Raw genomic sequence first — 52,251 nt, 5'->3', positions numbered from 1 at the left:
CCTTGACGATGTAGTCGGCGGCCTTGGGGGCCATATCTTCGGCAGGCATGTGATGTCTCCGTTCATGTCTCGTGTCTGGCCGGAGATCCCGAGCGGACCCCCGGAAATAGATGTCACTCCGCGGCGATCCTGTGGCCGAACGTTGCGGCGAGATCGCGGGCGAGATCCGTCCGCTCCCAGCCGAAGCCGCCGTCCTCGTCGACCGGGCGGCCGAAATGGCCGTAGGCCGCGGTGCGCGCATAGATCGGACGCAGCAGGCCCAGCTGCTCGCGGATGCCGCGGGGCGTGAGGCGCACCATCTCGCGCAGCGTCTCGCCTAGCTTGACCTCGTCGACCCGCGCCGTTCCGAATGTCTCCACGTACACGGCAACGGGGTCCGGCACGCCGATCGCGTAGGCAAGCTGGATCTGGCATCTGTCCGCCAGTTCCGCCGCCACGACGTTCTTGGCGAGATAGCGGGCGGCATAGGCGGCCGAGCGGTCCACCTTGGTCGGGTCCTTGCCGGAGAAGGCGCCGCCCCCGTGCGGCGCCGCGCCCCCGTAGGTGTCGACGATGATCTTGCGCCCGGTGAGGCCCGCATCGCCCTCGGGACCCCCGAGCACGAACCGCCCCGTCGGGTTCACGAACAGGCGGTCGTCGCTGACGGTCCAGCCCTCGAGCGAGGCCTTCGACAGATACGGCTTCACCAGCTCGCGTACCTCCTCGCGGCTGACGCCCTCGGCGTGCTGCGTCGAGACGACGATGGCGTCGATGCCGACCGGCCGTCCGTCCTGGTACTTCAACGTCACCTGGCTCTTGGCGTCGGGGCCGAATTCCGGTCGCGTGCCCGATTTGCGGTCCTCCGCCATGAGCCGCAGGATGCGATGGGCGAACTGGATCGGGGCCGGCATCAGCTCCTCGGTCTCGCGGCAGGCATAGCCGAACATGATGCCCTGATCGCCGGCGCCTTCCTCGCCTTTGTCGCCCTCGTCGACACCCATGGCGATGTCGCTCGACTGCGCGTGCAGGCGGTTGATGACCTCGACACTGGAGTGATCGAAGCCGGGCTGCTCGTAGCCGATGTCGCGGATCGCGGCGCGGACATGGTCCTCGACCGCATTGCGCACGGCTTCGGGCCCGCGCACCTCGCCGGCGATGGTCACGTGGTTCGTGGTGGCGAGCGTCTCGACGGCCACGCGAGCGTCGGGGGCCTCGCTCAGATAGGCGTCGAGGATCGTGTCCGAGATCCGGTCGCACACCTTGTCCGGATGGCCTTCGGAGACGGATTCGCTGGTGAAGAGCCAGGTCTTGGGCATATCGATACTCCCTGTTCCTGTTGGATCGGTCGGGGCGCCGACCCGCACTCAGCAGGTCTTCGGGCGCTGTTATGGTGATGTTTCGTCTGGATCACGGTCCGGCGCGCTGGTCCCCGCCGGACCCGGCGATCACTCCGGCTTCCGGAAGACGTGGATGCCCCAGGAAAGGTTGCCGGCATCCGCGGCACGGACCCAGTTCTCGAGGCCGACGGCCATCTTGTCGAGATAGGCGGTCGAGGCGCCGCTGTCCTTGAGGGTGTCGTAATTGCCGAGCAGCTCGTCCCGGACGCGGTCGTAATGCGTGCGCAGCTGAGTGGTCATCTCGTCCCAGGCGACAAGCTTGAAGCCGATCTCTTGCGCCGCCCTCTGGTAGAAGCCGGGCGAGCCAAGCGAATTGAGCTGGAGGCGGTCGTAGACCGGCTGCAACTGCCCGGGATCGGCGTCGTCTGACTGCATCGGATCGGTGAAGACGAAATGGCCGCCCGGTTTCAGCACGCGCCAGACCTCGCGCAGCACCGTCTCGCGCTGGTCGGAGTGCAGGATGGCGTCCTGGCTCCAGACGACATCGAAGCTCGACGCGGGTTCGGGGATGTCCTCGAAGACGCCGTGGATGACGTCGATCCGGTCAGAGAAGCCCTGCTGGCGGTTGCGCAGACGGTTGGTGTCGTTCTGGATCTCGGAGATGTTGAGGCAGGTGGCGGTCCCGCCGTTCTCCTTGACGACCTTGCGCATCGCCCCGCCATAGCCCGCGCCGATATCGAGTATGCGGGTGTCGGCTGTGATCGTCGGCAAGACCTCGACCATCCGGTCGATGGTGACGTCCGAGGCAGTGCGGATATCGCGGGTGGAATTGTAGCAACCGATATGCAGATCCTGACCGCCCCAGACGAGGGAGTAGAACGTGTCGGCATCGTCGCTGTCGTAGTAATCCTCCGCGACGTCGCGCACATCGGCCTCCCCCGCCTCGCGCTGACCGCCGCCCCAGCGAACCATGTGCATGGTCGATTTTTCGCAGACATGGATGAAGAAATCGGGCTCGTCCTCGGCGTAGGTTTCCTGGAAGTCGCCATAGGTGCGCACCCGCGCAAACCCCGCCTCGCTCAGCAGCCGCCGCATGTAGCTCTTGCGGATCGGGCACATGTTGAGGGTGTATTCCTCGCCGTCCGGGAAGGAATAGCGCATCCGGCAGAGGCCCTCGTCGACATGATCGGGCACCGCCGAGATGCGGTCGCCGCAATAGTAGTAGCGGTGCTTCGACGAGAAGCCGTGGTCGATCATTGCGTCGTAATTGCGCTGGTCGAGGATCAGGATGCCGTCGTGCTTGAGCGCGGCGTAGAACTCGGCCAGCGCGCGGCGGCGGTCCTGCTCTTCGTGCAGGTGCGTGAAGGAATTGCCGAGGCAGATGATCGCGTCGTACTTGCCTTGGATGTCCCGATTGAGCCAGCGCCAGTCGGCCTGCACGGTTTTGAGGATATGCCCGCGCTCCTGTCCGTTCTGGAACGCCTTGGCGAGCATAGCAGCGGAGCCGTCGGCGGTGGTGACGTTGAAGCCCGCCTCGATCAGCCGTACCGAGTGGAAGCCGGTGCCGGCGGCGACGTCGAGCACCGTCTCCTTGCCGCGGGCACGCAGGATATCGATGAAGAATTGGCCCTCGGCCTCGGCACGGCCGCGCCAGTCGATCAACTCGTCCCATTTCTCGACGAAGGCCATGACGTATTCGCCGCGGTAGAGATCCGTGTCGCGGTCCTCGAGAGGGTCCTGGCCGTAGGTCTGCGCGTCGAGATCGAGTTCGAAGTTGGTGTTGCGGGCAGCGTCGGTCACTCTGTGTCTCCCTGTGCTGCGGCAAGTGGCGGCCGCGTGAGTGCTGCTCCGGCCTCGCAAGCGAAACCGGCGGACATAATTCGGGCTCCCGGCGCCGCGGGTGGCACCGTGGTAGCGCAGATTGTTTCGTTTCAGCCGCCGCGTCAGCTTGCAGCGCCCATCAAGGGGGCGCCGTCGAAGCGACAGCGTGTCGGTCTTGATCGGATCGTCTTATCGCGATGATCCGGTGTCGGCGACTGGAGTACCGCTGTGGCGGGTCCGACTGCCGGAAGAATTACCAATCACTCGCAATTTTACAACTGAAAGATGCCAAACTCGAAAATATGTACGTCTAGTCATTGATATGACACAGAACTTTATTCCTCGGTGCGTTTGCGGCATTCAGCGCCGGACTGACCTGGAATGCGCCTTCGCCGTAGCGATTTAACGCTCGGCGAAGCCACGGTATTGATCTGGTAAGATCGCCCCAAAAGGTGGAAGCGCTGCAGGACGAGCCCTCCGGCCGTTCGGAATGGAGGGCATCTCGACGCCAGCGGCGGCTCAGAACTGCCCCGTCCCGCGGCGTTGGAATGCCCGCAGACATGTCCCGCGTAATTTGCGCGAGGCCCCTTGCGCCTGCTGCGACGCGAGTCTAAGAGCGCCGTCGTCGGGTGATTAGCTCAGTGGTAGAGCGCTTCGTTCACATCGAAGATGTCAGAGGTTCAAATCCTCTATCACCCACCATGTTCCCCCACGACGTTCATCTAAGTCTGCGGCGCTCCAAACGACCCGCAGCAATGATAATAGCCGGCGACTGGCAGCCGTTTCCGGCGCTTGGGCCGGGGTATTGATGGAGATGGACCGGTGATGACCCTGCTGCCTGGGCTGGCGATCTGAGTCAGCGGGGGTCAGCGCTTCAGGGGATGATGCAGGTTCTTCCGCCGGCGCGCAGTGACGGTCTTGGGCATTCGGTCGGAGGCGGGAATATGAAACCGCTCCGGGCCGGATGCGGAACGGCTTTCGCGCTCCTAGTCGGCGCCGGCCTGTCGTCTGTCATGGCGGTACTGGTGTCTTTGGAGCCGGTTGCGATCGTGATCCGCTTGGCGCAGCGTTGCATCGGCGGATACGCCGGTGATGGTCTCGGTGCCGCCTTCATCGTTTTCGAGACCGTCGAGCCTCACGCGCAGCCTTGCTCATCGAGGGGAGCCGTGCCGAGAGCGGCTTGCTCTCGACGGATCATGGCGAGAAACTCCGACCATTTCGACGCTGTGCGTGCCTCGTGGCCGGGCGCGCGTTCCTGATCGAAGGGGAGGCGCGCGAGGGTCCGGATTGCGGCGGCCCAGGCCTCGGGGGTCGGCGACGGTACAGGCAGGACGCCCTCGAAGGCCTGATCGGCGAGCCCGTCGACATGGGCGGCGATGACCGTGCGGCCAGCCGCTCGGGCCTCGAGCGCTCCGAGACCGAAGGGCTCCCAGCGTGACGGCATGGCGACCGCGTCGACGCCCGCCAGCGCGGCGGCGCGGTTCGCCCCGAACGGGCGAATTTCGATCCGGGGATCCCCTTTGGCAAATGTTTCAAGCGTCTCGCGCTCCGGACCGTCTCCGATCAGGCGCAGTCGGAGAGAGGGATCCTCGACCCGGCGAAAGGCACGTACAAGGAGGTCGAAGCCAGTCTGCGTCTGGAACGGCCCAATGGCCCCGAAGACCCTTGCCGGCCCCCCAGGCGCGGGCACGGCGCGGAAGGAGGCAAGATCGACGCTGGGCGGGATCACCGTCAATTCGCCCTTCGACACCACTCCCAGACGAAGGAACCAGGCGGCCTGCGAGGGGCTCACCGCAACGACACGGTCGAACATCGAATATGCCGAGGCGAGCAGGGTCTTGAAGCGCCGCTTGCCCGCCACATTCGCCTCGGCGAACCCTTCGCAATATTCATGCTCAACATGGACCATCGGGGTTCCGGTGTGTCGGGCTCGCAGCGACATCAACCCGGGCATTCCGCGCCAGCTGATCGGTAGGTGAGACACGATCACGTCCGCCTCGATGGAGAGACCACCCGCGCGGTTCTTCAGGACCGGAACGACCATGTGGCGGCCGAAGCCCATCTCGGAACTTCCGGTGAGAAAATCGAGGTAACGGCCGAGGCTTTCCGGAGGGGTGTCGTCGACGAGATGGACGATACGGGTCATGCAGCAACGCCTCCGACGGGTTCGGTGCCGAACGTGGCAATCGCATCGGCACCATCAAGGGCGAACAGCGATTTCCTCGGTTCTTTGGCGAAGGGGGGGCACGATGGAGCCAAGGACGTTCTTCGTCTCTCTGGTGCCGAAGCGTCGAGGCCATAGGTCATCTGCGGACCGGCGATGGAAGCGAGGTGATCAAGGAGCATCATGGGGCGGGGGCTCGAAAAGTCGGTGCGTTGTACCACCGGTAACTTGCGTGCTTCGCGTCGTATGGCCCGCCATTGGAGAGGGAGAGAGGACAGGGGGAGTGTGATCTATCCGCCCGGATAGGGTTGCTTTTCGGTCTAAGTCTCTGCCAGCGGTGCCGAATCCGGAAAAGCCTGGAGGATTGGAAGGCTCGCGACCTTCGCAGGCACGCGCAGCTCGGAACGGCTGACCCGCGGCATGGCGGACGAAGATGCTACCCGCGAGCCGGTCGCGAAGCGCCAGAGCAGGCTGCCGCGTGATCGATCCGCACAACCGAACCGAAGCGACGATCCGGATCCAGAAGGCGCAACATTCTGCGGGCGCCCGGAGCCGCTCCGTTAGACCGCCAGGAGGCGGTCGAAGTCGGTCAGCCGGGCGCCCTCACCGAGGTCAGGGGATGATCCGGGTGTACTTCGTGCCCTCGATCGTCGCGCCGGCCCGAAGTCCGGATTGCGCGAAGATCACCGCGATCACCGGCGAGGTCGAGGTCAGCGTCTCGGCCGCGAGGGTCTCGCCGCCTTCGGGGATCGCGTATTCGACATTGGCGCCGGCGGTCCATCCCGGAGAGCGGCGGAAGGTCATGAGCGCGTCCTCGGTCATGAAGAAGAGGACATGCGCGTATTGCTGCGCGCCGATCTGAAGCCCGGCCGAAGCGCGCGTCGTCGAATAATAGTCGACCGTCGCTCCGTTCACCTGCAGCGCGCCACGTCCGTAGGCGCCGCCGAGGCCGAGCCCCGCTTCGGTCACCAGAGGCATCACGAGAATGCCCGCAGACTTGTCGCGCAATTGCTGTGTGCCGGGATACTGGCTGTAGAGGGCGCGGAGCGTTGCGTCGACCCGCGCGTCGATGCGCGCCGGACCCTGGCTTCCCACGCTGTTGTTGCATGCGGCGAGGAATGCGGCCGACCCACCCGCGAGAAGGATCCCGCGCCGAGAGAAATCTGTCATTGAACTGCTCTTTTTCTGCCTGAACTGCGTGGTCCGGCTATTTCCCTGCCGGTTGCTCCGAAAGCTACCCCAAGACCGGCGGAAAGTCACCAATGATGGGCCGGAATGGGCGTATACCCGCTACCCGTTGAGGAGACGCGCAGCGGCCGGCGCAAAATACGTGAGCACGCCATCGCACCCTGCGCGCTTGAACGCCATCAGGCTTTCCATCATCACCCGGTCGCCGTCCAGCCAACCGTTCCGCGCGGCGCCCGCCAGCATCGCGTATTCGCCCGACACCTGGTAGGCGTAGGTCGGCGCCCCGAAGGCGTCCTTCACGCGCCGGCAGATGTCGAGATATGGCATACCAGGCTTGACCATGACCATGTCCGCACCTTCCTGAAGGTCGCGCGCCACGAGCCGCAGAGCCTCGTCGGAATTGGCCGGGTTCATCTGGTAGGTGGTCTTGTCGCCCTTGAGCGCGCCCGAGGCGCCGACCGCGTCGCGGAAGGGCCCGTAGAAGGCGGAGGCGTATTTCGCCGAATAGCTCAGGAGCGAGACGTTTCTGTGCCCCTCGGCCTCGAGCGCCGCGCGGATCGCGCCGATGCGACCATCCATCATGTCCGAAGGACCGATGATGTCGGCGCCGGCAGCGGCCTGGCTGAGGGCCTGCTTGACCAGCGCCTCGACGGTCTCGTCGTTGACCACGTAGCCGTCGCTCTCGCGCACGAAGCCGTCCTGGCCGTCGATATTGTAGGGATCGAGCGCGACGTCGGTCATCACCGCAAGCTCAGGGACAGCCTCCTTGATCGCGCGGGTGGCGCGGTTCGAGAGGTTCTCCGGGTTCCACGCCTCGGCGCAATCCTTCGTCTTGAGCGAGGGGGCGGTGTAGGGAAAGAGGCAGATCGCCGGAATACCGAGGCTCGCCGCCTCGCGCGCGGCCTCCACGACCTTGTCCACGGACCGCCGGTGGACACCCGGCATCGAGGGGATCTCCTCGAGCACATTCTCGCCGTCGCGCACGAAAACCGGCCAGATGAAATCCGCGGGGGAGAGCATGTTCTCCTGGGTCAGCGCGCGAAGCGCGGCGCTGGCGCGGGTGCGGCGATGCCGGGTGGCGGGGAAGGGGGCCTGGACGGGCTGCATCGGGATACCTCGGACCGTGTGTTCTGCGGCCCGAGATGCCCGAAGGGGGGGCAGCAAGTCCAGCCCCAGAACTCAGGCGCTCATCAGACGAGGGAGCCCGAGCGTAGCGAGAGCGCTTCCGGTGCGCCGCGATCGGCCAGAAAATCGGGCCGCGCGCCGCTGGCCGCGAAGGGCTCGACCATCGCGTTGGACACCGCGTTGAAGACAAAGAACGCGTTCGACCGCGGATCGGGCGTGATGTTCCCGTTCGATCCGTGAATCGTGTTGCAGTCGAAGAGCACCAGTGTGCCCGCCGGGCCCTCGGCATCGGTGATCCCGTGCATCGCGGCGAGATCGGCGAGGCTCTTCTGCGAGGGCGTGCCGACCTCCTGCTTCTGCAGCGAGCTTTCGTGGTTGGCGTCGGGCGTCTCGCCTTGGCAGGAAACAAAGACGTTCTGCGAGCCCGGCATCAGCATCAGCGCACCGTTATGAGCCCGGTTGTCGGTCAGCAGGAGCGAGGCGGAAATGGCCCGCATCCGGGGCATGCCGTCCTCCGCGTGCCAGGTCTCGAAGTCCGAATGCCAGTAGAATTCCTTGCCGGTGAAGCCCGGCTTGTAGTTGAGACGCGACTGGTGGAGGTAGACGTCGTCATCGAGAAGGTGAGACACGGTGCCCGCGACCCGCTGGTCCCGCGCCAGCGCATCCATCATCTCGTCCTGTTCGTCCAGCCGGAAGATCGTGCGCACCTCGTCCGATCCGGGTTCCATGACGACGTCCTCGCCGGCCAGATCCCTACCGCTCGCACGCAGCTGCGCGGCGCGCTCGACGAGACCAGACACTTCCTCGGGCGAAAAGAGATCCCTCAGCACCAGGAAGCCATCGCGCTCGAAGTCCTCGATCGCCTCGCGGCCGATCGGCGCGCCGGAATGGTCCTCGGACCAGACCACGGGGTCGACGCGGTCGAGCCAGGTCTCGCGGTCCGGATGGCGGGTGGGATACAGGTCCTCGACCGTGCCCTGAGTGTCCCGGCGGGCCGCAAACTCGAGAGGCATGTCGTCTCCTTCCTTGTCATTGAGCGTGTGGTCGGCCAATTCTCCGCCGACACGGGTCGTTCCTGCACTTGCGCTACCGCAACCGGGGGAACTCAAACGCTTTTCGGGTGAGAACGAGGGGGCGGCGCTTGGACGTTTACGCTAAGGTCTTCGAAGTGATCGACATGCGCTCTTTCTCGAACCTGTGGTTCTGGATCGCGCTCGCGGTCATGTGGTCGACAGCCAGTCACTGGATCCTCGGCGTTCCCTACGACATGGTCAGCCGCGCCGGGCGCCTCGGAGGCGCGGCGCAGAAAGATTTCGAGGATCTCGCCCGGATCAACGTGACGCGCATCCTGCAGATCGCCGAGGAGGCTGGGCTCCTCCTTGCCGCCGGAGGGTCGTTCCTGCTCACGATGCTCGGGGTGCTCGGTTTCGGGTTCGGCGTCGAGATCGCGCAGGCGGTTTTCCTGCTTGGCCTGCCCATGGCGCTGATCGGTCTTCTCTCGGTGCGAACCGCAAGGCGGATCCGTGCAAGAGGGATCGCCGGGCCGGAGCTGCGCGGGACGTTCACCCGCCACCGGATGGTCATCCAGGGCATCGGCATGGTGTCGGTGCTCGTCACGACGCTGTGGGGGATGTACATGAACTTCGTCCTCGGTCCGTTCGGCAGTTGACGATGACCCACCTCTGGCCCATTTGACGCGGGCCATGGCTGCCGATAAACTCCCCAAAACCCACGTGACCAAGGGCGGTGCGCCCGAAGGTTACGACGCGACGCTGGTCCTCGCAGAGGCGCAGAACGGCCCTGTCATCCACGTCGCGCGCGACGACAAGCGGCTCGCGCAGATGCGCGATGCGCTGCGGTTCTTCGCGCCCGGGATGCCGGTCTTCGTCTTCCCGGGCTGGGACTGCCTGCCCTACGATCGCGTCTCGCCGAATCCCGACATCGCGGCTGCGCGCATGGCGACGCTTGCCGCGCTGACCCACGGGATGCCCGATAAATTCATCCTGCTCACGACGCTCAACGCCGCAACCCAGCGCATCCCGCCGCGGGAGGTGCTGCGCGAGGCGGCGTTCGTCGCCGATGTCGGCCGCCGGATCGACGAGCACGCTCTGCGCAACTTCCTGGCGCGGATGGGCTTCAGCCAGGCCCCGACGGTCATGGAGCCGGGCGATTACGCAATCCGCGGCGGCATCATCGACGTCTATCCGCCGGGCGACGGCGGTCCGGTGCGGCTCGACCTCTTCGGTGACACGCTCGACGGCGCGCGGCGCTTCGATCCGGCCTCGCAGCGCACGACCGACAAGCTCGACCGCGTAGAGCTGGCGCCGGTGTCGGAGGTGATCCTCGACGAGGAGGCGATCCGTCGCTTCCGCCAGAACTACCGGATCGAGTTCGGCGCCGCGGGCTCGGACGATCCGCTCTACGAGGCGGTCAGCGCGGGCCGCAAACATCAGGGCATGGAGCACTGGCTGCCCTTCTTCCACGAGAAGCTGGAGACGCTCTTCGACTACGCGCCCTCGGCGACGGTGACCTGCGACGACCAGACGAAGCCGCAGCACATTGCCCGATGGGACACGATCGTCGACCAGTACGAAACCCGCCTTGCCGCGTCGAAGGACCGCAAGGTCGACACGGTCTACAAGCCGACGCCCCCGGGCCAGCTCTATCTCGACGAGGCGGCCTGGGACGAGACCATGAAAGGCCGCCGCGTCGTGCGGTTCCATCCGCTCGCGCAGGCGTCCGGACCGGGCGTGGTCGATGCCGAGGGCCGCATCGGGAAGGATTTCAGTCTCGAGCGCCAGCAGGAAAACGTGAACCTTTTCAGCGCTCTCGTTGATCACATTCGGGCAAAGCTTCAAGCGGGTCCCGTGGTCGTCGCTTCTTATTCCGAGGGCGCACGTGAGCGTCTTGAGGGCCTCATCGAGGATGAGGGGCTCTCCGAGGCGATCCCGATCTCCGACGGCACGCGGATCGGCAAGCGCGGGTTGCACCTAGCGGTCTGGGCCCTCGAGCACGGCTTCGAGGGACGTTGCGGCAAGGAGCGGCTGACAGTCATCTCCGAACAGGACGTGCTCGGCGACCGGCTCATCCGTCAGCCAAAAAAGAGAAAGAAAGCCGAGAACTTCCTGACCGAAGTTCAGGCGCTGAGCCCCAACGATCTGGTGGTTCACGTCGATCACGGCATAGGCCGGTTCAGGGGGCTGGAGGTCATTCAGGCAGCCGGTGCCGCACACGAGTGTCTTCTGCTCGAATACGCAGAAGAGTCGCGGCTCTACATGCCGGTCGAGAATATCGAACTCTTGTCGAAATACGGTCACGAGGAAGGTCTTCTCGACAAGCTCGGCGGCGGCGCGTGGCAGGCCAAGAAGGCGCGGATGAAGGAGCGCATCCGCGAGATGGCCGACAAGCTCATCCGCGTCGCGGCCGAGCGGGCGCTGCGCAAGGCGCCGGTGATGGAGCCGCCGCACCATGCGTGGGAGGCGTTCTCGGCACGGTTTCCCTACGAGGAGACCGACGATCAGCTCCGCGCCATCGAGGACGTGATGGCCGACCTGCAATCGGGCCACCCGATGGACCGTCTCATCTGCGGTGACGTCGGCTTCGGCAAGACCGAGGTGGCGATGCGCGCCGCCTTCGTGGCCGCCATGTCCGGCATGCAGGTCGCGGCGATCTCGCCGACGACGCTCCTGGCCCGGCAGCACCTTAAGAGTTTTCAGGACCGGTTCCGCGGCTTCCCGCTCGAGGTGCGGGGTCTGTCGCGCTTCATCGGCGCGAAGGAGGCGCAGCGCACTCGCGAGGAGATCTCGAAGGGGACAGCCGACATCGTCGTCGGCACCCATGCGCTGCTGTCGAAAAACGTGCGCTTCGAGCGGCTGGGCCTCCTGATCGTCGACGAGGAGCAGCATTTCGGCGTGACCCACAAGGAGCGGCTGAAGGCGCTGCGCTCGGACGTGCACGTCCTGACGCTGACGGCGACGCCGATCCCGCGCACGCTGCAGATGTCGCTGACGGGGGTCCGGGACCTGTCGATTATCGGCACGCCGCCCGTCGACCGCCTGTCGATCCGCACCTACGTCTCGGAATTCGACCCCGTCACCATCCGCGAGGCGCTCCTGCGCGAGCATTACCGTGGCGGGCAGAGCTTCTATGTCTGCCCGCGGGTTGCCGACATCGCCGAGCTGGAAGAGTTCCTGAAGGAGCAGCTGCCGGAGCTCACTTACGTCGTCGCGCACGGCCAGCTTGCGGCGGGTGATCTCGACGACCGGATGAACGCCTTCTACGACGGCAAATACGACGTGCTTCTGGCGACGACGATCGTCGAGTCCGGCCTCGACATCCCGACGGCCAACACGATGGTCGTGCACCGTGCAGACATGTTCGGGCTCTCACAACTCTACCAGATCCGCGGCCGGGTCGGCCGGTCCAAAGCGCGGGCTTATGCCTATCTGACCACCAAGCCGCGGGCGAAGCTGACCGCAACCGCGGAAAAGCGACTGCGAGTGCTGGGCTCGCTCGACACGCTCGGGGCAGGCTTCACGCTTGCGAGTCAGGACCTGGACATCCGCGGCGCGGGCAACCTCCTCGGGGAGGAGCAATCGGGCCAGATGAACGAGATCGGCTACGAGCTTTACCAGTCGATGCTCGAGGAGGCGATCGCCAAGATCCGCTCCGGCGAGGCCGAGGGCATCCAGGACCTCGACGAGCAATGGTCGCCGAATATCAATCTCGGCGTGCCGGTGCTGATCCCCGAGGATTACGTGCCCGACCTCGACGTGCGGCTGGGGCTCTACCGGCGCCTGTCGGAGCTGTCGACGAAGGTGGAGCTCGAGGGTTTTGCGGCGGAACTCATCGACCGCTTCGGCAAGCTGCCGCGCGAGGTGAACACGCTGCTTCTCGTCGTGCGCATCAAGGCCATGTGCAAGCGCGCCGGGATCGCGAAGCTCGACGGCGGCCCCAAGGGGGCGACGATCCAGTTCCACAACGACAAGTTCGCCGCGCCCGAGGGTCTCGTCGAGTTCATCCGCGCGCAGGACGGGCTCGCCAAGGTCAAGGACAACAAGATCGTCATCCGCCGAGACTGGTCCCGGGACAAGGACAAGATCCAGGGCGCCTTCGCCATCGCCCGCGACCTCGCCGCGAAGGTGAAGGAGCACGAGAAGGCGAAGAAGGCCAAGGCGGAGGCCTGATCCGGCGGAGCGCGCTGGCGCGCGCGTTCGATATTTGGGGGCAGGCCCCCAAACCCCCGGCCGGGGGCGCTGCCCCCGGACCCCCGGAATATTTATGCCAAGAAGAAGGGCCGCTTCAGTCGATGACGAGTTCGTTGTACCCGGTCGCGGGATCTTGCGGGCGGGAGAAGCGCAGGTCCGTAAGAAGCGCGATCACGATCTCCGCCGTGGTGCGGATGGCGCAACCGGGCAGGAGGTGGCCGCCGGTCATGGTGCCGCGCGCATCCGCGACCGCGATGTGAAGATGCGCCCCGTCCGGGGAGAGCGTGCCCGAGAGCGAGACGATCTCGAGCGGTTCTGCGAGCATCAGGGCGTCGTTGCGGCCGGCAGGGCGGATCCTGGCGGCGGAGAGCGAGCCGATGGCGGCGGCCACGAAGCCCGCGGTCTCCGGCTCTGCCGAAAAGGCTTCCTCCACCGCTTCGCGCAGGTCCTCGCCAGGCAGGAGCCGCAGCGCGAGATGTCGGCTCTGCCCCGCCGGGGCCACGCCGCGGATCATGCCTCAGACACCGCGGCGCTGCGCTGGAGCATGCCATAGAGGTCGCGCGGATCGTCGGGATCGGCGAGAAGGTCGAGATCCTCGCTGAATGGCGTGCCTTGGATTGCCGCCTTCACGAACCGCAGTGCGGAGAAATCCTCGATCGCGAAGCCGACGCTGTCGAAGAGGGTGATCTCGGATGGCGTCTGCCGACCGCGGGCCTTTCCCGAAATTACCTCCCAAAGCTCGGTCACCGGGTGATCGGGTTCGAGCTGCTGGATCTCGCCCTCGATGCGGGTCTGCTCGGGATACTCGACGAAGATCGACGAGCGCTTCAGGATCGCCGGCGCGAGCTCGGTCTTGCCGGGGCAGTCGCCGCCGATTGCGTTGATGTGCACGCCCGAGCCGACCATGTTGTCCGACAGGATCGTTGCGTATTGCTTGTCGGCGGTGCATGTGGTCACGATATGCGCGCCTTCCACCGCCTCCTCGGGGCTGCCGCATCGGACGACGCAAAGGCCGCTGCCCGCGAGGTTCCGCACGCATTTCTCGGTCGCGACGGGGTCGATATCGTAGAGGCGCACGGTGTCGATGCCGACGATGGCCTGCATGGCGCGGCTCTGGAATTCCGCCTGCGCGCCGTTGCCGATCATCGCCATCACGTGGGCGCCGCGAGGCGCGAGATGCTTCGCCGCCAGCGCCGACATCGCGGCGGTGCGGAGAGCGGTCAGCAGCGTCATTTCGGTGAGCAGCACCGGATAGCCCGTCGCGACATCGGCGAGCAGGCCGAAGGCGGTGACGGTCTGTAGGCCGGATCGCGTGTTCCGTGGATGGCCGTTCACGTATTTGAAGCCGTAGAGAGCGCCGTCCGAAGTCGGCATCAGCTCGATCACGCCGCCGGGCGAATGGGACGCGACGCGGGGCGTCTTGTCGAAAAGCTCCCACCGGCGGAAGTCTTCCTCGATATGGTCCGCTAGGTCGCGCAAGACGGTCTCGATGCCGAGATGGTGCACGAGGCGCATCATGTTCTCGACCGACACGAAGGGGACGAGGGCCTTTGAAGAAGGTGTCATGGCGGCGCTCACAGGATGCGGGGTGTCGGGCGGTCGAAGACTCGGCGCCCGAAGGCCGAGGCGGCGAGATCCACCATCAGCTGCGCCGTGCGGCCGCGCTCGTCGAGCATCGGGTTGAGCTCCACGAGATCCATCGAGGTCACGAGACCAGAATCGTACAGGAGCTCCATCGCGAGATGCGCCTCGCGGACGGTCGCGCCTCCGGGCACGGTGGTGCCGACCGCCGGGGCGACGGCCGGGTCAAGGAAATCGACGTCGAGCGAGACATGCAGGTGCCCGCCCGCCGCCGCGACCGCGTCCAGAAACGCCGTCAGGGGCTGCGCGATTCCGTGCTCGTCGATGTAGCGCATGTCGTGGCGGCGGATCCGGCTCGCTTCGAGCGCGATGCGCTCGGGCCCATCGACCGAGCGCAGGCCGATGATCGCGACCTGCTCTTCGGGGATCGGGTGCGGTACGGACGGAAAGCCCGGGAAGCCCTTGCGGCCCGTCAGGTAGGCGAGCGGCGTGCCGTGGAGATTGCCGCTGTCGGTCGTCTTGCAGGTGTGGAAATCGGAATGGGCGTCGAGCCAGAGGACGAAGAGCGGCTTGCCTGAGCTTGCCGCATGGGCCGCCGCACCGTGCACCGTGCCGAGGGACAGCGCGTGGTCGCCGCCGAGGAAGATCGCCGTTCCCCGGGCAAGGGCGGCCTCGGCCGCACCTGACAGCGCCCGGGTCCAGCCGATGGTCTCGGGCAGGGCGTGGAGATGCGCGTCGGGCTCGGCCTCCGTGGCGGCCGGCGTCACGTTGCCGAGATCGATCACCTCATGGCCGAGATCGGCGAGCGCGCCGGGCAGACGGGCGGTCCGGTAGGCATCCGGGCCCATCAGGCAGCCTGCGCCGCGCTTGCCGCTGTCGACAGGAGCGCCGACGAGTAGGATGGTTCGGGTCATGGAGCTCGTCCCTCGTGTTGCGTCCTTGCGGCGGAGTATGAGGCGGACCGGTCGCCGGTCCAGTGGACATTCCGTGCGTTTCGGGGGAGATCTGCGCGGAACGAAGGTTTGAGGTTCCGGAATGGACGATATCGATTACCGGCTGATCGCCGCGCTCCGGCGCGACGCGCGAGCCTCGCTGTCCGAACTCGGCGGCACGCTCGGGCTCTCGCGAACGACCGTCCGGGCCCGGCTCGAGAAGCTCAGGCGGTCGGGTGACATCCTTGGCTTCACCCTGGTGCTCAAGGAAGATCTCGGGCGCGACGCCGTCAGGGCGCTGATGATGCTCGGGATCGAGGGGCGCGGTACGGACCGGATCCTGCGCCATCTCGCCGGCTATCCGGAGGTTCGCGAGCTGCATTCCACGAATGGACGCTGGGACGTGATCGTGGAGCTCGGGACCGCGGATCTCGAGGCGCTCGACGACGTGCTGGCAAGGGTCCGGCGGCTCGACGGGGTGGCGACCTCCGAGACCTCGCTGCTGCTTTCTACAAAGAAGAGCGCGCGAGGCCAGATCGGGGCGCAGGCCTGAGAGCTCAGGTGCGCCCGGCGCGCCAGGCCATGAGCCAGATCACCGCGAGCGCAATCGAGGCGATAGCGTTCCAGCTCGCCATCGACAGGCCCGCCATCTGCCAGGCGATCTCGTCGCAGCGCACAAGCGGGGCGGTCATGATCTGGTCCATCAGCTGATCTGTCGAAAGACCCTCGATGGCGCCCGACGAGCAGCTCGTCGGACCCTCCCACCAGCCGCGCTCCACCCCGGTGTGGTAGATCCCGACGCCGGCCGAGGCGAGCGCCGCGGCTGCGCCGAGAAGGGGCAGGATCCCGATCGAGAGCGCCAGCGCCAGAGCTCCGATCACCATGGCAGCGACATGCGGGTAGCGCTGCCAGTAGCAGAGCTTGCAGGGCGGCAGATCGCCCAGATACTGGAACGCCAGCGCCCCGAGCAGAAGGGCGGCCGAACCGGTCGCGGCGATGAGGATCAAAGGTTTGGAGGTCATTCTTCGCGTGTCCCGGTCGGCTGTCCTAGATGTAACGGATCAACACGAAGCCCCCGACGAGGGCCACGCAAAAGGCCGTGAAGACGAGCCCGAGGCGCCGCTCGATGAAGTCTCTGATGGGCGCGCCGAACGCGTAGAGAAGCCCGGCGACCACGAAGAAGCGCAGCGCGCGTGCGGCGATGGCGCTCAGGATAAAGGGAATGAGGGGGAAGGCCGACCAGCCCGACATGATGGTGATCACCTTGAAGGGGAACGGCGTGATGCCGGCGATGAGGACGGCCCAGATACCCCAGTCCTGGAAGCGGCCGTTGAAGGCGTCCATCTTGTCGCCCTTGCCGAGCGCCTCCAGGATCGGAGCGCCGATCTGATCGTAGGCGAAGAAGCCGATCGCGTAACCCAGGAGGGCTCCCGCCACCGAAGACGCAGTGGCGATGCCGGCGATGAGCCAGGCGCGGCGCGGGGCGGCGAGGATCATCGGGATCATCATGACGTCGGGCGGGATCGGAAACACCGAGCTTTCGATGAAGGACACGAAGGCGAGCAGCCAGAGCGCGTGCGGATGCTCAGCCGCAGCGAGCGTGGAGGCGTAGAGGCGCTTGAGCATGAAAGCAGATCCGGGGCCACAGGGGGTCCGTGCCGCTTGATCACGGCCCGGCAGGCGCCGTCAAGGCGCCTCGTCCCCGATTGCCTCTGGACGGACCGACGGGTGGGCGATAGGACACGGGCCGGGCCCAAGTGGCGGAATGGTAGACGCAGGGGATTCAAAATCCCCCGCCGCAAGGCGTGCCGGTTCGAGTCCGGCCTTGGGCACCAACGACTTAGCTGAGTACCGAACAGCTGTATTGGATTGACTCCCACCTACGACTCCCACCGTCACGTTCTGTTCCCGTTCTGGTCCCGGCGCATCTGAGCGGTGCGGCTCAATGCTCTGCGGCTGGCTTTCATCCGGTAGTATGCCACCATCTCGGCACTCTGACCGGTTACGGCTTGAATCTCTGCGTCCGTGGAGCCTGCCTCAGCCAGCTCGATGATCGCGGCCTTGCGTAATCCGTGCAGTGTAAATCGCTTTGCGCGATCTCCCAGCGTTTCTCGCCACTTGCGGAAGGCCTTTTCGACGGCGTCATACCCGAGAGGCTCACGCAGGTTTTTTGGTATCAGGTGTGACCCAGCGACTGACAAAGTCGCAATATACTCGCGTAGGAAAGTGGGGCAGTATACTTCGAGTTCTTGGTCACCTTTCTCATCGACCACTGTCATATACTCGCCATTAAATTGATCCCAGCGCATGCCCACTGCAGCCCCAGGTCGCTGCCCTGTTCCTCGAAGTACGTAGCCGACTGTCTTTACCGCCGAAGGTGCCGCGTCTAGGGCATTGATCATCCACTCGGGCCATGGGTCAAACGGCTTCTGTACGCCATATTTATCCAGCCCTGATGCAGGATTAGGACCCAGCGGCCAGTCCAACTTATTGACGGCATAGTTCCAAAGAAGAGAAACTATCTGAATGCGCCAGTCCGCCTTGCGACGCGTTTCTATCAATTCGGCATGGGCTTTCCGTAGGCCAGCTCTCGTGGTGTTCCTCATGTCCTTGTCAGCGTTCTTTGCAAGAAGTGCTTCCATTTCTCGCTGGTAGCTGCTCTTGGTTTTAGCAGCCAACTTCTTCTGGATAACGCCATCAGCACGCCAGAGCCGAATTACCTCGCCCCAGCGATATTTTGATCTTTGCTGTTGGTTCGTGTGTTGACCTGCACGGCAACTCCAGTAGAGCGAGTCCAAAAGTTGAGGATCGCCTTTCCAATCAAGGAAGACAGCGCGTTCCTTGCGTTTCCCACTCTCGTACCAGGTTACTCGGTAATAAGGAGACCAAGAAGATTTCGAACGATTGAGTTTCCAAGCAAGGTTCTTCTTCACTATTCGCGGCTTTTTGGGGTTCAAGACGTTATGCCTCAATGTCTTCTTGCAGAAGAAAGCCCGAAGTATCCGAGAGGACGGCCTCAAGTTCCGAGGTCTTCCAACGTTCCAGCCCTCCGATGCTGACCGGTCGAGGAAGTGCTCCAACGTTGACAAGATTACGAAAAGTTAACGGCTTCATGTCGAACATCGCTGCTGCAGTTTTCTCAGCAACAGCAATATGACCAATGCTAATTATCCGTACCGATCCGCGATTTCGCATACACCCGTTGTCTTTCATCTGGCTTGTTCACGAAAATTAGTGTGTCAGTCAAATAGCAAGCCTGTCTCAGAAGCATCAGTGCTTGGTGGCCGTACCCCCAAGGGCATCCGCGGGTTTCGATGCGCCGCCCTCCAGCACGTGCGTCACGACCTCGGGCACTTCGCACTCGTTTGCGATCAAGAGGTCGCGGACATCGGTCAAGTCCGCGAGCTCATCCGCCCAAATGTCTTCCGGAAAGGAGGCATGATTCATGTCCATCTGGACCGCGAGGTGCAGTGCCAGACTGGAGAGCAGGTCCAGCGCCGCACGCTGATCGAAGGTCGTATTTTTCATTGGGGGTCACCGTGTGTCTTCGCCGCTGCCAAGGCGCATGCGGTCAATGCCAAACGCAGCGCCTCTAAGGGCGCCCGATCTGGGACATCTGAAAGAGCACAGGGTGATACAGTGATTGGCGTTGCTCATAGCAGAGGTGATTCGCCGTGTGAATCCAGAAAGTTGGTGGCGGAGGAAATTTCTCGCGGTCGAAGTCGAAATCTCGGGCTACGCGGTCTTGGCCGTTCCGCGCGGACCTGAACGCCTCCTTCACGTAGACGAAGGTGTACACACTTTTTTGCTATAAAATGAGGCGGTGCCCGACGAACAGTGTCACGCGTCTCGGTACTCGAAATCAGTTTCTTCGGTATTTCATCATGCCCGGTTACAGGACGCTCGTCGCCCACTCCACGTAGGCCGCATCTGCGTCGTGTGGGGCAAGGCCGCGTCTAACCAGCCAGGCGCGGTTGAACTCCCAAGAGGGTCGACCGGTCAGCCAGGAGAGCACTTCATCCATACGGTAGTGGCGGCGATGACCTCCACCTCGTGGCGCGGGGCAAGAGGGAGGGGCGATGTCTCGAACTCGCCAGTTGGCGAGCACCTGCACCGACACGCCGAGCTGCTTCGAAAGCTGTCGCGTCGTTATTGGAGACCATACAGGTTGGTCAGAGTCGAGGGCGACTTCGAAAAGCCGGTCGGAGTCTGCGATCAATTTGTGTCGGAAGTTTTGCATGAGGGGGGCCACGAACGCTCTTTTCTCATAAACCAATTGGGGATCTAGGAGAGATTTGTCAATTCTGGTTGTTTCAATGCTTCAGTGCTTCACTGCTTTGGAAATCGAGAAGCGAAATTATTGATAGAGCGCTTAGTTATATGGCGCCGTTTTGCCACCCCAGCTTTCAGAAACGTGGTGAAGCACCGAAGCGATGAACCACCACGACTGCCGGCGGATTTCGCCGCCGGCAGTCGTAGAGCAGATTACAGACCAGGTTTAGAGGCCAGGTACTCGCGGACCTCGTCGGGAGTCGCAGTGAACCATTCGGAAGCAGAGCGACCCCAAAGTCGATAGGGGCGCCCCTTGTATCGAACTTGGACGCCAATTTGATCGTATCCATGCGTCCGGAGGACCCGACCGAGTTCATTGTAGCTTGTATTAGCCCGCGCATTCACTCGCTCACGGACTGCCCATCGAAGATCGGAAAGCTGAAAGAGCTCCGCATCGAACGGCGCTTCGGAGTTCCGGATCATCTCGCCGACTTCGACTTCCACGACCGGGCGCGATGCGTTGGCCACTTCCGCCTTGAGCGACGTCATCGGTGGACGTGCCTTGGCGGAGAAGCCCGAGATGTCCCGATGCAGCAGCCGATGAAGGAAACCCGCCGCTTGCTCTAAGCCCTCTCCAAACAGACGAGTGTAGTACGCTTGGTCTCGCGGGGTTTCCGGTGCACGGATGAACATGAACCGGCGGTCGTCTGCCTCGATCTTGATCGGCACTGCCCGGTTGGAGAACCCGAGCATCAGCCGGGGCGTCTGAGCCTCGTAGCGAGGCTGGTGCTTTTCCTCGACAGTCACCGAGGTTTCCGTGATCCACATCTTGAGCCGGTTGTAGGCCTCGGCACGGTCATCCAGACCGACTTCTTCCAGGAACAGGACCTGTTTGTCGCCCATGCGGGCATTGAAGGTGGACCCCAGTGTGTCGCTGTCGACCTTGGTCGTATTGTGCCGTCCAACCAACAGCTCGATCAGGTTCGTAAACCAGCTCTTCCCTGTGCCTTGACCACCGACAAAGAGAACGCAGTGGCAGAGTTTCTCACCTGGCTTCTGTACGATATGTGCCAGCACGTCCAAGACGTGGTCGCGCTCGACGGCTTCGGGAATGATATAGGCGAGATGCTCCTCGATGATGCTGGTGTCCCCGTGCGCCGCCACCAAGTCAGACTGGACCCAAGTGTTGAGGACCATGCCACGTTCAAGCGTGGCGACGAAGCGGTCGGGCACGCCGGGCAGGTAGGCCGTGGTCGTCACTTGCGTGAGCAGCTTGTTTGCCAACGCCGTTGACGTTGGCGTCTTGAAGTAACGTGCGAAATGATCGTTAAAGTTCTGTTTCGTGTACTCTCGCCCGGACGCAAGGTCCTTGAACATCTCGCGTTCGTTTACGTAAACCACGGATCCAAAAACGCCGGCGAGGTGAGGATTCGTGACACGACCAAAGTTGATCGGCGATCCTACGTGGGGATTTACGGACGCCGGGCAGGTCGCGCAGGTCGCGGCGCCGCTGATTTCTGCTATGTAGCTGCAGGTCATCGGACCCTCGATGTCTTCGAACAAGGCCGAAGCTTCGCGCCCGTCGTACCGAGGGTCGGCCGAAGACCACTCGTGGAAAATCTGCTCCCCGTCCTTGCAATGCTTGAGAAGTCCTGCAGTTGCGAGCATTCCGAGTATGTAAGATCTGCGCGATTTTCGTATGCCAAACGTAACCAGGCGCATGCCAAGCACATGGCCTTGGCATCCGCTTTGTCGGCATCATCGCCCGCCTGCTGCCCCCGCAGCTGTCCGCTGACGGTCAAGTCAGTCGACCGGCGGCGAGTGGCCCGCGTCGTCGCCACATTTTGAGAGGTGAAATCATCGAACCATTCGATGGAGTACCGGTTGTCATCGTCATGATTGACCAAGGTTACGGGCTTGGGTGGCACGGTCTTATGGTTCCAAGTGCCCTCCATACGAGTAACACGCGGCAGGTCCGAGACGTTGTCGAGCGACCATCCAACTGTGTTGAAATGCCCGGCGATCCGATGATAAAACCACTTTGCTTTTTCCTGAAATGCTGCACGTTCCCCGTTCGCCTCAAAGTAGTAGGGCTCTTCGAAGAGGTACCGCAGGTACAGTCCGTTCCCAGAGTTCAAGATTTGCGTGGGAAATGGAAGGCGATGCCGATCCAACAGATCGAGGACTTCTTCTTGGGTCTCAGGCAGGCGCGCGTTCGCCTTATGGATGCCCGATTGCGATTGCTTTAGATCAACGTCGAGAAAGACGCCGGGTGCGGCAATGAAGTCCGCTGCCGTTCCGCGGCCAATGTGCGGGGGTGCGCCTATAACGTTGAAGCTGAAGTAGGTGCTCTGCGTCCGCGAGAGCTGCGCCATAAAGGCGGCTGCCTCTTCATGCTTCTGAACTTCGAAGAAGCGAGCGACTTCAAACTTTCCATTTTTCAGAGTGCAAACAGAAAGATAACCACGCGTCACCTTTCCGTATAGGGGGGACAAATCTTTCATGCCAGTATTCCATTTGTGTAGCGCGGCACGGGGCGAGCCGCGCTACACAAATGGATGAGGGTCGATGGCTTGGTAACTTGGAGAACGCCGTACCCCCTCGGGCATAGATCGGTTTCAACTGTTTTCCGCGGGGGTGGAGTTTTGGAAGAGCGCTGGTGCAGTTCGCCGTGCCTCCAAGAAGCGTACACGAACTCTTATAGAAAATGCCTCGACGCTGGGGTTCGTCGATAAAGGTGTTTTCTGAGATTGTGGTGAACCTGTTATACATAAGTAGGAGCGTAAGTGAGTAAGAAATTGAGAATCTTTCAGGAAGCTGGAGAGGCTCTTCAGGAGGCTCAAATTCTTGAGGATGCAGTATCTACTGCAATTCTCACGCTTCTTATGATTGAATTGAGATTATCACGTAGTGGTGAACCCGTTGGGGTTGCCGATATGATCGATAGCACACGCGCCCGCGCCTTGAGTGTAGAAAGAAATGACGGGAGATCATGACGGGATGCACGGTCTGAAATCAATAGAATAACTCAGCTAGTTCAAAAGGGCACTTTGGGAAAGCTTAAGAAGGAGCTTGAAGGGCATTTCTTCATGGATGAAGTTGGTTCGGAGTTCTTTACAACTTTCGAGGTCGCGCTTGATGCTAGGAATTACCTATGCCACGGGTTCTTCAAAGACTTTCTGGCCCAACAAGCAGGTTTGTGCAGTGAGCAAGCTGCGCTTGATAAGCTCGAAGATATAAAATCTCAGATCCGAATTGCTACGAATTACAGTGGAAGTATCGTATCGAGCCTCCAGGAGAACTTCCCCCGCGTTTTCGATGAAGTTCATTTAAGCGTACATTGAGGAGCGAGCATTTAAACGTATATGTCTACACCGGGCATGCGTTCTCCGAAGCAATACGGGCCACAATTCGAGCACCTCGCGGAAGGTAATATGTCCTTCCGCAGGGTGCTCTTGGACATGTCCTAGGGCATTTCGGCCTGGTGGCCGCAGCAGCAGAGTATCCAGAGGTGTCTCACTAGGGCCAGATCGTCACTAATGTCAGCCCGAAGAGCGTGAGGGTGAAAGCGACACAAGATGCGACGATGAAGGCCTCGCATCGTCCAAGAAAGCTAATGGCCTTTTTCCTGATCCCTTCAGAAGGCGGGCCATCGACCATGACGCCCTCGTCAAAATCGTGTTCTTTGGAAAGCTCCAGCGCGGCGATTTGGCCAAGGTACTGGTAGTTTAGGAGCTGAGAGACTGCCGCAAATATGACCCCCAGACCACAAATGAATGCCCCTGCCTTCACAAACCATAGCGTAATCACATCGCGGTCCAGGTACCCCGATTGGATGAGGGCCAAAAGGGCGACCGTCGCGCCTCCATTGAGTGAGAAGAGCGTCGTTGATACTTGCTTTCTGGCCTCAAGGATACGACCCCGCGTTGTCGTCATCTCGTCGTAGTGCAATTGAATGAGGGGCGGTATTTGCTTATCGCTCATTTCGGCTCCAAATGAAAAAGACCCGGCATTTCTGCCAGGTCCCTTCTTGTCTCACCCGTTTGATCAGTGCAACCGCAGGCTCGGGGGCATCGCCTTGGTCAGGAGGGCCTTCTCGCGTTCCTCCTTGGTCACCTGGGCCAGGATCGGCTCCCAGAGCGCCCAGTACGCGACTGAGACCGCGCACATTTCCCCGGTTACCTCTTTTGACTACTGCAGCGACGCTTTGACCGAAGCCAATCAGCGCTGGATAAGACCACCATCAATCGTAAGGGACTGGTAAACGATGGAACTCGCTCTTGGACGCGCCTTGGCTTCCTAAATACACCTTTGCTCGGCCGCTTTTTGTTCGGTCAATGCCAATCACTGTGAAATGGAGGTATTGATCAAGTTCTTCCGTCGCAAAATAGGTTTCAGATCTTCCGTCTAGCAAAATCCGGCAGGGAGGCAAGTACCTGCCGAACGATATTGTGACGCCCGAGCTATAGCAGTGAATTTCATCAGGAGTTTCGTTTTCGTTAAGCTTCCCTTTGAAGACGCGTTCCAGACCTAAGACCCTATGATCAGGTTTTGCAAGATCGTCAATCTCGACTTCTTCAACAAACTCTGGGACATCTCCGTTCTTAAACCACAGATCGTAAACTTCATCGAAATCGTAGAAATATGCAGCCTGTTGAAAGTTTGCGATTTCCGCAAGCCCATCTTTCGTGATTATGTACTCAGTCATATCGCCGTTGTAGCCGAACAGCTTAAGGCCGTGTCCAGACCCCAGCTCATAAAATTCCCAGCTCTCATGAGTAGGAACTTCAATCTCAGCAAAGCGCTGTTCGCCTAGATTCAAAAAAATGGTATCCAACCAAGGTTGGCAGCAGGTACCCCCGCCATAGGTGACCGCAGCCACGTCCACGTAACCGTTATTGTCGAGGTCTCCCTGCTTCGCAATTGAGAAGAACCTCGGCTCCGAGATAACTCTCTCGCCATCCGCCATAGACACCAAAGACTGTTGGTATGTCTTGCCTTCCAGCCGAAATTTATTGCGTTCCAGCAGCGGGATCTTCTTGCTACCGTAATACTTCTCTACCATAAATTTGGCTTGGTTCGATAGCATAGCGCTTTGCCGATCCAGAATATCGCTTGTGTTGGTTTCGATGCGATCCGTTTGGGCGGCCGATTTCTCAACCTTATCTTCTACTCTTGCGACGCTCGCTGATATTTCATCCAATCTGTCGGTGATGGCTGTAATCAACGGTCGGCTTGGCGGATCCGGCTGCAAGTTGTACACGACGTAACAAGCAGAAACCAAAAGAACTAAGAGGCTTTCGTCCCGTAGTGTGGCCAGCGACCTACCTAAGAATTCTAGAGAAGTAAATGAAAGAAGAAAAATTATTACGGAAATTGCCAGAAAGACCCAGCTGAATTGCGAGGCTGGCTGAAGTATGTCGAAAATTGGAGTTAGCGCAGCTAGGCCTAAAGTTGCTCTTTTTCCTCGACTGACCAGCGCTAGCATTCATTTTCTCCATTACCTTCACGCGGCGGATCGCTGGCACGCGTATCGACTGAGTTCAAGGCGAAAACTTGTGTGCGCAGGAGTTGTTGCTCAAATGCTATCAACGGGCCTTCAATTGGTTCCGGCCAGATGGCGAGCGCTCATGAGGAGTTCTCTCTTGCTGAGCTACAAGATCCATATCTGGTTTTCCCGCAACCGAGCGTCGATAGTGCGTGCTCCCTGGCGATCTGGCTCGATCCTGATGTCGTCTACTTTCCGCCTTCGACTGTACAGCGATGCTTACAGCGGAAATATGCTACGAGGCGATACAGGCGTCCCTGGCTTTGAAGGTCCTATTCGGCATGGCGCTGAGGCATACTCGGGACGACGTCGAGACCTTCTTCGGCGCGTCGGCCTGCATTGGCAATTCTCTGATTGAGTAAGCTAAAACAATGGCAGATAACGAATGCAGTGGACATCTGCAATCGCGGTTCGGAGTGCACGCTGAATCGTGTTGTCGAAAGCAAAGTCGGAAAGGCTGAAGGTGAAGGCTAGTGACACGCCCGCCCAAAATAATAGTGCGTGGAGCTGTCTGGGGAGTAACGTCGACATTAGTGCTGATAATCGGAATATCGATATTCAGTCATTGTGAAGATCTGGAAGTTTTTGGAGTGGGGCGGATGCCTAGGGAGTAAGTGGAATGCGGCAAACGGAGGTGCGCCAGCGGAAATAACGCTGCCCAATTCAAATATTGTGGCTGCTATTTGTCTTTCAGTGCTCTATACGCCCGCTCGTTCTCATTCAATGACTTGAGGCCCGACCGTAGTAACTTGCTTTGGGTAGGGGAGAGATTGCTTTCGAGGCGCCAAGTTTCAGCTAGGCCAAGGCCCTTGACTTTCACACCGTTTTTTAAACGCGCGTTGTATGGGGTGTGGTGGTGTCCATGTACAATTAATTGCACACCCATCACATCCGCCAATTTGTCAATAAATCCAAAACCATTCGGGTGACAGCTGGGCGCCTCGTGAGTAATCAGAACATCTGCTTTTTGCTCGGAAAGGTAGTCAACTGTTGAAGGAAAGATGGTGCTGCGTTTTTTGAATGGGAGGCCTTGGCGATAGCGTTCTTGTTTTGGCGTGTTGGCCAAAAGCTCTTCCGGGGATTGAACATAAGGCTTAGCTTCTCCATCCCAAATGCGCCCGCGGATGACGCCGCCCAAGCCGGCCACCTTCACATCGCCCGTCTGAACATTAATAACTTTACCGTCAGCGAGTTTCTCTTCAAGTTCGTAGAAGAGTAGATCGCAGATTTTTGCGGTGTCCGAGTCGTGATTTCCCGAAATCGTATGCCAATCCACGCCGAGATCTGAGATTCGTCTAAGTGCTTGGCGAGCGTCATCAACCTGCTCGGGGTTCCGTTTGGCCTCAGCAAGGTCTCCGAGCATGAAAACGGTATGGATGTCGAAATCTAATGCCTTATGGAGCGGCTCCCAGCGGCCATGGGGATCGCCATAGAACAGAACGCCTTCTAGGCGGACTGCAAGGCTAGAGCGGAGCGGGTCGTAAGCCATTATGTTTCCTAGTATGCGTAGCTAGGTGGCCTGTGAAGAGCCTTTCTGCGAAAAGGGATATGGAAGGGAGGGGCGTGGTCACAGCCAAAGTTGACGCCATGCTTGGTTCGCGCCCGTAGAACCTGCAGCTAGAACGTATTACGGGATCAAGCGGAGGAGGGTGGTCGCCGCCAGAACGATAGCCAGCGCCTGTATCGCAAGCGCAAGCTTTAGCTCCCTCGCGAACGCCTTTACGTCGACGAGCGTGGCGATTTGTGCCCGGTCCACCTCACTGGCATTCTTCGGATCATGCATTTCGGTAATCGCTTCTGACAGCGCTGCAGCTAGCTGCGGTTCCATGCCTGCGTCTTCTAGACGTTGTCGCAGTTTCCGAGGATTTATGAGCATGGGTGCTAGCATCCGGGTGCCAAGTTTTTTTCGGACAGCCGTCACCGGCGTGGGAACAAGCCCGAGTACTGGAGTAGTTTAGCACAAGTTCGGGATCGGTCGCATACAACATGGCCGGAAATCCTAACTACGTGGTCAGTCCATGAGCTGGCGAACCTTGGGCGGCTCGGCAGAAGTGGTGTCGTTTCCGTGAAAACGGCGCTCTTGCTTAACGTTTGGAGTTGATCTCGATCCACTCGTCCACGGTGCGTCCGGTGTGCTCTTGAACTTCTGCCGCACTGAGGCGACCGGCTGTCGAGCAAAGCTCTTCGATCCCAAGTAGCATCTCAGGCGAAGGTACGTCGCTGAAAGCACCACCAAAATCGTCGGTGCCATCTGCGAGGAGGTAGTCGTCGCCCAATATGTCGAGCTCGGCACCGTCGGCATCGCGGTGATGGTAGGTGTTCTCGGAACTGAGGGCTCGCGCGATGGTCAGCGCGCGGCGCGCCTGGTTCGGGGTCGCCATAAGCACCTTGGTGATCCGCACGAAGACGTATTCGTCGTTTGTCATGTCTTGCGCTCTGATTGTTGTTGGCTTGGTTTGACGCGGTGATGCGGGTTGCGACCCTACGGTGGGGCCGACCATTTGCTCCCACGAATGGCTAGGATGGTGACTCCCACGTTCTCGGCTCGTTCATGTAACGTCTTTGGGAGTCGAGAGGCGTAAGTAAATGATAAAATTGATTTTCGTGAGGATTCAAAATCCCCCGGCCGAAAGGTCATGTCGGTTCGAGTCCGACCTTGGGTACCAGCGGGTCAGCGCACTGATTGAGCAGGCTCTACCGTGAGAGCACTCGCGGGGAGGTGCAGGTCCAGGGATGCTTTCCTGACCATGGCGCGGCCGCATTGGGCCAAATCGTGCATCTGCACTCCGCTCCACCAATTCCCGGCACCGAAAACCCCAGATCGACGGATTGACAGAATGCGTACGAAAAGGTGCAGTCAGTTAACGATTTTCGTCGCACGCGTGCCCTAATCCGATGAGGAGCTGTTCATGAACCAGATCTTGTCGGGGATCTGGGCGCTTCTCCTCGGGATCGTGCTGATCATGCTGGGCAACGGCATGCATTTCACCCTGATCGGCCTGCGTGGCGGGATCGAGGGGTTCTCCTCGACGGAACTCGCCATCGTCACCTCGGGCTACTTCGCCGGTTTCCTGTCGGGGGCGCGGCTCAGCCCGGTGATGATCCGCCGTGTGGGTCACGTGCGCGTCTTCGCGGCGCTCGGCAGCTTCATGTCGGCCGGACTGATCGCCTTCCCGCTGGTGGCCGAGCCATGGGCGTGGACGATCCTGCGGGTGCTCGTCGGATTCTGCATGTCGGGCATATACGTCACCGCCGAAAGCTGGTTGAACGATGCGTCCACCAACGAGAACCGTGGAAAGGTCCTCGCGGCCTACATGATCGCGCAGACCCTCGGCATCATCGGGGCCCAGGCGCTTCTGAACCTCGGCGATGCTGCGACATCCGCGCTGTTCATCGGCGCCTCGATCCTCGTCTCGATCTCGTTCGCGCCCATTCTGCTGTCGGTCTCGCCGGTGCCCGCAGCGCAGGTCACTCGCCCGATGTCGTTGGGAGCGCTCTTCCGCGGATCCCCCCTCGGCACGGTCGGCATCTTCCTCCTCGGCGGTGTCTACGCGACGCAATCGGGAATGGGTGCGGTGTTCGGCACCCAGATCGACATGACCGCCGCGCAGATCTCCCTGTTCGTCGCCATGCTCTTCGCCGGGGCTCTGGTGCTGCAATATCCGATCGGCTGGCTGTCCGACCGCATGGACCGGCGCCTGCTGATCTTCGGAGCCTCCGTCCTCGGGGCAGCATGCTGCATCGCGGGCTGGATGGCCGGCACCGACCTGTGGGCGCTCATGGCCGCGGCATTCTTCGCGGGAGGCGTGACGACACCGCTCTATGCCCTTTTTCTGGCCTACACCAACGACGCGCTCTCTCCCGAAGACATGCCGGCGGCATCGGGCGGGCTGGTGCTGACATTCGGTGTCGGTGCCATATTGGGGCCGCTCGTGGCGGGCTGGGCGATGCAGCGCTTCGGCCCGTTTGCCTTCTGGCTCACCCTGGGAGGGACCTTTGCCGCCATCGCTCTCTATGCGCTCTATCGCATGACGCAGCGCCCGGCCGTGCCGTTGGAGGAGGCCGAAAGCTACCTCGGCGTGGTTCCCACCGCGTCACCCGTGGCGGTGGAAGCTGCCGGTGCATGGGCAGCGGAACAGGCGGAGGCAGAGCGAGATGCCGACAGCTGGTCGACCCCCGGCAACCGCTGATCTCGACCAACTCGCCCAACGTCACGACAATGCTTTCGCGACCAGCATCGTCTGCGTCAAAGTATCTCCGATCAACGCTTATGGCGGCATGTATTCCTGAGCCGGAACGGCAACCATTGCGGCGACGGTCTGAAATTCTTTTGACACCGTATCGGGTGATGACAAAAGCGCCAGGCCTGACTAACGTACGTCAATCACTCTGATGTATGGGGAGGCAAGTGTGAGCCGACCAACGATTCATGACGTTGCACGGATGGCAGGCGTGAGCCTGTCGACAGTGGACCGGGTGCTGAACGACCGGGAGGGAGTCCGGAAGTCCACGCAGATCCGGGTCTCGGAAGCGATGCAGCGGCTTGGATACGAGCGGAACCTGGCGGCCGCGAACCTGTCTCGGCGCAGGTTATACCGACTTCGTTTCGTTCTCCCCTCGGGCTCGAACGCGTTCATGCGGGGGCTCGAAACCTGCCTCAGAGAGCGCATGGCAGGTGCGGCCCGCGAGTCGACGCTGATCGAGGTGGCGACGGTTCCGCCATTCGATGCGCAGGCGCTCGCGGCCGAACTGCGCGGCATCGATGCCGGCCAGGTTGACGGGGTCGCGGTCGTTGCCACCGACGCGACCGCGGTCCGCGTCGCGGTCCGGGATCTGCGTGCGCGGGGCATCGCTGTCGTCACGCTGGTGTCGGACCTGCCCTCGTCGGAGCGCCAGCACTTCGTCGGTATCGACAACGTTCAGGCCGGGCGGACTGCAGCCAGCCTGCTCGGTCGCTTCTGTCGCTGGCGGCGCGGAAAGATGGCGATCGTCGCTGGCTCGATGCTGGTGCGCGACCATGTCGAACGGCGGCTCGGGTTCGAGCAGGTCCTGCGCGCCGAATTTCCGGATCAATCCATCTCTGCCGTGATCGAGGGTCTCGACGACCAGGATATCGTCGAAGAGCGGCTGGCCCGTGCGCTGGCTGAGGATCCGGGCATCGTCGGCGTCTACAGCCTCGGGGCAGGCAACCGCGGCATCTCGCGCGCCGTCTCCGTCCTGGCGGAAGAGAGCCGCCCCTCGGTCGTGGTCCATGAACTGACGAGGTTCTCGCGCGATGCGCTGATCGACGGTGTGTTCGACGCCGTCATCCATCAGGACGAGACGCGCGAGATCGACGTGGCGATCCGGGCCCTACGCGCGCTCGCCGATGGCGGCTTCGTGGACGGTGCGGCGGAGCGCATCGGCGTAGAGGTCTTCCTGCGCGACAACCTTCCGTAGCGCCGCTCGACTTTAAGGTGCATTTCTCGTTGAGCAAAAATGATGTACGTTAGTCAAAGATGACGATTCGGGGCGCGGGTAAGAGGGCGCTCCGGGACGTGAACCGGGAGGACATCATGAAACGTACCCTGACCACACTCGCTCTTCTGGCGGGCACGACGACGGCCGGCGCAGCCGCGGCCCAGACCGAGATCAGCGTCCTGCGCGTTGCCATCAACGAGGAGCAGGAGCAGTATTACGAAGACATCGCCCAGGCCTTCGAGGCCGAGCATGACGGTGTCGACGTCAACTTCGAATACATCGCCAACGAGGCCTACAAGTCCAAGCTGCCGACGCTCCTGCAATCTGATGCGCGGCCGGACATCTTCTACAGCTGGGGCGGTCAGACGCTCGTGCAGCAATCCGAGGCGGGCTTCCTGCAGGATATATCGGGCATGCTTCCGGAAGGTTTCCGCGAGACGCTTCCCGAAGCCGCGCTCGAGGCCTATACGGTCGACGGCAGCCTCTACGGCCTGCCGCTTTACGCGACCGAGGTCGTGCTCTGGGTCAACACGACCCTCACCGAGCAGGCGGGTGTCGATGTGGACCAGATCGAGACCTGGGAAGATTTCCTCTCGGCCGTGCAGACGCTGAAGGACGAGGGCGTGACGCCGATCATCACCGGTGGGCAGGACAAGTGGCCCCTCCATTTCTACTGGAGCTACCTTGCGCTGCGGGAAGGCGGGCCGGACGTCGTCTCGACCGCGATGGGCGGCGAAGGGGACGGTTTCGAATCCGAGGCCTTCATCGAGGCAGGTCGCGAGTTCCAGAAACTGACCGAGATGGAGCCGTTCCAGGAGGGCTTCATGGGCACCACCTACGAGACCTCGAGCGGCATGTTCGCGGACGGGGCAGGGGCCTTCTACCTCATGGGAGACTGGGATTACCTGCCGATGCGCGAGCGCTCGACAAGCGGCGGGCTCTCCGACGAGGAGCTCAAGATCATCACCTTCCCCGTCATCTCCGATCCTGTGACCGAGGGCGGCGCCGAGGCGACGCTCGGCGGGATCAACGGCTGGGCGGTGTCGAGTTCGGCCGAACCCGAGGCAATCGAGTTCCTCGCCTTCATGCTGAACGAGGAGAACCAGCGGAAGGCCGCGGAGCAGGAGATCTTCATCCCCGTGGCGAAGGGCACGTCAGATGCGCTGCAGAACGACTTCTACGCGCAGGTCGCCGAGCACATCGAGTCAAGCGCCTATCACCAGATCTTCCTCGACCAGTTCCTCGGTGCCTCGGTTGGGGCGACGGTGAACGACATATCGGCAGACCTCGCCCAAGGCGCGGTCACGCCGGAAGAGGCAGCGGCACAGGTCCAGGAGGCCTGGGACTTCCGCTGATCTCGCCGGCCGGCGCGCGTCCTCCTCCGCGCGCCGGCCTCGTCTTCCCCCACTGTTTTCCGGAGATCTGAATGGCCATCGCCGCCACGACACGGCGCCTGTCGGCGTCCGAGCGCTTGCGCCGCAGTCTCGGCAACGGGCGCGTGACCGCCGCGCTGATCCTGCTGCCCCCCGCGCTCCTGATCTTCACGCTCTTCGTGATGCTGCCGCTGGGCGAATCCGTCTGGTATTCGTTCTTCAACTGGAACGGCTACGGGGCGCCGACGGATTTCGTCGGGCTCGAGAACTATCAGCGCATCGCCGGGCATTCGATCTTTCACAAGGCGGTCGGCAACACACTCAAGATCGTCGCGATCTCTATCCTGCTGCAGATGCCGCTGGCCCTGTTGCTCGCCCTTCTGATCTACCGGAAGACGCCGACCAACGCGGTGTTCCGGTTGATCTTCTTCCTGCCCTTCATCCTCGCCGAAGTGGCCGCGGGCCTGATCTGGAGCTTCGTCTTCGACGGAAATTACGGTGTCACCGCCTCTATCGCGCAGAGCTTCGGGGCCGAAAGTTTCTTCATCCTCGCGGATCGCGACTGGGCCTTCGTCGCTGTGATGACCGTGATCGTCTGGAAGTATTTCGGCTTCCACATGATGATCTACATCGCGGCGCTGCAATCGGTGCCCGAAGACCTGATCGAGGCGGCCCGGATCGAAGGCGCGAAGCGCCGGCAGATCGTGCGCTACGTGCAGATCCCGCATATCAAGCCCGCGATCATCGTCTCGGCCTTCTTCGCCATCATCGGCGCGCTGCAGGTCTTCGACATCATCATTCCGCTGACGAATGGCGGGCCGTCGAACCAGACCCATACCATCGTCACCTATCTCTACACCTTCGGCCTGACCCGGCTGAACATCGGCTTCGGCAGCGCGGTGGGCGTGATCCTGTTCTTTGCGGCGATCACCGTGGCGATCTTCTACCAGCGCTTCTTCATGGGAAAGGACAAGGCATGACCCGCGGCCAGCTGATCCGCAACATCCTGCGCGTCGGGTTCCTGTGCATCGTGGCGAGCTTCGTGCTGGCGCCGATGATCGCGACCGTCCTCGGCGGGTTCAAGACGAATGCCGAGATCCGGACCTCGGCCTTCGCGCTGCCCGAGAGCTGGAACTGGGAGTTCTACGGCTCCATCGTGTCCGATCCGATGTTCTGGCGGTACCTCGGCAACTCGCTGATCATGTCGGTGGCGGCGGTGATCATCACCCTCATCGTCGGGGCGGCCGCGGCCTACGTCTTTGCCCAGATCCGGTTCTTCGGCTCGCGGATGCTCTTCTCCTACCTCCTGCTCGGGCTGATGTTCCCCTTCGCGACGGCCATCCTGCCGCTCTTCATCAAGGTGCGCGACATCGGGTTGCTCGACACCTACTGGGCCGTGATCCTGCCGCAGGCCGCGTTCAGCCTCAGCCTCGCCATCCTGCTCTTCCGGACCTTCTTCGAGCAGCTCCCGAAGGAGCTCTTCGAGGCCGCCTATATCGACGGGTGCGGCTACGTGCGGTTCTTCTGGCGCTTCACGCTGCCGCTCTCGACCCCGATCCTCGCCACCGTCGGCGTCTTTGTCTTCGTCCAGAGCTGGAACAACTTCCTGCTGCCGCTGGTGGTGCTCAACAGCCGCGAGGTCTTCACCTGGCCGCTCGGCATGATGCAGTTCCGCGGCGAATTCGTGACCGAGTGGAACCGCACGCTTGCCTTCGTGACGCTGACCATCGTGCCCGCCATCGTCTTCTTCCTCGCTGCCCAGAAATACATCGTCGCAGGCCTCACCGGCGGCGCCGTCAAGGGATGACCATGACCGAGATCCAGAACCCGATCCTGCCCGGCTTCAACCCCGATCCGTCGATCGTGCGGGTGGGCGACGACTACTACATCGCGACCTCCACCTTCGAATGGTATCCGGGCGTGCAGATCCACCACTCGCGCGATCTGGCGAACTGGCGTCTCGTCACGCGGCCGCTCCACCGCGCAGCGCAGCTCGACATGCGGGGCGACCCGGATTCGGGCGGCGTCTGGGCCCCGTGCCTGACATGGGCCGACGATCGCTTCTGGCTGATCTATACCGACATGAAGCGACGCGACGGCGCGTGGAAGGACAGCCACAACTACCTCGTTACCGCTCCGACGATCGAGGGGCCGTGGTCCGATCCGGTCTATCTCAATTCCTCGGGCTTCGATCCCTCGCTCTTCCATGACGAGGACGGTCGCAAGTGGCTGCTCAACATGATCTGGGACCACAACCGAACGGGAGGCGACCGGTTCGGCGGCATCGTCTGCCAGGAATATTCGGTCGCGGATCAGAAGCTCGTCGGCCCGGTCCGTAACATCTACCGCGGCACCGACCACAAGCTCACCGAAGGCCCGCACGTCTATCGCCGGGACGGCTGGTACTACCTGCTCACCGCCGAGGGCGGCACGGGCTACGAACACGCGGTCACGATGGCGCGCTCGCGCGATCTCTTCGGCCCCTACGAGACCGATCCGGCCAAGCACATCCTGACTTCGAAGGACGCGCCCGAGGCCGAGTTGCAACGCGCCGGCCATGCCGACATCGTCGAGACGCAGAGCGGCGAGCATTACATGGTCCATCTCTGCTCGCGGCCCCTCGCCGAGACGCGGGGCAAGCCGGTGCAGGAACGCTACCACATCCACACCGACGACAGCCGCCGCTCTCCGCTCGGGCGCGAGACCGCGATCCAGAAGCTCGTCTGGCCCGAGGGCGAATTCCCGCGTCTCGCCCATGGCGGCTGCGTGCCGGCTTCCCGCGTCGAGGGCCCGGACCTGGCCGAGCACCCGGTCGAGCCGATCCCGGCGCTGCGCAGCTTCGAGGACGGCCTGCCGCCGGAGTTCCAGTGGCTTCGCACGCCGCACGCCGAGCGGCTGTTTTCGGTCACGGAGCGCACCGGCGCCCTTCGCCTCTACGGGCGGGAATCCCCCGGCTCGCAATTCGAGCACGCGCTTGTCGCCCGCCGGCAGGAGCATGTGGTCTTTGCCGCGGAGACCGAGATCGATGTCAGCCCCGATGACTACCAGCATTTCGCGGGCCTCATCGCGTGGTACGGGCGCTTCAAGTTCCACTACCTCGCGGTCACCGCGGACGAGGAAGGCAATCGTCTGCTGACGGTCTATTCCTGCGCCGCCGACTGGCCAGATGCGAGGGTCGAGATCCCCGTCGCGCCTATTCCCCTCGAAGGCAGCGGTCCGGTCCGACTCGGCTGCGACGTCGATGGCGCTCGGCTGACCTTCCGCTACGCGACGGGCGACGACTGGCAGGACCTCGGCGTCACGCTCGACCAGTCCGCGATTTCGGACGAGGCGGGCAACGGCCCCGGCAACAACTTCACCGGCGCCTTCGTAGGGATGTGCGCGCATGACACCTCGGGACGCGGCCGTCATGCCGATTTCCTCAATTTCCGCTACGAAGCGAAATGATGGACCGGAGGACCAATACCCATGGCTGAAGTCCGCCTGAACCACGTCGAGAAGGCGTTCGGCAAGTTCACCGTCATTCCTGACATGACGCTTACGGTGCCCGAGGGCTCCTTCACCGTCCTCGTCGGCCCGTCGGGCTGCGGAAAGTCGACGCTCCTGCGCATCATCTCGGGGCTCGAGATGCCTACCGCGGGAGAGATCCTGATCGGCGGTGAGGACGTCACGCTCGAGGAGCCGTCGAACCGCGGCATCTCGATGGTGTTCCAGTCCTACGCGCTCTATCCGCACATGACCGTGGCGCAGAACATCGATTTCGGGCTGCGCCTCTCCAAGACCCCGGCCGACGAGCGCGAGCGCCGGGTGGCCGAGGCCGCGCGCATCCTCGCGCTCGAGGATTATCTCGACCGCAAGCCCGGTCAGCTCTCGGGCGGGCAGCGCCAGCGCGTCGCCATCGGGCGGTCTATCGTGCGCCAGCCCAAGGTGTTCCTCTTCGACGAGCCGCTGTCGAACCTCGACGCCGCTCTGCGCACGCAGATGCGCGTGGAGCTGGCGCAGCTGCATCAGTCGCTCGACGCGACGATGATCTACGTCACCCACGATCAGGTCGAGGCTATGACGCTCGCCGACCAGATCGTTGTTATGAACAAGGGCCGGATCGAACAGGTGGGCGCACCCATGGATCTTTACGACCGCCCCGAGACCGAGTTCGTCGCGGGCTTCATCGGTTCGCCCAAGATGAACCTCTTTCCCGCCTCCGCGATCGGGCGCGACGACGCGGCGACGATCGGCATTCGGCCCGAACATATCCGCACCGATCACGAGAACGGGGACTGGCCTGCTACCGCACAGGTGGTGGAGACCCTCGGGGCGGACACGATCCTCTACGTGACCGCGGACGGCATCGGCGACATGACCGTGCGTCTGCCGGGACATATGCGGCTCGCCGCCGGCGAACGCCTTTTCCTCACGCCGGACCCCGAACACCTGCACCGCTTCGGGAGCGATGGCCGGCGGCTGACCAGCTGATCCCCGACACCCAGACACACAAGACGAGAGCACCACGATGACCGATTTCTTCAACGGCATTCCGAAGATCGAGTACAAGGGCGAGGGCGCGGATACCGACTTCGCCTACCGCCATTACGACCCGGACGAGCAGGTCATGGGCAAGCGCATGGAGGATCACCTGCGCTTCGCCGTCGCCTACTGGCACAGCTTCGCCTGGGAGGGTGGCGATCCCTTCGGCGGGCAGACCTTCGACCGGCCTTGGTTCGGCGGCAGCATGGACCATGCCAAGATGAAGGCCGACGCCGCCTTCGAGATGTTCGGCATCCTCGGCCAGCCGTTCTTCTGCTTCCACGACGCGGACGTGCGCCCCGAAGGTGAGACCTTCGCCGAGAGCCGCCGCAATCTCGAGGAGATCACCGATTATTTCGGGCAGAAGATGGAGGAGACCGGAACGAAGCTCCTCTGGGGCACCGCGAACCTCTTCTCGCACCGCCGCTTCATGTCCGGTTCCGCGACGAACCCCGACCCCGAAGTCTTCGCCTATGCCGCGGCGACGGTGAAGTCCTGCATGGACGTCACGCAAAAGCTCGGTGGCGCGAACTACGTCCTCTGGGGCGGGCGCGAAGGCTACGAGACGCTGCTCAACACCGATATGGGACGCGAGCGGCAGCAGGCCGGGCGCTTCCTCACGATGGTGGTGGACTACGCCAAGAAGATCGGCTTCGACGGCACGATCCTGATCGAGCCCAAGCCTCAGGAACCCACCAAGCACCAGTATGATTACGACGTCGCGACGATCTACGGGTTCCTCAAGGAATTCGGGCTCGAGAAAGAAGTCAAGCTCAACATCGAGCAGGGCCATGCGATCCTCGCCGGGCACAGCTTCGAGCATGAGCTGGCGCTCGCGCGCGAGTTCGGCATCCTCGGCTCGATCGACATGAACCGCAACGACTACCAGTCCGGCTGGGACACCGACCAGTTCCCCAACAACGTGCCCGAGGTGGCGCTGGCCTATTACGAGGTTCTGCGCGCGGGCGGCTTCGACACCGGCGGCACGAATTTCGACGCCAAGCTGCGGCGCCAGTCGCTCGATCCCGAGGATCTGATCCTCGCCCATGTCGGCGCGATGGATGTCTGCGCGCGGGGTCTCAAGGCGGCGGCGGCGATGCTCGAGGACGGCGGTCTCGAGGCGGCGCGGACCGAGCGTTACGCGGGCTGGGAGCTGGCCGAGAATTCCGGCATGCTCACCTCGGACCTCGCCACCATCGCCGAGCGGGTCGAGCGCGAGGGTCTCGATCCTCAGCCGCGCTCGGGTCGGCAGGAGCGCCTCGAGAACTGGATCAACCGGTTCGTCTGAGGACGATAGGAGCGCTTGGGCAGAAAGGGAGACAAGGATGACGGCAACGCTGGGACTGACCGCCACGGATATCCTGCCGGAGGCGGCGGAGACTGCCGCTCTGGTCGGACGCGTTTGGTCGCGCGAGGCGGGAGGGCCCTGCGTCGTCGTCCTGCGCGGCGCGCAGCTTTTCGATCTGACCCCGGTCTGCCCCACGATGGCGGGCCTCCTCGAGCGAAGTGATCTTCACGAGGTGATCGGCGGCGCGGACCTCGCGCCGCTCGGTTCGCTCGACGACTTCCTCACCGGCGCCAGCGGGCATCTGCTCGCGCCGGTGGACCTCCAGGCCGTGAAGGCCGCGGGCGTCACCTTCGCCGAGAGCATGCTCGAGCGCGTGATCGAGGAGCAGGCGGGCGGGAACGCCGCGAAAGCCCGCGAGATCCGCGGCAAGCTCGCTCCGATCATCGGCGAGAACCTGAAGGACCTGAAGGCTGGCTCGGACGAGGCTGCGCGGGTCAAGGCCCTGCTGCAGGAGATGGGCGTCTGGTCCCAGTATCTCGAGGTGGGGATCGGCCCCGACGCCGAGATCTTCACCAAGGCGCAGCCGATGTCCTCGGTCGGCTGCGGCGACAGGATCGGGATCCATCCGATCTCCGAATGGAACAACCCCGAACCCGAGGTCGTGCTCGTGGTGCGCTCCGACGGCACCACCGTGGGCGCCACCCTGGGCAACGACGTGAACCTCCGGGACGTGGAAGGGCGATCCGCGCTGCTTCTCGGCAAGGCCAAGGACAACAACGCCTCCTGCTCCATCGGTCCATTCATCCGCCTCTTCGACGACGATTTCACCATGGCGCATGTGGAGCACCTCGTTCTCGAGCTGCGAGTCGAGGGTCAGGACGGGTTCGTCATGACGGGCGACAGCCGTATGGAGGCGATCAGCCGGCCGCCGTCTGATCTCGTCGGACAGATGCTCAACCGGTCCCACCAATATCCCGACGGGGCGGTGTTGTTTCTCGGGACCCTCTTTGCGCCGGTGCAGGATCGTCGCGGGGAAGGGCAGGGCTTTACCCACGAGATCGGCGACAGGGTCGAGATCGCCGCGCCCGAGCTTGGCCGGCTCGTCAACATCGTCGATCGATGCGACGCCTGCCCAGAATGGGACTTCGGAACCAGAGCCCTGGTCGCCAACCTCGCTGAACGCGGTCTCGCAGCCGGGATCTGAGGGAGAGCAGACAGGCGGGCGCCGCAAGTCATTTCGCCTACGCTTGGACGTCGCGCTCCGTGGAGCGGGCAGTCACCGACGTGAAGGCGCGGCAACGGGCCGGGCCCGCTCTAATGCAGCGGGGTCAGCTTCGAGCGCCGGAATGCGGCGCCCGCGACATAGCCCGTACCGGATGCGAAGGCGATTCCCGCTATGTCCGCGATCCAGTCCAGCATCTCCGCATCCCGACCGACACGCATCTGCAGCACTTCGATGACCCCGCCGAAGACAATGGCCGCCGGTATCAGCCACCATAGCCAGCGCGGGCGGAAGAGAGCGGCGGGCAGCACGATGCTGCCGAAGCCGAGCATGTGATGTATCTTGTCGTTCCCGACGGAATTACCTGCCTCGACGGGAGGGCCGAGGGTCAGCGCGGTAACGAGAGCAACGAGGGCCAAGGTCAGCGCCGCGGTGAGGAGGGAGATGCGAGTCATGCCCCACATAAGTCATGGCGCCGATCCGGAAGCCAGCCCCGTTCGGCGAGGGTCCCGGCAGCGCCATCTAGCGAGGGTCATGAGGCGGTTTGCCGGGTCGAATAGGCACAGTACTGTAAGGCGCGACGGAGATCCGGACGGCGCGAAGCTGCCGGACTCACTCGACCGGCGGCGTCCCGTAGGTGTGGAACGTCTCGATCGTCTTCAGACCCCAGGCCTGACCCTTCTTGCGGTCGGCTTCGGTCCAGCGCACCGGCTCCCAGTCGGGGGCGAGGATCAGGCGCGCACCGGCATTGGCAAGCTCCACCCGATTGCCCGCCGGCTCCCAGACATAGAGGAAGAACGTCCCCTGGATCGCGTGCTTGTGCGGCCCGGTCTCGATATGGACGCCGTTCTGCAGGAAGATGTCGGCGGCGCGCAGGATGTCCTCGCGCTGATCGGTGGCGTAGGTGACGTGATGCAGCCGGCCATTGCCCTTGCCGTGCTCCTCGGTGCAGGCGAGATCGTAGCTCTTGTTGTTGATTGTAAACCAGCACCCGCCGATCCGGCCGTTGTCGAGCTCGATATACTCGGTCACCCGGCTGCCGAGGCAGGTGTGCATGAAGTCCCGGAACGCGGCCACGTCCTCTGCCAGCAGGTTGAGGTGGTCGATGCGCCGCGGCGGCACGCCGGTGAAGGCGCTCGCGGTGTTCTTGAGGGCAGGGTCGTCGCCGAGCACCGGCACGTAGCGGTTCGTCTCGTAATAGATTTCGAAGACATGCCCGAACGGGTCCTCGAATCGGAAGGCTTGCCCGTGCCCCGCATCGCCCTGGGTCCAGCCCTGCACCTTGTAGCCCGAGGCCTCGATCACTGCGACGCAGCGCTCCAGCGCCTCGGGCGAGGCCGCGCGGTAGCCGATATGGCCGACCCCCGTCGTCTCCGCGCGGGTCAGCTTCAGCGAGTGGTGCTCGTAATCGTCCCAGGCCCGGAGATAGGCGCAGGCCTCGTCCTCTCCCGTCAGCTTCAGCCCGTAGACGCGGGTGAAGAAGTCGAGGCTCTCCTCGTAGCGGTCCGTCAGCATCTCGACATGGCCGAGATGGGCGATGTCGCCGACGCGCGCCCTCTGCTCGCTCATGGCATTCTCCTCCCTCTCAACCGCGTGCCGCGACGCTCGGGGCCGAGCGCGAGACGCGGTTGGCATAGTCCGCAGCCTGCCGGATCCCGCCGAGCGGGAAGATATGCGCCCCCTCGATCAGCGTGTCCGGCGTCGCCGCCTGATATTCGGCGATGTCGGTCAGGACCTCGGTGGGCTCGAACGGCCGCACCAGCTTGGTGACGTCCTTGGCGCGTTTCTGCAGCACCGAATAGGACGGCCCGACCCCGCAGGCGACGGCGAACTTGAGCAACGTCTGCAGCTTGGCGGGGCCCGCGACGCCGACATGGATGGGCAGGCGGATGCCGTCCCGTCGCATCCGCTCGGCCCAGTCGATCACCGGCTGCGCGTCGAACACGAACTGGGTCACCAGCGCCATCTCGGCGCCGGTGCGCTCCGCGAAATCCTGTTTCCAGCGCGCCGCCTCGTCGACGAGCGCGGTTCCGCCCCCGGTGTCGATGTCGCGGTTCCCCTCGGGATGCCCCGCGACGTGCAGCCGGGTGAACCCGTGCCGGTCGAAGAGCCCCGTCTCGAGCAGGGACATCGAGCTGTCGAACCCGCCCGCCGCGCGCCGCGCGCCGCCGGCGAGAACCAGCGCCTCCCGGACGCCCGCCTCCTCGGCATAGCGGCGCAGCCATGTCTCCAGCGTCTCCCGCCCGTCGATCCAGCGGGCCGGGATGTGCGGCATCGGGGTGAACCCCTCGTCCCGCACGCGCGCCGCGCAGGCGACCATGTCGTCGATCGGCGTGCCCTCGATATGCGCGATGTAGACCCGCGTCCCCGCAGGCAGCACGTCGCGGAAATCGTCGATCTTCGCCGCCGTCCGCGGCATCACCTCGATCGAGTAGCCCGACAGGAAGGACGCGAGCGCCGCGCCTTCCCGGGCCGGCTTCGACCGGAAGAAGTTGAGGATCGTCATCAGCATCGTCTCCTTTCCCCCGCGCGCGGACGCGGGCCCTCAGCCGAACATCGTGTCGGGCAGGATGAGCGAGATTTGCGGCAGCGCGATCAGGATCGCGAGGGTCACCAGCATGGCGAACCAGAAGGGCAGGACGCCCCGGAAGATCTCTCCGAGTTCCACCTTCGGGGCCACCGACTTCACGATGAAGACGTTGATCCCGACGGGCGGCGAGATGAGGCCCATCTCGAGCGTGAGCACAACCAGCACCCCGAACCAGATCGGATCGATCCCGAGATCGAGGATCACCGGAAAGAAGATCGGCAGCGTCAGGACCAGCATCGCGAACCCCTCGAGAAAGCAGCCGAGCACGAGGTAGACGAGCAGGATCGCCGCCAGCGTCCCGATCCGCCCGAGATCGAGCGCGTCCAGCGCCGCCCCGACCGCCGAGGGGATGTGGCTCAGCGCGAGGAACGGGTTGATGAGATGCGCCGCGATCAGGATCAGCATCACCGTCGCGCTCGTCACGATGCTCTCGCGCGCGGCCCGCCAGAGCGCGATCGGCCCGAGCGTGCGGGTCGCGAAGCCGTAGAGGATCACCAGCGCCGCGCCGACGCCCGCCGCCTCGACCGGAGAGAAGAGGCCGGTATAGATCCCGCCGATGGTCAGCACGATCACCCCGAAAATCGGCAGCGCGCCGCGCAGCGCACGCGCCTTCTCGGCCGCGGTGGTGGACGGCCCCGCGGGCCCCATATCGGACCGCCACCAGCACATGATCGCGATCGTGGCGAGGAACGACGACAGAAGCAGGAGCCCCGGCAGCACGCCCGCAAGAAAGAGCCGCCCGATCGATTGCTCGGTCAGGATCGCGTAGATGACAAAGCCCGTCGACGGCGGGATCAGGATGCCGAGCGTGCCGCCCGCCGCCACCACGCCAGTCGAGAGCCTGGGGTCGTAGTGAAAGCGCTCCATCTGCGCGAGCGACACCTTGCCCATGGTCAGCGCCGACGCGACCGAGGAGCCCGAGAGCGCCGCGAACCCGCCGCAGCCGATCACCGTCGCCGAGGCGAGCCCGCCCCGCACCTGCCCGATGCTCGCATAGGCCGCGTCGTAGAGCTGCCGGCTCATCCCGGTCACCGTCGCGACGTTGCCCATGAGGATGAAGAGCGGGATGATCACGAGCTCCGGGTTCGACGCCAGCGTGAACGTCTCCGAGGCGAGAAGCCCCGTCGCCGCGTTCCAGCCGTTCAGCGCCCAGATCCCGATGAACCCGACGACGAACATCGCGAAGGCCACGGGAATCCGCAGGATCAGCATCACCAGCAGGACGACGATGCCGATCGTGCCGAGCGCCGCGCCGCTCATGTAACCCCCTGCGGGCGCTCGCGCGTCACGTCACGCCCCGATATGGCCAGTTCCGCCGCCCGCAGGGCCATGCCCAGGGCGGTGATGACCGACAGCGCGCAGAGCGCGTACTGGAACCACGCCTTCGGCAGGCCGAGCAGATTCGTTGAAAGGTTCAGCATGACGCTCAGGCTCGCGCTCTGCGCGACGGCCCCGGCGATGAACGCGAAGATCACCGCGCCGAGCAGCGCCGAGCCGATATTGATCCAGCGGTTCATGGCGCCGGGAAACCGGTTCTCGAGCACGTCGACCGAGATGTGACCGCCCACGCGGTCACAGACCGCCATGCCCCCGAAGACGACGATCACCAGCGTCATGGTGATGAGATCCTGGCTCCCGAAGAGCGGCGCACCGAAGGCGCGGCCGACCACGTCGACGACGATCACCGCGACCTCCACCAGCGCACCTAAGGCCCCGAGGAAGGCGGACAGGCCGATCAGCCCGTCCGCCGCTTTGCGCAGGGTCTCCAGCACTCAGCTGCCCTGACCCGAGCCGCCGCTCTGCATCGCCTCGAACGCGACCTCGCCTCCGACGCGCGCGACATAGGCGTTGGTGACCTCGGCCACCGCGTCGTTGAAGGCCTGCGCCTCCTCTTCCGACAGCTCGATGATCGTGTTGTTGCCCGCGTCGCGCGCCGCCTGAAGGGCGCTGTCCGCGGTCGCGTTCCACGCATCCTCGGCCGATTTCGACAGCGGCAGCCCCGACGCCTCGTCGATCGCCGCCTTCTGATCGTCCGGCAGATTGTCGTAGGTCGACTGCGTCATCACCGTGTAGAAGGCGAGCCGCCCGAGGTTCGCGCCGAGCGTGTAGCTGTTGGCCACCTCGTCGAGCTTGAAGTCCGACAGCGTGGACGCGCCGGTGATCACCCCGTCGATAAGCCCCGTCTGCATCGCGTTGTAGACCTGGTTGATCGGCATCTGAACCGGCGTCGCGCCGAGCGCCTCTGCCACATCCGCCGAGGTCGCGCCCGCTACGCGCACCTTCAGCCCCTCGAGGTCCGAGGGCTGCCGGATCTCGTGGTCCTTCATGATGAAGATGTTCGGCTCGGACGTCCAAAGCGCCAGCGGCTTGGTGCGGGGAAACTCGCTCTCGAGCGCGTCATAGGCGTTCCAGAGGGCCTCGTAGCCCGGCTGCTCGAGCGTCAGCGTCGTCGGCAGCTCGGCGATCATCGTCTTGGGGAATTGCGAGGACGTGTAGCCCGGAAGACCCCAAGCCATGTCCGCGACGCCCTGCACCACGCGCACGTACTGCTCCGCCGGCCCGGCGCCGAGCTCGCCACCGTGATAGCCGCGCACGGTCAGCGCGCCGTCCGTCGCCGCCGAGAGATCCTCGTTCAGCTTCTCGATGACGCTGGCGTTGATCGTGTGGAACGGCGGGGTGAAGTTGGCGAACTTCATCTCCGCCGCCTGCGCCGCCACCGCCGCGGTCAGCGCGATGGCCGTCCCGGCCAGAAGTCGTGTCATGAACATTGCAGTCTCCTCCCAAAAACTGTCCGTCGCCCTGCGGCGCTGCGGGGGACCATATCTCCTCCGGTCCGCCCGCCCTCATTCGAAATCACCGCGCGCGCATAACGTTTTCGCGCGCGCGAGCGATCACTCGGCCGCCTGCACGCGCCAGCCGCCGCCGTAATTCTCGCGCGCCTCCCGGCTGTAGGGCGTCGGCGACACGCGCACCCGGATGTCGGCCTGGCGGTGCTTCTCGGTCGAGGTCTTCTGCGTGTCGTCGGGCTCGCCCCAGCGCAGCGTGAGAACGTCGCCGATCTCGACGCTCTGGTCCACGACCCCCAGCGACAGCACGCAGCGCTCGTTGAAGCTGTAGCCGTTGAACATCGACATGCCGACCATCCTGTCGTCGCCGTTCAGGATCATGTCCGCCGAGGACGAGGCGTAGTTCGGCTGCGGGAAGTCGATCCACTTGTAGGGCACGCCGTCCTCGAAGCCGCTCGCGAGCACCTTCAGCACGTCCTCCTTGTTCCACTCGAAGGTGACCTTCTTGCGGTTGCCGGGGGCGTCCTTCATCTTTTCCAGCGCCGCCTTGCCGACGAAATCGTCCTTCTTCCAGCCGATGTAGAAGCCGTAGCCGAGCTCGAACGGATTGACGTAGTAATCCTCGATGTTGCCGGACACGAAGCTGCCGCCGATCGTGCCGTTGGCCTCGTAGCTGTCCGCCCCGAGCCAGTCGCGATACTCGGCGAGCATCCCGTCGCCGGTATAGATGCCTGGCAGAGGCGAGGGGATCCAGCCCGACTCGAGCGTGTTGGTCGAATAGGCGCGGCTGCCGACCTGGTGCAGCTCGACGCCGAGATCGCGGGCCGCCTGCAGGATCGTCGATTCGATGTAATGCTTGTCGGCGTAGGGCCCCCAGATCTCGAGACCCGGCGCGCCCGCCATGCCGTGGCGCAGCGCCTGCACCCGGCGGCTGCCGACATTGATCTCATCGACGTGGAAGAACTTCACCTCCGGCACCGGGCCGCCGTTGATCTTCTCGAAGATCTTCGGCGCGTCGGGGCCCTGGATCTGGTAGCGGTAATGCGTGCGCAGCACCCGCTCCCCGTCGGGCCGCGAGGGCGAGCGCGGATCGTGGTGCAGCCGCACCTTCCACTTGCCGATCGCGGCCTGGAACTTGGTCCAGTTGGCGGTGGGCGCGCGGCCGACGAGGATGAACTTGTCGTCCCGCTCGCGGAAGATGATCATGTCGCCGACCACGTGCCCGTTCGGCGTCACCGGCACGAAGTGCTTGGCGCGGTTCGTGTCGAAATTGGCGAAGCCGTTGATTCCCACATGGGACAGGAACGCTTCGGCATCCGGGCCCTCGACGATCAGCTCGTCCATGTGGTGCGACTGGTCGTAGAGCACCGCGGACTCGCGCCACGCGCGCTGCTCGTCCCGCCAGTTGGTGAATTCCGGCGCCACCACCGGATAGACGTAGACGCCCATGCGGCTGTTGCGCAGCATCTCCACCGGGTTCGGGTGGTCCTTCATCACGTCGCTGAGGCTTGGCATGTCCTGATCTCCTCCCGTTTCTCAGGTCTCATCCGGCCACGAGCGCGAGGCCCGGGACACGGTCCGCGAGGCTCGGCTGCTCGTGCATCACGTATTCGAGGTTCGCGCGGGCCAGCCGCGCATGTTCCCGCGCGAGCGCCTCCGCCCGGGCGCCCTCGCGGTCCCGCACCGCCTCGTAGATCCGGCGGTGCTGATGCTGCGCGCGCCCGAGGCTCACGCGGAAATCCGGGATCAGCTCCTGTCCCTGCAGGAACGCCACCGGCGAGGCGGCGGGCAGGCGCGAAGCGCGCTCGACCTCGCGCGCCACGATGGGCGATCCGGCGAGGCGGGCAAGCAGGTCGTGGAACTCCTCGTTGAGGCGCACATAGGCCCGGAAATCGAAGCGGGCGGGATCGACCGCCCGGTCGAGCGCGTCCAGCACCTGCTCCATCCGATCCGCGATCTCGGGCACCGCGCCGCGCTCGGCGGCCAGCCGCGCCGCCGTGCCCTCGAGCACGCCGCGCAGCTCGATCGCATCAACGAGATCGGCCATGGTGAAGCGCGCGACCCGGCACCCGCCGGTGTCGATCCGCTCCAGCAGCCCCTCGTCGACGAGACGGTCCATGGCCTGACGCACCGGGGTCCGCGACAGGTCGAGCCGCTCGGCCAGCGCCGTTTCGGTCAGGCGCTCCCCCGCGGGAAGCGAGCCGTCTATGATCAGGGACCGGGCCTCGATCAGCGCCCGGGTGAACTGTGCCTTGCGACCCTGCTTCGACATCGCGCGAAGCCCTCCTCCATGAGTCGCAGTGGAAGATAATTGTATACAGAAAGAGGTCAAGCCTCAGGCTGAACGCCCCCTATATGGCGCGTGAGGGGCGGTAATGTATACAGAATGTCCCCCGGTTCGAACCGGGAGCCGATGCACCCAATACCGACTGGCGCCCCGTCGCCTCAGCCAAAGACGTGTCCGTCCATCAGCTTGCGGGCGGTGCGCAGGATTGCGGTGCGGGTCACGGTTTCGCCGTTCATGGTCGCGATCACGGTCATCTCGCCGGTCGGGTGCTCGATCGAGAGCGACTTCTCCGCGCCCCCTTGCAGGGTGGCGACCTCGGAGGCCGGGCCTTCGGGCAGGAGCGCCGCGGTCGCCACGCTCACCGCGCCGAGGACACCGATCGCCTTGTGGCACCGGTGCGGGATGAACGTCCGGGTCGAGAGCGCACCGCCGTTCCGCGGCGGCGACACCATCGACATCTTCGGCACCGACGTCTCGCTGACGTCCCCGAGGGTCATCATCCGCCCCGCGACGAGCCGGATCGCCTCGAGCCTCGCCCGCAAGTCCTTTTCCGCCTCGAGCGCCGCGGGATCCTCGTCCCCCGAGATCCCCAGCGCGTCGGCACGCATCACCACGCAGGGCATGCCGTTGTCGATGAGCGTGCACGCGACGCCCTCGATCTCGTCCACCGCGTTCCCCGTCGGCAGGAGCGCTCCGCAGCTCGATCCGGCCGTGTCCTCGAAGGCGAGCGGGATCGCCGCCGCCGTGCCCGGCACGCCGTCGATCCGCGCCTCGCCCGCGTAGGACACCTTTCGCCCGGGCGTCGCCACCCGCGCCTCGGCGACCTGGCCGGTGTTCTCCATGTGGATCCGCACCGGGGTCTCGCCGTCCCGCGCCTCGACGAGACCGCGCTCGATCGCGAAGGGCCCGATTCCGGCGAGGATGTTGCCGCAATTCTGCGCGTCGGTGACGATGGCCCGGTCGACATAGACCTGCAGGAAGAGGTAATCGACGTCGATGCCCGGGCGCTCCGACCGCGCCACCACCGCGACCTTCGAGGTCAGCGGATCGGCCCCGCCCATCCCGTCGATCTGCCGCGCATCCGGAGAGCCCATGACGCGCAGCAGGAACCCGTCGCGGTCCTCGGGCAGATCCTCGGCGAGGAAGTAGCCGCCCTTCGACGTGCCCCCGCGCATCCACATCGCGCGCACGCCCTCAGACATATCTGAGGCCCTTCTCGGCCAGCCGCTCGCGCATCCCGTAAAGGTCGAGCCCGAGCTCGCCCGATGCGAGACGCGCCCGCTTCTCCTCCTCGTTCGCGATCCGCGCCTCGGCCTTCTCGAGGACCCCGGCCGCCTCCTCGCGGGCGACCACGCAGACCCCGTCGTCGTCCGCCACGATCACGTCGCCCGGGCGCAGATACGCGCCGGCGCAGACGATCGGCACGTTCACCGATCCCACCGTCTCCTTGACTGTCCCTTGCGCGTGCACGGCCTTGGACCAGACCGGAAAGCCCATCCGGGTGAGGTCCGCGACGTCGCGCACGCCCGCGTCGATCACCAGCCCCCGGCAGCCGCGCGCCAGGGCGGACGTGGCGAGGAGGTCGCCGAAATACCCGTCGTCGCAGGGCGAGGTGGGCGCGAGCACGAGGATGTCGCCCTCGCGCAGCTGCTCGATGGCGACGTGCAGCATCCAGTTGTCGCCCGGCGGCGCGCTGATCGTCACGGCGGACGCCCCGACCGACGCGCCCGCATGGATCGGCGTCATGTGCGGCGCCATCAGCCCGCGCCGCCCCTGCGCCTCGTGCACCGTCGCGACGCCGCAGGCGCCGAGCCGCCGGACGACCTCGGCATCGGCCCGCTCGATGTGCTGAACCACGACCCCGCCCATCAGAGGTCGTCCACGGTGCGGGGAAAGACCGACTGGAACCCCTCGGCATGGGTCGCGGCGCGTCCGCCCGCCTGGCCGCCCGAGTTGCGGCGGAAATGGTTGCCGCGGTTCTCGGCGACGTTGGTGTAGTAGTCCCAGAGATGCTGCTGACCGGCCATGCATTCGATCGCCGCACGCTTGCGCTCCCAGACCTCCGAGATGTCGAGGAAGACGTCGGGCTTCCATCCCATCTGCTCGGTCTGGTGCGGCTCGAAGAGGTAGACCTGCGGCGCCCCGAGAACCTTCTGCCCGGGATTGTGCCCCCAGGCCTGCGCGATCATCCGGCACTCGAGCGTGACCTCGCAGGCATACATGTGGTCGGTGTTGTAGGGATCGTATTTCGAATGGGTGAGGATGAAGGACGGCTGCACCTCGCGGATCACGTCCACCAGCCGGTCCTTCGCCGCGCGGTCCATCTCGAGGGGATAGTCGCCCAGATCGAAGAAGCGGATGTCATGCGCCCCGAGCGCGGCGGCGGCGCTCCGGGCCTCCTCCTCGCGGGCGGCCTTCACCTTGTCCAGTGTCATGCCGTCCTGCTTCCAGAGCTTGGCGCTTTCGCCGCGCTCGCCGTAGCTGAGGCACACGATGGTCACGTCCCCCCCCGCGACTGGTGCAGCGCGATCGCCCCGCCGCAGCGCCACACGAAGTCGGCCGAATGCGCGCTCACCACCAGAGCTGTCTTGTTTCCCACGATGTCTCCTCCCTCTTGGCTGCCGTCCCGCGGACTGGCTCGTCTCGACCCAAGGATGGGCCGATGTCACGTCGAGGCCAATGGCGACGTGCTGTGCGAGCTTCGGTTCCGGGTCAAACGGGTGCATCGGCGGTTCCGGCCCCGCTCACCGTGCTTTGACGATTGACGCCGCGTCGCAAGTGGCAGCAAGTGCGGCTATGACCCGTGCGCCGCTCTTCACCCCGCTTCTCGCCACCGGCTGCCTGATCATTCTCGTCAGCTTCGCCGTCCGGGCGAGCTTCGGCGTGTTCCAGATCCCGATTGCCGAGGAATTCGGCTGGTTGCGGGCGGAGTTCAGTCTCGCGATCGCCATCCAGAACCTGGCATGGGGCATCGGACAACCCATTTTCGGCGCGCTTGCCGAGAAGATCGGCGATCGCCGCGCCATCGTCATCGGCGCGATCACCTATGCCGCCGGGCTGGTTCTGTCCTCCTTCGCCGTCACGCCCGAGGCCCACCAGATGTACGAGATCTTGGTCGGCTTCGGCATAGCCGGTACCGGCTTCGGCGTGATCCTTGCGGTGGTCGGCCGAGCGTCGAGCGATGCGAACCGGTCAATGAGCCTCGCCATCGCCACCGCCGCCGGCAGCGGGGGGCAGGTTGTCGGCCCACCCGTGGCGGAGGCGCTCCTCGCCGCCATGCCCTGGCAATCGGTCTTCCTCGTCTTCGCGGCGTCGGTTCTGGCGCTGATCCTGCTCCTGCCTTTCATGCGTGCCCCGGCGCCGGCAGGCAGGGCGGAGCTCAAGGAGAGTATGGGCGAAATCCTCGGCCGCGCGGCGCGCGATCCCAGTTTCGCCCTGATCTTCCTCGGATTCTTTTCCTGCGGGTATCAGCTCGCGTTCATCACGGCGCATTTTCCCGCGTTCATCGCCGAACTCTGCGGCCCGATCGCCACCGGCAGCCTGCTCCACGGGATGGGCATCACCACCACGACGGCGCTTGGCGCGGTCGCCATCGCCGTGATCGGGCTGACCAATATCGCCGGCACCATCATGGCGGGCTGGCTCGGCAACCGGTTCCAGAAGAAGTACCTGCTGGCGGCGATTTATACCGGCCGCACCATTGCCGCGGCGATATTCATCTCGCTGCCGATAACGCCAACGACGGTGCTGGTCTTCTCCGTCGTGATGGGCGCGCTCTGGCTGGCCACGGTGCCGCTGACAAGTGGCCTGATCGCGCATCTCTACGGGCTGCGATATATGGGAACCCTCTACGGGATCGTCTTCTTCAGCCACCAGCTCGGCGGCTTCCTGGGGGTGTACCTGGGCGGCTGGCTCTACGACGTCACCGGGGGATATACGCTCGTCTGGTGGATCGGCGTCGGCGTCGGAGCCTTGAGTGCGCTGGTTCACTTGCCGGTCCGCGAACGTCCGGCCGCGCTGCCTGCAGTCCCCGTCTAGAGCCTCCGAAGCCCGGCGGGGCAGAGGACCGCAACGGTCCGTATTGTCCGAGCCCATCCCTGAGGATCCGCACTCCCTGGCGAGATCGTATGCCTTTCGCGATCCTCGCCTTATTCGGCGGCGATCGCTGCGGCTCGGTCATCCCTCCCGGATGGCGATGCGCACTGGCGCGTCGATGGCCTTTGGCCAGATCAGCTCGCCAGGGGCGGCGGCCTCGAGCTCGTTCGCCGTGACGCCGGGTTCGAGCGCGACGGCGACCGACAATGTCTCCTCCCCATGTTCGCGCGAGAACGCGCAGATGCGATTGTCGGTCTCGCGTGGGGTATAGCTGCCGTCGAGAAAGAGCTCGGGGCGCGCGCGCCGCAGATGCAGGAGCGACCGCGTCAGGTCGAACTTGGCGCGGTCGAGCGGGCGAGCCAGTCGCGACACATCCGACAGCGCGCCATCCAGTGCGGCGAAATCCACGGGCCGGCGGTTGTCCGGATCGGTCAGGGAATAATTGGCGATCTCGCAGCCCTGGTAGATGTCGCACACGCCCGGCACGGTCAGTTTGAGGGAGCATTGCGCCAGGGACAGCCGGTCGGCGATTTCGAGGATCGGCCGGGCCGCCTCGGGATGCGGCAGAAGGCGGTCCACGAGCCTGCTTGCATACTCCCGGGCCGAGGCTTCGAGGGTCTCGTTCGGTGCGGTCCAGTAGGTCTCCGTCTTGGCCTCGCGCAGCGCCTTCTCGACATGTGTATGAAGCCGCGCCTCGATGTCGCTGTCCGTGCTGTCGAGCGCGAGGAGGGTCTGTGCCAGATACCAGCGCAGGTTCGGGTGCAGATCGTCGCTGGCCAGTTCGTCGCAAAGCCGGAACAATTCGGCGAAGGCGTCCGGCGCATGGCTGGCCGCCGCGATCCGCATACGCGCATCCTCGGACCGCTTGGTGTCGTGCGAGGTGGTGAGCGTCAGCGCGTGCGGCATGCGCGCCGCGCGGCGGAGCATGGCGCGGTGGAAGCCGGCGGGCCCGAACGGATCGTCGTCGGGCTCCCCGCCAACCTCGTTGGTCGAGAGAAGGCGCACCTCCCGGTAGAACGCCGTGTCTTCCTGGCTCTTGGCGACGGCCGCGCCGGTGACCTGCTGGAAACGCAGGCGGAAGCGCGCGGTCTCGGCATCCGGCCGCGTCAGGATATCGGTCAGCAGCGGCACCGCGCCCGGGGCGGGAAGACGGGAGGCGGCGAGCGAACCGGCGCGACGCACCAGCGCGGCATCCTCCTCCGAGACGGTGCGCGCGGTCATGTAGGTTCGGTAGCGGGGGAAGGCCGCGATCATCTCGATCAGCGCCTCGCGCAGACGTTCGGGCCCGAATTCGACGCCGACGGGATCGGCAGCCGCAATCTCGGCGAACATCATGTTGAGGGCCCAGAGCTCCGCGGACAGGTCCTCGGTCATGATCTGCCGCTTCGCGCCCGCAAGCACGTCTTCGGCGGGGTCCGTCCGGCCCGTGGCCGCGCGGTAGTCGCTGTCGATCCGGTCGAGCCCGTCCGCGT

General features: G+C 63.9%; 48 protein-coding genes, 2 tRNA genes and 2 pseudogenes (1 of these 52 only partly in view). 19 read left to right on the top strand and 33 right to left on the bottom strand.

Features of this window, described 5'->3' with window-relative positions; genetic code table 11:
• Positions 1-113: 113 nt before the first annotated feature.
• Positions 114-1,295, bottom strand: a complete 1,182-nt coding sequence (metK, locus tag OCH239_RS12630) for a methionine adenosyltransferase (protein ID WP_037263165.1) — start codon at positions 1,293-1,295, stop codon at positions 114-116.
• A gap of 129 nt (positions 1,296-1,424) precedes the next feature.
• Complete coding sequence (locus tag OCH239_RS12625) at positions 1,425-3,116, bottom strand: glycine/sarcosine N-methyltransferase (RefSeq protein WP_037263163.1); 1,692 nt, start codon at positions 3,114-3,116, stop codon at positions 1,425-1,427.
• Positions 3,117-3,764: 648 nt separating this feature from the next.
• Between OCH239_RS12625 and OCH239_RS12620 the strand changes: the two genes are divergently transcribed.
• Together OCH239_RS12620 and OCH239_RS23885 are read left to right on the top strand one after the other, a co-directional pair.
• Positions 3,765-3,839, top strand: a tRNA-Val gene (locus tag OCH239_RS12620).
• A 179-nt stretch (positions 3,840-4,018) separates the two neighbouring features.
• Positions 4,019-4,255, top strand: a pseudogene (locus tag OCH239_RS23885) (adenosylcobinamide-GDP ribazoletransferase); the annotation flags it as partial.
• 17 nt (positions 4,256-4,272) lie between these two features.
• Here OCH239_RS23885 and OCH239_RS12615 read toward each other — a convergent pair.
• The 4 genes from OCH239_RS12615 to OCH239_RS12595 form a co-directional block, all read right to left on the bottom strand.
• A complete protein-coding gene (locus OCH239_RS12615; protein ID WP_051489456.1) occupies positions 4,273-5,283 on the bottom strand; it encodes a glycosyltransferase family 4 protein in 1,011 nt (336 codons plus the stop codon).
• Positions 5,284-5,913: 630 nt separating this feature from the next.
• On the bottom strand, positions 5,914-6,471 hold the full coding sequence (locus OCH239_RS12605; protein ID WP_037263159.1) for a lipid-binding SYLF domain-containing protein: 558 nt from the start codon (positions 6,469-6,471) through the stop codon (positions 5,914-5,916).
• 120 nt (positions 6,472-6,591) lie between these two features.
• On the bottom strand, positions 6,592-7,596 hold the full coding sequence (hemB, locus tag OCH239_RS12600) for a porphobilinogen synthase (protein WP_037263156.1): 1,005 nt from the start codon (positions 7,594-7,596) through the stop codon (positions 6,592-6,594).
• Between the two features lie 83 nt (positions 7,597-7,679).
• Complete coding sequence (locus OCH239_RS12595) at positions 7,680-8,627, bottom strand: phytanoyl-CoA dioxygenase family protein (protein WP_037263209.1); 948 nt, start codon at positions 8,625-8,627, stop codon at positions 7,680-7,682.
• A gap of 128 nt (positions 8,628-8,755) precedes the next feature.
• Between OCH239_RS12595 and OCH239_RS12590 the strand changes: the two genes are divergently transcribed.
• Positions 8,756-9,283: a hypothetical protein gene (locus OCH239_RS12590; RefSeq protein ID WP_037263153.1), complete on the top strand. Its 528-nt coding sequence runs from the start codon at positions 8,756-8,758 to the stop codon at positions 9,281-9,283.
• 34 nt (positions 9,284-9,317) lie between these two features.
• Entirely contained in the window at positions 9,318-12,800 is a 3,483-nt protein-coding gene (gene mfd / locus OCH239_RS12585; protein ID WP_037263150.1) for a transcription-repair coupling factor, read from the top strand.
• Between the two features lie 115 nt (positions 12,801-12,915).
• Here mfd and OCH239_RS12580 read toward each other — a convergent pair whose 3' ends face one another.
• Genes OCH239_RS12580 through rocF form a run of 3 tightly spaced genes read right to left on the bottom strand, consistent with a single transcriptional unit; the run spans position 12,916 to position 15,316 of the window.
• On the bottom strand, positions 12,916-13,335 hold the full coding sequence (locus OCH239_RS12580) for a PPC domain-containing DNA-binding protein (RefSeq protein WP_051489455.1): 420 nt from the start codon (positions 13,333-13,335) through the stop codon (positions 12,916-12,918).
• Positions 13,332-14,387 carry an ornithine cyclodeaminase gene (locus OCH239_RS12575; RefSeq protein WP_037263147.1) on the bottom strand — a complete coding sequence of 352 codons (1,056 nt, stop codon included), beginning with the start codon at positions 14,385-14,387 and terminating at the stop codon, positions 13,332-13,334. Before OCH239_RS12575 ends, OCH239_RS12580 begins: the two co-directional genes overlap by 4 nt.
• An 8-nt stretch (positions 14,388-14,395) precedes the next feature.
• Entirely contained in the window at positions 14,396-15,316 is a 921-nt protein-coding gene (rocF, locus tag OCH239_RS12570) for an arginase (protein WP_037263145.1), read from the bottom strand.
• A gap of 121 nt (positions 15,317-15,437) precedes the next feature.
• On the opposite strand from rocF, the gene OCH239_RS12565 reads away from it, so the two are divergent.
• Positions 15,438-15,887 (top strand): Lrp/AsnC family transcriptional regulator, encoded by a 450-nt coding sequence (locus OCH239_RS12565; RefSeq protein ID WP_037263142.1) that lies wholly within the window; start codon positions 15,438-15,440, stop codon positions 15,885-15,887.
• 4 nt (positions 15,888-15,891) lie between these two features.
• On the opposite strand, the gene OCH239_RS12560 is transcribed toward OCH239_RS12565, so the two are convergent.
• Both OCH239_RS12560 and OCH239_RS12555 read right to left on the bottom strand, forming a co-directional pair.
• Complete coding sequence (locus OCH239_RS12560; protein ID WP_037263129.1) at positions 15,892-16,356, bottom strand: disulfide bond formation protein B; 465 nt, start codon at positions 16,354-16,356, stop codon at positions 15,892-15,894.
• 25 nt (positions 16,357-16,381) lie between these two features.
• Positions 16,382-16,960 (bottom strand): YqaA family protein, encoded by a 579-nt coding sequence (locus OCH239_RS12555; RefSeq protein ID WP_037263124.1) that lies wholly within the window; start codon positions 16,958-16,960, stop codon positions 16,382-16,384.
• Between the two features lie 125 nt (positions 16,961-17,085).
• Here OCH239_RS12555 and OCH239_RS12550 point away from each other — a divergent pair.
• Positions 17,086-17,169: transfer RNA gene (locus tag OCH239_RS12550), tRNA-Leu, on the top strand.
• A gap of 60 nt (positions 17,170-17,229) precedes the next feature.
• On the opposite strand, the gene OCH239_RS22100 is transcribed toward OCH239_RS12550, so the two are convergent.
• The 4 genes from OCH239_RS22100 to OCH239_RS12525 all read right to left on the bottom strand — a co-directional run bounded on the left by OCH239_RS22100 (position 17,230) and on the right by OCH239_RS12525 (position 22,110).
• Complete coding sequence (locus tag OCH239_RS22100) at positions 17,230-18,267, bottom strand: tyrosine-type recombinase/integrase (protein WP_157577865.1); 1,038 nt, start codon at positions 18,265-18,267, stop codon at positions 17,230-17,232.
• A 337-nt stretch (positions 18,268-18,604) separates the two neighbouring features.
• Entirely contained in the window at positions 18,605-18,862 is a 258-nt protein-coding gene (locus OCH239_RS12535) for a hypothetical protein (RefSeq protein WP_037263116.1), read from the bottom strand.
• Positions 18,863-19,819: 957 nt separating this feature from the next.
• Entirely contained in the window at positions 19,820-21,169 is a 1,350-nt protein-coding gene (locus tag OCH239_RS12530; RefSeq protein ID WP_157577864.1) for a primase-helicase family protein, read from the bottom strand.
• Positions 21,142-22,110 (bottom strand): hypothetical protein, encoded by a 969-nt coding sequence (locus tag OCH239_RS12525; protein ID WP_037263112.1) that lies wholly within the window; start codon positions 22,108-22,110, stop codon positions 21,142-21,144. Before OCH239_RS12525 ends, OCH239_RS12530 begins: the two co-directional genes overlap by 28 nt.
• Positions 22,111-22,392: 282 nt before the next feature.
• Between OCH239_RS12525 and OCH239_RS22680 the strand changes: the two genes are divergently transcribed.
• Together OCH239_RS22680 and OCH239_RS22675 are read left to right on the top strand one after the other, a co-directional pair.
• The gene (locus OCH239_RS22680; protein ID WP_157577863.1) at positions 22,393-22,602 is read left to right on the top strand and encodes a hypothetical protein; all 210 of its coding nucleotides are present in this window, start codon (positions 22,393-22,395) and stop codon (positions 22,600-22,602) included.
• 54 nt (positions 22,603-22,656) lie between these two features.
• Positions 22,657-22,950, top strand: a complete 294-nt coding sequence (locus OCH239_RS22675; protein WP_157577862.1) for a hypothetical protein — start codon at positions 22,657-22,659, stop codon at positions 22,948-22,950.
• A 175-nt stretch (positions 22,951-23,125) separates the two neighbouring features.
• Here the strand turns inward: OCH239_RS22675 and OCH239_RS12520 are convergent, their stop codons facing one another.
• The 6 genes from OCH239_RS12520 to OCH239_RS12500 form a co-directional block, all read right to left on the bottom strand.
• Entirely contained in the window at positions 23,126-23,590 is a 465-nt protein-coding gene (locus tag OCH239_RS12520) for a hypothetical protein (RefSeq protein WP_037263109.1), read from the bottom strand.
• Positions 23,591-23,653: 63 nt separating this feature from the next.
• Complete coding sequence (locus tag OCH239_RS23750; RefSeq protein WP_280110961.1) at positions 23,654-23,776, bottom strand: hypothetical protein; 123 nt, start codon at positions 23,774-23,776, stop codon at positions 23,654-23,656.
• A gap of 73 nt (positions 23,777-23,849) precedes the next feature.
• The gene (locus OCH239_RS12515) at positions 23,850-25,094 is read right to left on the bottom strand and encodes a hypothetical protein (protein ID WP_157577861.1); all 1,245 of its coding nucleotides are present in this window, start codon (positions 25,092-25,094) and stop codon (positions 23,850-23,852) included.
• A gap of 739 nt (positions 25,095-25,833) precedes the next feature.
• Positions 25,834-26,643, bottom strand: coding sequence for a metallophosphoesterase family protein (locus tag OCH239_RS22090; protein ID WP_084782426.1), 810 nt, complete (start codon positions 26,641-26,643; stop codon positions 25,834-25,836).
• A gap of 138 nt (positions 26,644-26,781) precedes the next feature.
• Positions 26,782-26,982, bottom strand: a complete 201-nt coding sequence (locus tag OCH239_RS12505) for a hypothetical protein (protein ID WP_037263103.1) — start codon at positions 26,980-26,982, stop codon at positions 26,782-26,784.
• Between the two features lie 256 nt (positions 26,983-27,238).
• Positions 27,239-27,580, bottom strand: a complete 342-nt coding sequence (locus OCH239_RS12500; RefSeq protein WP_037263102.1) for a hypothetical protein — start codon at positions 27,578-27,580, stop codon at positions 27,239-27,241.
• Positions 27,581-27,730: 150 nt separating this feature from the next.
• Here OCH239_RS12500 and OCH239_RS22670 point away from each other — a divergent pair.
• The 10 genes and pseudogenes from OCH239_RS22670 (at position 27,731) to OCH239_RS12455 (ending at position 39,003) form a co-directional block, all read left to right on the top strand.
• Positions 27,731-27,820: pseudogene (locus OCH239_RS22670) on the top strand.
• A gap of 243 nt (positions 27,821-28,063) precedes the next feature.
• On the top strand, positions 28,064-29,344 hold the full coding sequence (locus OCH239_RS12495; RefSeq protein ID WP_037263100.1) for an MFS transporter: 1,281 nt from the start codon (positions 28,064-28,066) through the stop codon (positions 29,342-29,344).
• 202 nt (positions 29,345-29,546) lie between these two features.
• Complete coding sequence (locus OCH239_RS12490; RefSeq protein ID WP_037263098.1) at positions 29,547-30,593, top strand: LacI family DNA-binding transcriptional regulator; 1,047 nt, start codon at positions 29,547-29,549, stop codon at positions 30,591-30,593.
• A gap of 116 nt (positions 30,594-30,709) precedes the next feature.
• On the top strand, positions 30,710-31,969 hold the full coding sequence (locus OCH239_RS12485; RefSeq protein ID WP_051489454.1) for an ABC transporter substrate-binding protein: 1,260 nt from the start codon (positions 30,710-30,712) through the stop codon (positions 31,967-31,969).
• A gap of 71 nt (positions 31,970-32,040) precedes the next feature.
• Entirely contained in the window at positions 32,041-32,967 is a 927-nt protein-coding gene (locus OCH239_RS12480; RefSeq protein ID WP_037263097.1) for a carbohydrate ABC transporter permease, read from the top strand.
• Positions 32,964-33,794 (top strand): carbohydrate ABC transporter permease, encoded by an 831-nt coding sequence (locus OCH239_RS12475; protein ID WP_037263094.1) that lies wholly within the window; start codon positions 32,964-32,966, stop codon positions 33,792-33,794. The genes OCH239_RS12480 and OCH239_RS12475 overlap by 4 nt, the downstream gene beginning before the upstream one ends.
• A gap of 2 nt (positions 33,795-33,796) precedes the next feature.
• Positions 33,797-35,434: a glycoside hydrolase family 43 protein gene (locus tag OCH239_RS12470; RefSeq protein ID WP_037263091.1), complete on the top strand. Its 1,638-nt coding sequence runs from the start codon at positions 33,797-33,799 to the stop codon at positions 35,432-35,434.
• 21 nt (positions 35,435-35,455) lie between these two features.
• Positions 35,456-36,460, top strand: coding sequence for an ABC transporter ATP-binding protein (locus OCH239_RS12465; RefSeq protein WP_037263089.1), 1,005 nt, complete (start codon positions 35,456-35,458; stop codon positions 36,458-36,460).
• Between the two features lie 37 nt (positions 36,461-36,497).
• Complete coding sequence (gene xylA / locus OCH239_RS12460) at positions 36,498-37,799, top strand: xylose isomerase (RefSeq protein WP_037263088.1); 1,302 nt, start codon at positions 36,498-36,500, stop codon at positions 37,797-37,799.
• A gap of 37 nt (positions 37,800-37,836) precedes the next feature.
• Positions 37,837-39,003, top strand: coding sequence for a fumarylacetoacetate hydrolase family protein (locus tag OCH239_RS12455; protein ID WP_037263086.1), 1,167 nt, complete (start codon positions 37,837-37,839; stop codon positions 39,001-39,003).
• A 110-nt stretch (positions 39,004-39,113) separates the two neighbouring features.
• Here OCH239_RS12455 and OCH239_RS12450 read toward each other — a convergent pair whose 3' ends face one another.
• The 11 genes from OCH239_RS12450 to OCH239_RS12400 form a co-directional block, all read right to left on the bottom strand.
• A complete protein-coding gene (locus OCH239_RS12450; RefSeq protein ID WP_037263201.1) occupies positions 39,114-39,476 on the bottom strand; it encodes a VanZ family protein in 363 nt (120 codons plus the stop codon).
• A gap of 157 nt (positions 39,477-39,633) precedes the next feature.
• Positions 39,634-40,590 carry a VOC family protein gene (locus OCH239_RS12445; protein WP_037263084.1) on the bottom strand — a complete coding sequence of 319 codons (957 nt, stop codon included), beginning with the start codon at positions 40,588-40,590 and terminating at the stop codon, positions 39,634-39,636.
• 16 nt (positions 40,591-40,606) lie between these two features.
• A complete protein-coding gene (locus OCH239_RS12440; RefSeq protein WP_037263200.1) occupies positions 40,607-41,527 on the bottom strand; it encodes a methylenetetrahydrofolate reductase in 921 nt (306 codons plus the stop codon).
• 39 nt (positions 41,528-41,566) lie between these two features.
• On the bottom strand, positions 41,567-42,871 hold the full coding sequence (locus OCH239_RS12435) for a TRAP transporter large permease (RefSeq protein ID WP_037263082.1): 1,305 nt from the start codon (positions 42,869-42,871) through the stop codon (positions 41,567-41,569).
• On the bottom strand, positions 42,868-43,383 hold the full coding sequence (locus OCH239_RS12430; protein WP_037263080.1) for a TRAP transporter small permease: 516 nt from the start codon (positions 43,381-43,383) through the stop codon (positions 42,868-42,870). Before OCH239_RS12430 ends, OCH239_RS12435 begins: the two co-directional genes overlap by 4 nt.
• On the bottom strand, positions 43,384-44,373 hold the full coding sequence (locus tag OCH239_RS12425; protein WP_037263198.1) for a TRAP transporter substrate-binding protein: 990 nt from the start codon (positions 44,371-44,373) through the stop codon (positions 43,384-43,386).
• 129 nt (positions 44,374-44,502) lie between these two features.
• Complete coding sequence (ligM, locus tag OCH239_RS12420) at positions 44,503-45,912, bottom strand: vanillate/3-O-methylgallate O-demethylase (protein WP_051489452.1); 1,410 nt, start codon at positions 45,910-45,912, stop codon at positions 44,503-44,505.
• A 28-nt stretch (positions 45,913-45,940) separates the two neighbouring features.
• Complete coding sequence (locus OCH239_RS12415) at positions 45,941-46,669, bottom strand: GntR family transcriptional regulator (protein ID WP_037263079.1); 729 nt, start codon at positions 46,667-46,669, stop codon at positions 45,941-45,943.
• Positions 46,670-46,842: 173 nt separating this feature from the next.
• Entirely contained in the window at positions 46,843-47,886 is a 1,044-nt protein-coding gene (locus tag OCH239_RS12410; protein ID WP_037263077.1) for a 4-oxalomesaconate tautomerase, read from the bottom strand.
• Entirely contained in the window at positions 47,879-48,553 is a 675-nt protein-coding gene (locus OCH239_RS12405) for a 4-carboxy-4-hydroxy-2-oxoadipate aldolase/oxaloacetate decarboxylase (protein WP_037263076.1), read from the bottom strand. Before OCH239_RS12405 ends, OCH239_RS12410 begins: the two co-directional genes overlap by 8 nt.
• Positions 48,553-49,185 carry a PIG-L deacetylase family protein gene (locus OCH239_RS12400; RefSeq protein WP_280110949.1) on the bottom strand — a complete coding sequence of 211 codons (633 nt, stop codon included), beginning with the start codon at positions 49,183-49,185 and terminating at the stop codon, positions 48,553-48,555. The genes OCH239_RS12405 and OCH239_RS12400 overlap by 1 nt, the downstream gene beginning before the upstream one ends.
• A 295-nt stretch (positions 49,186-49,480) precedes the next feature.
• Here OCH239_RS12400 and OCH239_RS12395 point away from each other — a divergent pair, with 295 nt between their 5' ends.
• A complete protein-coding gene (locus OCH239_RS12395) occupies positions 49,481-50,722 on the top strand; it encodes an MFS transporter (protein ID WP_037263074.1) in 1,242 nt (413 codons plus the stop codon).
• Between the two features lie 138 nt (positions 50,723-50,860).
• Here OCH239_RS12395 and treY read toward each other — a convergent pair whose 3' ends face one another.
• On the bottom strand, positions 50,861-52,251 hold the 3' portion of the coding sequence (gene treY / locus OCH239_RS12390) for a malto-oligosyltrehalose synthase (protein ID WP_244430353.1). The gene runs 919 nt beyond the window's last position; only the last 1,391 of its 2,310 coding nucleotides appear in the window; the start codon falls outside the window, past its right edge; the stop codon is at positions 50,861-50,863.

Source organism: Roseivivax halodurans JCM 10272 (assembly GCF_000521785.1).
Classification (GTDB): domain Bacteria; phylum Pseudomonadota; class Alphaproteobacteria; order Rhodobacterales; family Rhodobacteraceae; genus Roseivivax; species Roseivivax halodurans.
This window is presented reverse-complemented; position numbering and strand designations above follow the sequence as displayed.

Excerpts from the sequence above, each read along its gene's own strand:
- metK (WP_037263165.1), bottom strand. The coding sequence starts at position 1,295 with ATGCCCAAGACCTGGCTCTTCACCAGCGAATCCGTCTCCGAAGGCCAT.
- OCH239_RS12615 (WP_051489456.1), bottom strand. The coding sequence starts at position 5,283 with ATGACCCGTATCGTCCATCTCGTCGACGACACCCCTCCGGAAAGCCTC.
- OCH239_RS12605 (WP_037263159.1), bottom strand. The coding sequence starts at position 6,471 with ATGACAGATTTCTCTCGGCGCGGGATCCTTCTCGCGGGTGGGTCGGCC.
- hemB (WP_037263156.1), bottom strand. The coding sequence starts at position 7,596 with ATGCAGCCCGTCCAGGCCCCCTTCCCCGCCACCCGGCATCGCCGCACC.
- OCH239_RS12595 (WP_037263209.1), bottom strand. The coding sequence starts at position 8,627 with ATGCCTCTCGAGTTTGCGGCCCGCCGGGACACTCAGGGCACGGTCGAG.
- mfd (WP_037263150.1), top strand. The coding sequence starts at position 9,318 with ATGGCTGCCGATAAACTCCCCAAAACCCACGTGACCAAGGGCGGTGCG.
- OCH239_RS12580 (WP_051489455.1), bottom strand. The coding sequence starts at position 13,335 with ATGATCCGCGGCGTGGCCCCGGCGGGGCAGAGCCGACATCTCGCGCTG.
- OCH239_RS12575 (WP_037263147.1), bottom strand. The coding sequence starts at position 14,387 with ATGACACCTTCTTCAAAGGCCCTCGTCCCCTTCGTGTCGGTCGAGAAC.
- rocF (WP_037263145.1), bottom strand. The coding sequence starts at position 15,316 with ATGACCCGAACCATCCTACTCGTCGGCGCTCCTGTCGACAGCGGCAAG.
- OCH239_RS12565 (WP_037263142.1), top strand. The coding sequence starts at position 15,438 with ATGGACGATATCGATTACCGGCTGATCGCCGCGCTCCGGCGCGACGCG.
- OCH239_RS12560 (WP_037263129.1), bottom strand. The coding sequence starts at position 16,356 with ATGACCTCCAAACCTTTGATCCTCATCGCCGCGACCGGTTCGGCCGCC.
- OCH239_RS12555 (WP_037263124.1), bottom strand. The coding sequence starts at position 16,960 with ATGCTCAAGCGCCTCTACGCCTCCACGCTCGCTGCGGCTGAGCATCCG.
- OCH239_RS12535 (WP_037263116.1), bottom strand. The coding sequence starts at position 18,862 with ATGAAAAATACGACCTTCGATCAGCGTGCGGCGCTGGACCTGCTCTCC.
- OCH239_RS12525 (WP_037263112.1), bottom strand. The coding sequence starts at position 22,110 with ATGAAAGATTTGTCCCCCCTATACGGAAAGGTGACGCGTGGTTATCTT.
- OCH239_RS12520 (WP_037263109.1), bottom strand. The coding sequence starts at position 23,590 with ATGAGCGATAAGCAAATACCGCCCCTCATTCAATTGCACTACGACGAG.
- OCH239_RS23750 (WP_280110961.1), bottom strand. The coding sequence starts at position 23,776 with ATGTGCGCGGTCTCAGTCGCGTACTGGGCGCTCTGGGAGCCGATCCTG.
- OCH239_RS12515 (WP_157577861.1), bottom strand. The coding sequence starts at position 25,094 with ATGCTAGCGCTGGTCAGTCGAGGAAAAAGAGCAACTTTAGGCCTAGCT.
- OCH239_RS22090 (WP_084782426.1), bottom strand. The coding sequence starts at position 26,643 with ATGGCTTACGACCCGCTCCGCTCTAGCCTTGCAGTCCGCCTAGAAGGC.
- OCH239_RS12505 (WP_037263103.1), bottom strand. The coding sequence starts at position 26,982 with ATGGAACCGCAGCTAGCTGCAGCGCTGTCAGAAGCGATTACCGAAATG.
- OCH239_RS12500 (WP_037263102.1), bottom strand. The coding sequence starts at position 27,580 with ATGACAAACGACGAATACGTCTTCGTGCGGATCACCAAGGTGCTTATG.
- OCH239_RS12495 (WP_037263100.1), top strand. The coding sequence starts at position 28,064 with ATGAACCAGATCTTGTCGGGGATCTGGGCGCTTCTCCTCGGGATCGTG.
- OCH239_RS12490 (WP_037263098.1), top strand. The coding sequence starts at position 29,547 with ATGTATGGGGAGGCAAGTGTGAGCCGACCAACGATTCATGACGTTGCA.
- OCH239_RS12485 (WP_051489454.1), top strand. The coding sequence starts at position 30,710 with ATGAAACGTACCCTGACCACACTCGCTCTTCTGGCGGGCACGACGACG.
- OCH239_RS12480 (WP_037263097.1), top strand. The coding sequence starts at position 32,041 with ATGGCCATCGCCGCCACGACACGGCGCCTGTCGGCGTCCGAGCGCTTG.
- OCH239_RS12475 (WP_037263094.1), top strand. The coding sequence starts at position 32,964 with ATGACCCGCGGCCAGCTGATCCGCAACATCCTGCGCGTCGGGTTCCTG.
- OCH239_RS12470 (WP_037263091.1), top strand. The coding sequence starts at position 33,797 with ATGACCGAGATCCAGAACCCGATCCTGCCCGGCTTCAACCCCGATCCG.
- OCH239_RS12465 (WP_037263089.1), top strand. The coding sequence starts at position 35,456 with ATGGCTGAAGTCCGCCTGAACCACGTCGAGAAGGCGTTCGGCAAGTTC.
- xylA (WP_037263088.1), top strand. The coding sequence starts at position 36,498 with ATGACCGATTTCTTCAACGGCATTCCGAAGATCGAGTACAAGGGCGAG.
- OCH239_RS12455 (WP_037263086.1), top strand. The coding sequence starts at position 37,837 with ATGACGGCAACGCTGGGACTGACCGCCACGGATATCCTGCCGGAGGCG.
- OCH239_RS12450 (WP_037263201.1), bottom strand. The coding sequence starts at position 39,476 with ATGACTCGCATCTCCCTCCTCACCGCGGCGCTGACCTTGGCCCTCGTT.
- OCH239_RS12445 (WP_037263084.1), bottom strand. The coding sequence starts at position 40,590 with ATGAGCGAGCAGAGGGCGCGCGTCGGCGACATCGCCCATCTCGGCCAT.
- OCH239_RS12440 (WP_037263200.1), bottom strand. The coding sequence starts at position 41,527 with ATGACGATCCTCAACTTCTTCCGGTCGAAGCCGGCCCGGGAAGGCGCG.
- OCH239_RS12435 (WP_037263082.1), bottom strand. The coding sequence starts at position 42,871 with ATGAGCGGCGCGGCGCTCGGCACGATCGGCATCGTCGTCCTGCTGGTG.
- OCH239_RS12425 (WP_037263198.1), bottom strand. The coding sequence starts at position 44,373 with ATGACACGACTTCTGGCCGGGACGGCCATCGCGCTGACCGCGGCGGTG.
- ligM (WP_051489452.1), bottom strand. The coding sequence starts at position 45,912 with ATGCCAAGCCTCAGCGACGTGATGAAGGACCACCCGAACCCGGTGGAG.
- OCH239_RS12415 (WP_037263079.1), bottom strand. The coding sequence starts at position 46,669 with ATGTCGAAGCAGGGTCGCAAGGCACAGTTCACCCGGGCGCTGATCGAG.
- OCH239_RS12410 (WP_037263077.1), bottom strand. The coding sequence starts at position 47,886 with ATGTCTGAGGGCGTGCGCGCGATGTGGATGCGCGGGGGCACGTCGAAG.
- OCH239_RS12405 (WP_037263076.1), bottom strand. The coding sequence starts at position 48,553 with ATGGGCGGGGTCGTGGTTCAGCACATCGAGCGGGCCGATGCCGAGGTC.
- OCH239_RS12395 (WP_037263074.1), top strand. The coding sequence starts at position 49,481 with ATGACCCGTGCGCCGCTCTTCACCCCGCTTCTCGCCACCGGCTGCCTG.